Source organism: Cellulomonas sp. WB94 (assembly GCF_003115775.1).
Lineage (GTDB): Bacteria > Actinomycetota > Actinomycetes > Actinomycetales > Cellulomonadaceae > Cellulomonas_A.
In genome coordinates this window covers 226,088-280,593 of the sequence record NZ_QEES01000002.1, presented here as the reverse complement: position 1 = coordinate 280,593, position 54,506 = coordinate 226,088, and the positions used below count along the sequence as shown (strand labels likewise).

Genomic DNA, 54,506 nt, shown 5'->3' with positions numbered 1-54,506 from the left:
CGGGCCGCTGCTCGTCGAGCTGCGGGAGCTCGGGATGCAGATGGCGGTCGTCGTGGACGAGTACGGCGGCACCTCGGGCATCGTGACGCTCGAGGACGTCGTCGAGGAGCTCGTGGGTGACGTCGCGGACGAGCACGACCGCCGGCGCAGCACCGTCACGCGGCGGGCCGACGGCTCGTGGGCGCTGCCGGGCCTCCTGCGGCCCGACGAGCTGACCGAGGCGACCGGGCTGTCCGTCCCCGAGGACGGTCCGTACGAGACCCTGGGCGGCCTGGTCATGGCACTCCTGGGCCGCGTGCCCGAGGTCGGCGACGAGGTGGTCGCGGACGACGTGCGGCTGCGGGTCGAGGCGATGGCGGGGCGGCGGGTCGAGCGGGTCGCCGTGGCGCCCGTCGACGAGGGCGAGACGCCTGACGACGACCGCGGGCACGGCGAGCGCGGCCGCGACGAGCGTGGCCGGGACGAGCGCGGCCGCGACGGGGGTGGGCGCGGATGAGCACGTCCTGGGCACTCCTGCTGGCCGTGCTGCTGCTCGCGGGCAACGCGTTCTTCGTCGGTGCGGAGTTCGCGATCATCTCCGCGCGGCGTAGCTCGATCGAGCCGCTGGCCGATGCGGGCGACCGTCGCGCGAGGACGGTGCTGTGGGCGATGGAGCACGTCTCGCTGATGCTGGCGGTCGCGCAGCTCGGCGTGACCGTGTGCTCGACGAGCCTCGGTCTCGTGGCGGAGCCGGCGATCGCGCACCTTCTGCTGCGACCCCTCGAGGCGATCGGTGCGAGCACCGGCCTGGCCCACCCGATCGCCTTCGTCGTGGCCCTGGTGCTCGTCGTGTACCTGCACGTCGTGCTCGGCGAAATGGTGCCGAAGAACCTCGCCGTCGCGGGACCGGACAAGGCCGTGCTGCTGTTCGGGCCGCCGCTCGTCTGGGTCGGGCGCGTGGTGCGGCCGGTCGTCTCCGCGCTCGACTGGACGGCCAACCATGTCCTGCGACTGTTCGGTGTCGAGCCCCGGGCGGAGATCGCCTCGGCGTTCACCGCACAGGAGGTGCAGTCGATCGTCGAGCGGTCGCGGGCCGAGGGGTTGCTGGCCGACTCGTCAGGGCTGCTGTCAGGTGCGATCGAGTTCTCGGACCGGACCGCTGCCGACGTCATGGTGCCCTTCGCGGACCTCCTGACCGTGCCGGTCGGGGCGAGCCCCGACGACGTCGAGCGGCTCGTGGCCCGGACCGGGTTCAGCAGGTTCCCGGTCGCCGGGCCCGGGGGTGAGCTCACCGGGTACGTGCACCTCAAGGACGTGCTCTACGCCAACGACGTGACCAGGTACGTCCCGGTGCCCGCGTGGCGCGTGCGAGCGCTCGCGGCCGTCACGCCCGAGGCCGAGGTCGAGGACGCGCTCGCGGCGATGCAGGCGTCAGGGTCGCACCTCGCCCGCGTGGACGACGGCGGTCGCGTCGTCGGCGTCGTCTTCCTCGAGGACATCCTCGAAGAGCTCGTGGGTGAGGTTCGGGACGCGATGCAGCGCGAGCAGCCCCGCTGACTACCACAACCAGCGCGCCTGGACAAGTGTCCAAGGGGCTTGGAAGGGCTCCCATGATCCGTTACTGTTTCGTGATCGCACCGAGGTATCTGGCGCAGTCCAACGCGTCGGCCGATCGAGCGCGGTACCCGTCGTCCAGGTCGAGAGCTTCGGAGGTGTCGTGGGGTCGCATCGTGCGGAGCCCGCATCTGCCGATGCCCCCTCGCGTCGTCGCGCTCGCGCGTCCGAGCCGGCGCGCAGCGCATCCGTGACCCATGCCCCGGCCGAGCGCGCTACGGGTCGGCCGGGCCGGAACCTCGCGCGGCTCGGTGTGCTCGTCGCTCTCGTCGGTGTCACGGTCGTCGTACCGGTCAGCCAGCGATCGATGTCGGCAGGCGCCGCAGTCGCCGCAGACGCGCTCACCGACTCCACCGTTCCGGGCACCGTCGAGGCGCTGACCTCGGTGCCGTTCTCCGTCCTCCCGCCCGCGTCCCTCGTCTCGGCGGACGCCACCGCGGTCCGTTCCACGCTCACCGCCAGCCGGTCGGACGATCGCGACCCCCTGCCGGGATGCGACGGGACGACCCGCCCCGCCGGGAGCAACGGCCTGCTCAAGGTCTCGGACCTGTGCACGCTCTGGGACGGCCGCACGCAGATCCGGGCGGATGCAGCCGTGTCGTTCGCTGTGCTCAACCAGGCGTTCGTGGCCCGCTTCGGTGCGGACATGTGCCTGGAGAGCGGGTACCGCACGCTCGCCCAGCAGCGGTCCGTCAAGGCGCAGAAGGGCGGCCTCGCGGCGCCCCCCGGCAAGAGCAACCACGGCTGGGGTCTCGCCATCGACCTCTGCAAGTCAGAGACGACCGGCGTCAAGTGGACGTGGCTCAATGAGAACGGCCCGGCGTACGGGTGGGACAACCCGTCGTGGGCACGCCCCGGCGGCAGTGGCCCCTTCGAGCGCTGGCACTGGGAGTTCTCCAAGGGCGTCCAGGCGGACGGCGAGTACTACGGCTGAGGCCGTCTGACCTGGCGGGCCTAGGTCGTGGACCCCGAGTCGCGGCTCCACGAGCACCGACCACCGAGCGCCGGGCTACCTGAGCTGGACCGCCCGCGCCATGACGGGCGGGCCGCGGCTCAGAGCAGGGTCAGCCCCCAGCGGACGGTGTAGTTCTCGCCAGGCGCGAGATGAACGAGTCGCTCACCCGTGCGGAACGCGTCCGCGATGCAGCTCATCGGCTCGGCCGCGACGCCACGGCGCTCGATGACCGGGATGCCGTCGCCCGTGCACACCTGCCAGGTGTCCATCGAACCGTCCATCCACACCGCCGCCGCGTGCCCGTCGGGAGCGCCGAGCTGGATCCAGGACAGTCCGTCCGCATCCCGCCGCACGTCGACGAACGCGTCGTCCAGGGCGACGCCGGCGAGCAGGCGCGGCTCCCGCAGGTCGTAGGACCCCGCGACGGGCTCCGTCCCGGTGGGGAGCAGGCGGTCGTCGACCGTCACGCGGCTGTCAGCGTCGAGGCGCAGCGTGCACTCGTCGACGCGTGCGTCGCCAGGTGAGAGCCACGGGTGGAAGCCGATGCCGTAGGGCGCCGTCACGTCCCCGAGGTTGGTCGTCGTGACGGTGACGCCGAGGCCCGCGTCCGTCAGCGTGTACATCACGCGGGTACGCAGCGGGAACGGGTAGCCGGCGGTCGGCACGAGGTGGTGCTCGAGCGTCACCGACGTGGCCGTCGGCGGAGCGTCCGCTGCCGGGGTGAACCGTGCGTGGGCGACGAGACCGTGCAGGGCCGTGGACCGGTCGGGCTCGGTGAGGGCGACCTGGTGGTCCACGCCCGCGTAGGTGTACCGGCCGTCGCGCAGCCGGTTCGGCCAGGGGACCAGCACGGCGCCGGAGAACGCGGGGGCGATGCGGTCCGCCGCGAAGGGCAGGACGACGTCGCGCCCGCCGACGGCGTACTCGCGCACGCTGGCGCCGACCTCGGCGATCGTGGCGCGCTGGGCGCCCAGGACGAGCTCGAACTGGCGGCCGGACGGCGCGGGAGTGTTCACGCTCACACGGTAGTAGGCGCCGCCTGCGAGAGCGCGCGAACGACGCGCCACGTGTCCGACTGTGGACAGACGGGTGCGAGATGCCCGGTTCGTCCCCTACTGTCGGGTCCGCCCCGGTTCGGACCGGGTGCTCGGGTGGGCTGACGGAAGCGGAGACGCGGGTGACGGTGGAAGGCGTGGCGATCCTCGAGACCGAGGTCCGCGAGCTCATCCGCCGCCGCGGCATCGACCCCGTCCGCGACCGCCGAGGCATCCAGGATCTCGTCGCCGATGCGCTCGCCGACTACGACGGGCGGAGCGTGATCGGCGCGGTCCCTCCGCTCGCCGACCCGCACGGGGCGCTGAAGTCGATCATCGATGCCGTTGCCGGTCTCGGGCCGCTGCAGCAGTACCTCGACGACCCGGAGGTCGAGGAGATCTGGATCAACTCTCCGTCGAAGGTCTTCGTCGCACGCCGGGGCGAGCCCGAGCTCACCACGACCATCCTGACCGCGGGCCAGGTCCGCGACCTGGTGGAGCAGATGCTCAAGGCTTCGGGCCGTCGCCTCGACCTGTCCAGCCCGTTCGTCGACGCGAGCCTGCCCGGTGGGGAACGGCTGCACGTCGTCATCCCCGACGTCACGCATCGCGACTGGGCCGTCAACATCCGCAAGTACGTCGCACGCGCCCGCCACCTCGAGGACCTGGTGACCCTCGGTTCGCTGCCCGCCGCCGCAGCGGTCTTCCTCGATGCCGCCGTGAGAGTCGGCCTCAACGTCCTCGTCGCAGGATCGACCCAGGCCGGCAAGACGACGATGCTCGGGGCGCTGGTCGGCTCCGTCCCGCCGCGGCAGCGGATCATCACGTGCGAGGAGGTCTTCGAGCTCAACCTCGGGCACCGCGACGTGGTGGCGCTCCAGTGCCGTCAACCGAGCCTCGAGGGGACGGGCGAGATCCCGTTGCGTCGACTGGTCAAGGAGGCGCTGCGGATGCGCCCGGACCGCCTGATCATCGGCGAGGTCCGCGAGGCGGAAGCGCTCGACCTCCTGGTCGCGCTCAACGCCGGCGTTCCCGGCATGTGCACCCTGCACGCCAACTCGGCGCGCGAGGCGCTCACCAAGCTGTGCACGCTGCCCCTCCTCGCCGGGGAGAACGTGTCCGACCGCTTCGTCGTGCCGACCGTCGCGGCAGCGATCGACATCGTCGTGCACCTCGGGCTCGACGCGCGCGGTCGACGGCGTGTCCGGGAGATCGTGGGCGTGCCCGGTCGCGTCGAGAACGGCGTCGTCGAGATCGCGGACCTCTACCACGTGCGCGGCGAGGAGCTGGTGCGCGGCGACGGCTACCCGCCGCACCAGGACCGCTTCGCTCACGCCGGTATCGACCTGCCCGCGCTGCTGCGCGGCGAGCGCTGAGGCCGCGATGGGCGTCGTCGTCGGCCTCCTGCTCGGCGCTGGCCTGGCCTGTGTCTGGTGGTCGCTGTGGACCCCGCCGCAGCGTCGCGTGCGGCGCGGTGAGCGGTGGCGGGCGCGCACGCAGGACCTCCTCGTCCAGGCCGGCGCTCCCCAGGTCACGCCGGGCGCTCTCGTCGCCACGAGCGTCATGCTCGCGCTGCTGGTGCTCCTGGTGGGCGTCGCTGTCACGCGGTCGCCCGCGATCGCCGGCTGCTTCGCGCTCATGACCGTCGCCGGACCCACGGCGCTGGTGCGAGGCCGGGCGCGGAGCCGCGCGGTCCGGCTTCGCGACGTCTGGCCGGAGGTTGTCGACCACCTCGCGTCGGGCATCCGTGCCGGGCTGTCGTTGCCCGAGGCGCTGGGCCAGCTCGGTGACCGCGGGCCCGCCGAGGTCCGCGAGCCGTTCCTCGCGTTCGCCGAGGACTACCGCGCGACCGGCCGGTTCGGTGAGTGCCTCGACGCGCTCAAGGCCCGGTTGGCCGACCCGGTCGCCGACCGGATCGTCGAGGCGCTGCGGATCACGCGTGACGTCGGCGGGACGGACCTCGGTCGACTGCTGCGCACCCTGTCGGGATTCCTGCGCGAGGACGCGCGGACGCGGGGCGAGCTCGAGGCCCGGCAGAGCTGGACCGTCTATGCCGCCCGCATCGCTGTGGCCGCGCCGTGGGTCGTGCTCGCGCTGCTGGGCACGCGGCCCGAGGCGGCCCGCGCCTTCGACACGTTCGCCGGGCTCGTGGTCCTCGTCGGCGGGGGAGCGTGCAGCGTCGTCGCGTACGTGCTGATGACCCGCATCGGCCAGCTGCCTGCCGACCCTCGGGTGCTGCGGTGAACGCCGCGCTGGTCAGTGCCGGCATCGGCGCCCTGGGCGGAGCGGGTGCGGGCATCGTCTGGTGGCGGCTCGGCGCGCGCCGAACCGTCCTCGACGACCGGCTCGCGCCCTACCTGCGCCCCCAACGCACGGCCTCGACCCTGCTGCGGGCGCCGGCCGTCAGGACGCCGTTCCCGACCCTCGAGCGGCTCATCGCACCCGTCATGGCTGACGGCGTCCGGGTCGTCGCTCGATTCGGGTCCTCGACCGCAGACGTCCGCCGTCGCCTCGAACGGGCCGGGCGGACCGAGTCCGTCGAGCAGTTCCGCGCCGAGCAGGTCGTCTGGGGCGTGCTGGGACTTGCCGGCGGCCTGGCGTTCGCGCTCAGTCTCGCTGCCACTCGGGCCGCCCAGCCGGCTCCGCTCGTCCTGCTGGTCCTGGCCGCCGGGCTGACGGGCGTCCTGGCCCGCGACTACCAGCTCTCGCGGGAGGTCACGGCGCGAGAGTCCCGCCTGCTGGCGGAGCTGCCGACCGTGGCCGAGCTCCTCGCGCTGTCCGTCAGTGCGGGCGAGGGCGCTGTCGGCGCTCTCGAACGCGTGGTCCGCACGACGCGAGGCGAGCTGTCAGGTGAGCTCGCCACGACGCTCGCCGACGCCCGGTCGGGCACGCCGTTGACGACCGCGCTCGAGCGGCTCGCGGACCGCACGGGTCTACCCGGCCTCGCGCGCTTCGCGGAAGGAGTCGCCGTGGCCGTCGAGCGGGGGACACCCCTGGCAGACGTGCTCCGCGCCCAGGCGCAGGACGTCCGCGAGCAGGGCAGGCGCGCACTCATGGAGTCCGGCGGGCGCAAGGAGGTCCTGATGATGGTCCCGGTCGTCTTCCTCATCCTGCCCGTCACCGTCGTGTTCGCCGCGTTCCCGAGCCTCGCTGTGCTCCGGAGCGGGCTGTGACCGTCCATCGGCAGCATCGAGCCCCGGCGACCCGCCGGGGAAGAACAGGAGAGGCACGATGACACACGCAGGGATGAGCCGGGCGCGATCGGTGCTCGTGAGGTTCCGGACCGGGCTCATCGGACGTCTGGGCCAGGACCGCGAGCGCGGCGACGTGCCCGGCTGGGTGCTCGTGACCCTGATGACCGCTGGGCTCGTCATCGCCCTGTGGGCCGTGGCCGGTCCGGCGCTGGCCCAGGTCTTCACCGACGCGATCAGCAGCGTCAAGGGCCCGACGGTCCCGTGAGGGCCGGATGACCCGCTGGGGCCGGGCCGTACGTGGGGTGAGGACGGTGCGTGGCACTGACGATCGTGGCTCGGCCGTGGTCGACTTCGCGCTCGTCGGAGGCCTCGTCGCCCTCGTGTTCGCGGGCGTACTCCAGCTCACGCTGGCGCAGCACGTGCGCAACACGCTGGTCGACTGCGCGGCGGCCGGTGCGCGCTACGCGGCGCTCGCGGACCGGACCTCGGAGGACGGTGCCGGTCGCACGCGCCAGCTCATCGCGGCTGCGTTGTCCTCCGCGTACGCGCAGGACGTCACCGTGCGGCGGACGGTGATCGACGGACTGGATGTCGTCGAGGTCACGGTCGTCGCGCCGCTCCCGGTCGCGGGACTGGTCGGGCCGGCCGGCACGCTCACGGTGGCGGGCCATGCGCTGGTCGAGGGCCCATGAGGCGGGGAACGGGGCCGGTCTCGGATCACGACGACGCCGGGAACGCGATCGTCGAGTTCCTCGCCGTGACGGTGCTGCTGCTGATCCCGGTCCTGTACCTCGTGCTGCTCCTCGGGCGGCTGCAGGCAGCGACGTTCGCCGCGGACGGCGCCGCGGGGGAGGCCGGGCGTGCGTACACCGAAGCCTCGACGATCGACGTGGGCAGTGCCCGGGCGGTCGCCGCGGTCGCCCTCGCGCTGCGCGACCAGGGCTTCGAGGACGTCGACCCCGCCTCGTCCCTGAAGCTGGAGTGCTCGAGCGTCCCGTGCCTGCAACCGGGCAGCGACGTCGCGGCGACCGTGCGGTTCGCGGTGCGGCTGCCGTTCGTGCCGTCGTTCGTGAGCTCGGTCGTCCCGCTCGAGATCCCCGTGCGCGGCGACGCCGTCGCGCCGGTCGACCAGTTCAGGGGGCGGTAGCGGTGCGGCGTCCGACGGGCGACGACGGCCAGATCATGATCCTGTCGATCGGCTTCATGGTCGTGGCGTTGCTGCTCGTCACCGGGGTCGTGTCGGCGACAGGGATCCACGTCGAACGCAAGCGGCTCCTCGCGGCCGCGGACTCGATCGCCGTCGAGGCGGCCGACGAGCTGTCGGCCACGGAGTACTTCCCGGCGGGACCGGACGGGTTCGCCGCGACGGGCACTGTCCGGCTGACCGACCGGGACGTGCGGCGCGCGGTCGACACCTACCTGGCCGACAACCCCGCTGTGGCGGCCCGGTTCGACGGGTTCCAGGTGCTCGAGGCGACCTCGGACGACGGCCGGTCGGCCCACGTGCGGCTCGGTGCGCTCGCTCGCCCGGCGCTGATCAGCTGGGTCACCGCGCCGTGGTCGGACGGTATCGCGCTCGAGGCGGAGTCGAGCGCACGCGCCTGGTGAACCGGAACGACCGGGTAATCTGGACCGTTGTGGCCACCACTGACTTCTCCGCGGAGATCCGCAACCTGCGAACGACGCTGGAATCCATCCAGGCAGTGAGCGACCCGACGGCGCTCCAGGCGAAGATTGAGCGCCTGTCCGAGCAGGCCTCGGCGCCGGACCTGTGGGACGACCCGGATGCCGCGCAGAAGATCACCTCGGCACTGTCGGCCTCGCAGGCCGAGCTCGACCGCGTCGAGAAGCTGGGCAGCCGCATCGACGATCTCGAGACGCTCGTCGAGATGGCCGCGGACGACGCCGTCGGCGGCTCGGACAGCGCCGACGCGCTCGCCGAGGCCGAGGCGGACCTCGCGAAGATCCGCGCCGACCTGGGCGAGCTCGAGGTCCGGACCCTGCTGTCGGGTGAGTACGACGTGCGCGAGGCCGTCGTCACGATCCGCTCCGGCGCCGGCGGCGTCGATGCGGCGGACTTCGCCGAGATGCTCCTGCGGATGTACCTGCGGTGGGCCGAGCGGCACAACTACCCGACGCAGGTGCTCGACACGTCCTACGCGGAGGAGGCCGGGCTGAAGTCCGCCACCTTCGAGGTGAAGGTGCCGTACGCGTTCGGTCACCTGTCGGTCGAGGCCGGCACGCACCGGCTGGTGCGGATCTCGCCGTTCGACAACCAGGGTCGGCGCCAGACGTCCTTCGCTGCGGTCGAGGTCATCCCGCTCATCGAGCAGACGGACTCCGTCGAGATCCCCGAGTCGGAGATCAAGGTCGACGTGTTCCGGTCGTCGGGCCCGGGCGGGCAGTCGGTCAACACGACCGACTCGGCCGTGCGGATGACCCACATCCCGACGGGCATCGTCGTGTCGATGCAGAACGAGAAGTCCCAGATCCAGAACCGGGCCGCGGCGCTGCGCGTGCTGCAGTCGCGGCTCCTGCTCGTGCGTCAGGCCGAGGAGAGCGCCGCGAAGAAGGCCATGGCGGGCGACGTCAAGGCGAGCTGGGGCGACCAGATGCGTTCCTACGTGCTGCACCCGTACCAGATGGTCAAGGACCTGCGCACGGAGTACGAGGTGAGCAACACGTCGGCCGTGTTCGACGGCGACATCGATGGGTTCCTCGAGGCGGGCATCCGCTGGCGCCGCGCGCAGGACGTCGTCAGGGACTGACGCGCGACGCGGATTGCCCAGGTCCGGGACGGTTCTGATGGCGGTGGTGCGGCGGGTGCGGCGTGTCTGACGCCGATCCGCAGGGGAGCCTGCCTACCCTCGGGAAGGCCAGATGCGCTCCACCCCATGTCCCCGAGACTGGCCCCCGAGCCGTGATCCGATTCGAGAACGTCACCAAGGTCTACGCGCGCGGCGCGAGACCCGCCCTCGACCAGGTGTCCCTGGAGGTCGAGCGCGGGGAGTTCGTCTTCCTCGTCGGAGCATCCGGCTCGGGCAAGTCGACCTTTCTGCGCCTCGTCCTGCGTGAGGAGCGTCCGTCCGCCGGCAAGGTGTTCGTCGCGGGCAAGGACCTCACGACCCTGTCGTCGTGGAAGGTCCCGCACCTGCGCCGCCAGATCGGCGCGGTGTTCCAGGACTTCCGGCTGCTGCCCAACAAGACGGTCTTCGAGAACGTCGCGTTCGCGCTCCAGGTCATCGGCAAGCCGCGCCACCACATCCTCACGACGGTCCCGGACACGCTCGAGATGGTCGGACTGGCAGGCAAGGAGAAGCGGCGTCCGCACGAGCTGTCGGGCGGTGAGCAGCAGCGCGTGGCGATCGCGCGCGCGTTCGTGAACCGGCCGTCGATCCTGCTGGCCGACGAGCCCACCGGAAACCTGGACCCCACGACGTCGCTCGGCATCATGCGACTGCTCGACCGCATCAACCGGACCGGCACCACTGTCGTCATGGCGACCCACGACGACGAGATCGTCGACCAGATGCGCAAGCGCGTGATCGAGCTGTCCTCCGGCGAGCTGGTTCGTGACCAGTCGCGCGGTGTGTACGGCTCGGCGCGCTGACAAGGAGCTGGACACGCTGTGAGACTGCAATTCATCTTGTCGGAGATCGGGATCGGCCTGCGCCGCAACCTGTCGATGACCATCTCCGTCATCCTCGTGACGTTCGTGTCGTTGACGTTCGTCGGTGCCGCCGCCCTGCTGCAGATGCAGATCGGCGCCATGAAGGACAGCTGGTACGACAAGGTCGAGGTGTCGGTCTTCCTGTGCCCGCGGGACTCGCAGCAGCCGACGTGCGCGGGGGGCGAGGTCACCGACGAGCAGAAGGCGGCGATCCAGGCAGCGCTCGACGCGCCGGACGTCAAGCCGTACGTCGAGACCGTGTACTTCGAGTCGAAGGACGAGGCTTTCACGGCGTTCCAGAAGCAGTTCAAGGACCAGTGGTGGGCGGCGGAGACGACCGCGGCCGACATGAACTCGTCCTACCGCATCAAGCTCGCCGACCCGACGAAGTACCAGGTGGTCGCAGACGTCCTCAGCGGTCGCCAGGGGGTCGAGGAGGTCCAGGACCAGCGGCGGCTGTTCGACTCGCTGTTCCTCGTGCTCAACCGGGCGACGCTCCTGTCGGTCGGGCTGGCCGCGGTGATGCTGCTCGCGGCCGTCCTGCTCATCACGACGACGATCCGGCTGTCGGCGATGAGCCGGCGCCGCGAGACGGGCATCATGCGGCTCGTCGGCGCGTCGAACCTGTTCATCCAGCTGCCGTTCATGCTCGAGGGCGCTCTGGCCGCGACGCTCGGGGCGGGGCTCGCCGTCGGCGGCATCTGGTTGGGCGTCAAGTACCTCGTGACGGACTGGCTCGGTGCCTCGATCTCGTGGATCCCGTACGTGACGACGGCGGACGTCTGGACGGTCGCGCCGTTCCTCGTGGTGGTCGCCATCGGTCTGGCCGCCGTCTCCTCGCTCGTGACCCTCAGCCGCTACACCAAGGTGTGACATGAGCCGACGCCCCAGCCTCGCCCGACTGCTCGCGACCGTCCTCGTCGCGGTCCTCGCGGCGCTCTCCGCCACGGCCGGGCCCGCCTCGGCCGATGCGTTGTCCGATCGCCGCAAGGCCGCGGAGCAGCAGGCGGCCGCGAACCAGAAGGCCCATGACCAGCTGGCGGCGTCGCTCGAGGACATCAACGCCAACCTTGCCCAGGCCGTCCTCGACCTCCAGACGGTCGAGCAGCGGCTGCCTGCTGCGCAGACCGAGCTTCAGGAGGCGGCGGCGACCCTCGAGCGCTCGCAGCGTGAGGCTGCGATCATCGCGGCCCGGCTGCAGGACGCCAAGGACCAGGAGACAGCGATCGGCACGACGATCGCCGCGGACGCCGACAAGAGCGCGCAGATCCGGGTCGCGATCGGGCAGATGGCCCGCGAGGCGTACAAGGGTGGGGGCGGGGTCTCGAGCGTGAGCATCGTGCTCGACGCACAGAGCACCGAGGACTTCATCCAGCAGTACGGGTTGGTCGCGACCGCGCTGCGGACGCAGAGCCAGTCGCTCGACGCGCTCCGGCAGATCGAGGCGCAGGACCGCAACAACGAGGCGCGGCTCGTGGCGATCCGCGAGCGCGTCACCGAGCTCAAGGCCGAGGCCGACCAGAAGGTCGTCGAGGCCGACCAGGCGCGGCAGGCGGCAGCGGACCGCAAGGCGGAGATCGAACAGCTCGTCGCGCAGCAGGCCGAGAAGAAGGCCACGATCGAGACCGAGAAGGCCGCGACCGAGGCCGAGCAGGCGCGCATCGACGCCGAGGCCGCGCAGGTCGCAGCCGAGCTCGCGCAGATCATCGCGGCGCAGCGGGCGGCCCTCGAGGCTGCCGCCAAGGCGAAGGGCAAGAAGGTCGCCGCGGCGGGACCGATCGGCAACAGCCTGTTCGCGAACCCGACGTCGGTGAACCCGATCTACGTGACCTCGGAGTACGGGATGCGGATGCACCCGATCCTGCACTACGTGCGCCTGCACGCCGGGATCGACCTGCGCACCTACTGCAACACCCCGATCTACGCGGGCCGCGCCGGCACGGTCCAGTGGGCGCAGATGCGCTTCGGGTTCGGCAACCAGGTGATGGTCGACCACGGGTTCGTGAACGGGAACTCGCTCATGTCGAGCTACAACCACATGACGAGCTTCGTGGTGCGTGCCGGGCAGAAGGTCAACCAGGGGACGCTGCTCGGATACTCGGGCAACACGGGGACGTCGGGCGCGTGCCACCTGCACTTCGAGGTCTACGTGAACGGCGCGACCGTCAATCCTCGGCCCCTGCTCGGCCTGTAGGCTCGTGCGCTGGCACGTCAGTGCCGGTGAGCATGGGGAGGGCGGGTCGGTGGCCAAGGAGAGTGGGCGCAAGCTCGTCGCGTCCAATCGCAAGGCGCGTCACGACTACATCATCGAGGACGTGTTCGAGGCGGGCATCGTGCTGATGGGCACCGAGGTCAAGGCGCTGCGGGCCGGCCGGGCCTCCCTCATCGACAGCTGGTGCGAGGTCGAGAACGGTGAGGCGTGGCTCGAGGGCGTCCACATCCCCGAGTACGCGCAGGGCACGTGGACCAACCACGCACCACGCCGCAAGCGCAAGCTCCTGCTGCATCGCACCGAGATCGACCGGCTCGAGTCGAAGACCCGCGAGAAGGGCCAGACGATCGTGCCGCTCGCGCTGTACTTTGTCGACGGTCGCGCCAAGGTCGAGATCGCGCTGGCGCGGGGCAAGAAGGAGTACGACAAGCGTCAGGCGCTCCGCGAGCGCCAGGACAACCTGGAGTCGCAGCGGGCGATCAGGGAGAAGCGAGACAGGTAGTCATGCGCGCAGCGGTCCGGAGCGGTACCCGCACGAACGCGTCGTCGTCGGACGCGAGCAGGATCGCCCACGTCGGTCGGCACACGCTCGCGATGATCGTCGCGACGGTGGCCCTGCTCGGGTGGGCCGGGGTCGGGCTCGCAACGGCGCCCGCTGCGCGCGCAGACACGACCGGCCAGCACATCACGCGGTACACCGCGGATGTCGCCGTCACCGCGGACGGGGTCGCGCGGGTCAACCTCGAGTTCGACTTCGACTTCGGCAACGACCCGGGCCACGGTCCGTACCTGACGCTCCCGACCCGGCAGCAGATCTCTGGCAACGACACCCAGGACCGGATCTTCAAGATCTCGCGGATCACGGCGGCGAGCGAGACGGCGCCGGCGCAGGTCAACCGTGAGGACTCCGACGACGCCATCGTGCTGCGCATCGGCGACCCCGACCAGGGACACATCCAGGGCGTCCACACGTACGCCGTGAGCTACACGGTCGACGGGTGGATCAACCCCGACAGCACCACGCACGAGGGCGACCAGCTGTACTGGAACGTGATCGGGTCGGACTGGCAGATCCCGCTGGCGAACCTCGCCGTGACGGTCACCGGTCCGGCGGAGGTCACCCGGGTCGCGTGCTTCGCCGGACCGTACGGGAGCACCGACCCCTGCGGCAGTGCCGTCTCGGCGGGACCGACGGCGACGTTCACTCAGGCCGATGTCCCGGTCGGCGACGAGTTCGCGGTCGTGACCGGGTGGCCGGCCGGGACGTTCCCCGGCGTCGGGCTCATCCTCGGCGACCGGCCCAGCCCGCTCGACCCGGTGACCCCGACACCCGTGACCGGGGGTCTCGCCCTGCTCGTCGCCGGCGTCGGCTCGGCGTTCGCCATCTCTCGGGTCCGTCGCACCGGGCGCGACCGCGCCTACCTCGGGCTCACCCCCGGCCTGATGCCCGCCGCGGGCCAGGCCGGGACCACGGGCTACCGCGACAAGCGGGGACCGGTTGCCGTGCAGTTCAGCCCACCCAAGGACGCGCGCGCGGGCGAGCTCGGCACCCTGCTCGACGAGAAGGCCGACCCTCGCGACGTCACGGCCACGATCATCGACCTCGCCGTGCGCGGCTTCCTGCAGATCCGCGAGGTCCCACGCAAGGACCCCCGCCGCAAGGTCAAGAACTGGGAGCTCGTTGCGCTGAACAGTGACCGCTCAGGGCTTCTGGCGTTCGAGTCCAAGCTGCTCGACGAGCTGTTCGAGGGGCGGGCGTCGGTCAAGCTCTCCGACCTCAAGACGACCTTCGCCGCGTCGATGGCGCTGGTGCAGACCGGTCTGTACGAGGACGTCACGAGCAAGGGTTGGTTCTCCCACAACCCTCGGACGGTCCGACGTCAGTGGGGAAGCGCTGGCGCCGTGCTGCTCGTGTTCGGCGCCGTCGGGGCACTGATGAGTGGCGGCGTGGGCATCAAGGGCCGGGCCCTGGTCGGCGGCGCTGTTGCCGTCGTCGGGCTGGTCGTCCTCGCGCTCGCGAAGTCCGCACCGGCCCGGACGGCCGCCGGCACGGCCGTGCTCGCCGAGGCCGTGGGCTTCCAGCGCTACCTCGAGACCGCCGAGGCGAACCAGATCCGGTTCGAGGAGGGCGAGGACCTGTTCAGCCGGTACCTGCCCTACGCGATCGTCTTCGGTGTCGCGGAGCGGTGGTCGAACCTCTTCGGTGAGCTCGCTGCTCAGGGGCGTGCGGTCCCGGAGCCGGTCTGGTACTCGGGCTCGAGCTTCCAGCCGGGTGCGTTCTGGGTGTCGTACGCCGCGTTCGGCCACAGCCTGGAGTCGTTCACGTCGATCGCGACGCAGTCGTTGTCGGCACCGACGCCCGGCTCGTCGGGCGGTTCGGGATTCTCGGGCGGTGGCGGCTTCTCCGGCGGGGGAGTCGGCGGCGGGGGCGGCGGCGGCTGGTGACAGCCGAGCGGTAGCCACCGTTCGCCCGACGGGACACACTGGCGCGATGCACCTGCCCGTCATGCCGCCGGTGGACCCGATGCTCGCCAAGGCCGTCGCGTCGATCCCCGTCGGGCACCGGTACGAGCCCAAGTGGGACGGCTTCCGCGCGATCCTCTTCCGCGACGGCGACGAGGTCGAGATCGGCAGCCGCAACACCAAGCCGATCCAGCGGTACTTCCCCGAGGTCGTCGAGGCGGCGCTCGCCCACCTGCCGGCGCGGTGCGTCGTCGACGGCGAGATCGTGGTGCCCGGAGTCTCCGGCGGACTCGACTTCGAGGCGCTGCAGGCGCGGATCCACCCGGCGGCCTCCCGCGTGCAGCTGCTCGCACGCCAGACCCCGGCGCTCCTCGTCGTCTTCGACGTGCTCGCGTTGGGGGACGACGACCTGACCGGGCGCCCGTTCGCGGAGCGGCGAGCGATCCTCGACGACACGATCGGGTTCACGGGCTCGGTGTACCTGACCCCGTCGACGGACGACGAGGCGCTCGCGGGGGAGTGGTTCGCGCAGTTCGAGGGTGCCGGGCTCGACGGGGTCGTCGCCAAACGACCGGGCGACCACTACCAGCCGGGCAAGCGCAACATGGCGAAGATCAAGCACGAGCGCACAGCCGACTGCGTCGTGGCGGGCTATCGTCCGCACGTCTCGGGTCCGGACGCGGTCGGCTCGCTGCTGCTCGGCCTGTGGACCGACGAGGGGACGCTCGCGGCCGTCGGGGTGGCGGCATCGTTCCCGATGGCGCGTCGCCGCGAGCTCCTCACCGAGCTGGCGCCGTACGTGACCGGACTGTCGGGCCACCCGTGGAGCCTCGATGCGACGGGGCGAACGCCGCGCGAGGGCGAGACGAGCCGATGGAACGCGGGCAAGGACCTGTCCTTCGTGCCCCTGCGACCCGAGCTCGTCGTGGAGGTCGCCTACGACCACCTGGAGGGCGACCGGTTCCGCCACACGACGCAGCTGCGCCGGTGGCGGCCGGACCGCGACCCGGCGTCGTGCACGTACACGCAGCTCGAGGAGCCCGTCGGGTTCGCGCTCGCCGACGTCCTCGCGGCTCGCTGAGGACGGCTGCCGCTAGCGTGCCGGCGGCGGGAGAGCCGCCGTGCGCTGGGCGCTCGCGCGTCGCGCGAGGCGCAGCGGGACCAGGAGCCAGACCAGGACCAAGAAGACGAGTGCAGTTGCTCCTGCGACCAGCCCTGCAGCCCGCCCGACGACGATGTCGAACAGGAGCAGGGCCGAGCCGGCGAGGACCAGAGCCAGGGCCATGAGGCCGCCGCGCGCCATGAGGTCGGCCTCGTGGACCAGCTCGGACTTGAGGTGGCGGCGGAACAGCACGCGGTGCAGGCTCACCGGCGCGACGATGAGACCGGTCGCGGTGATGGCCAGCACGACGAGGCCGAGGTAGACCGTGCGCTCGTAGTCGTCGAGGGTCGTGAACCGTTGCTGGAACGGCACGGTGAGCAGGAAGCCCGTGAGGATCTGCACGCCGGTCTCCGTGACCCGCAGCTCCTGGAGCAGCTCGGACCAGTTGCGGTCCATGCGCTGGTTGACGGACTCGCGCCGGCCGTCGCCGGGGTCTTCGTCGCGCTCGTCGTCGGGCTGGTCCTCGGCCTGCGACATCGTCACCTCCTGGCGTGGGCTCGGTGCCTCAGTGCTCATGCTCGACCCGCCCGCCGACAGCCGCCAGCCCGGGCCGGCGCGGGCGGCGTCGCCGGGAATGGGAGCGCTGTGGCCGGCGTTGTCACGTAGGATTGACCTGCACGGTCCCCCTCCGGGGAGGGCGTGCGATTGAAAATTCAACATGGGGGTGATCGGTTTCGACGGTGATCGTCGAGCCAGGAGAAGCGGGCCGAGGACGCACGGTTATCTCGTTAACGATCCGCGCAAAACCAATAGGTGCCAATACAAACCGCACCGACTTCGCACTCGCCGCCTGAGCGAGTCCTGAAGTCCGTTAGCCCGAGTTTGCTCTCGCCTCGGTAGCTAGCGTCATCTAGAGAGCTTTACCTGCAACGTTCGCCGTCGGCGTCGTGGGGACATCTAGACGGCTGGGCCTGTCAGCAGCACGCTTGCTAGATTGTTGGGGCCGAGAAAAGCGCAGCAAGCTGCGCCCGGAGAAGTCCTGGTTCACTGTTATCGGACGCGGGTTCGATTCCCGCCACCTCCACCCCTCTGACCTGCGGAAACGCAAGTCATGTTGACACAGGGATAGCCATCCGTTGACACGGGTGGCTATTTTTGTGTCCATGGCCAGCGTGCGGGAGCGTCGACGAGCCGATGGGACGCGCTCGTTCGCGGTGCTGTGGCGCGATCCTGAGACGGGGCGCCAGACGTCGCTGACGTACGACGACGAGCGCGAGGCGCGTGTCGCGAAGGAGCTCATCGAGGCCGCCGGCGGGCACGCGGCCGAGGCGGCCCGCATTGCCGAGGCGGTGCGGAAACCGGGGCCGACGGTCGTCGAGGTAATTTCCGAGCACATCGACCTGCTCACAGGTGTCGGAGCGGACACGCGGTCGCACTATCGCCAGCAGCTGACGGCGCACATCGCGCCCGTCCTCGGGGCCTATCCCGTCAGCGCTCTGACGTACCGGCACGTGGCCGGGTGGGTGCGGGCGATGACGGACAAGGGACTCGCGCCCAAGACGATCGCCAACGTGCACGGGCTGCTCTCGGCGGCGATGACGACGGCGACACGGCTCGGGTACCGGACCGACAACCCGTGCGTCGGGGTCGAGCTGCCGAAGTCGGTGGCGACGCGTGACGAGATGACGGTCCTCACGCGCGACGAGTTCGGGCTGCTGCTGTCGAAGGTGTCCGCGCACTACCAGCCGCTGGTGCTGACGCTCGTGGCCACCGGGCTGCGGTGGGGCGAGGCGACGGCGCTGACGGCCGGGGACGTCGACCTGACGGCGCGGCCGGCGACCCTACGGGTCACGAAGGCGTGGAAGCGCGACGCCGACCGGCACTGGTACGTCGGGCCACCCAAGACGAAGCGGGCACGGCGGACGGTGTCGCTGCCCGACGACCTGGTCGACGTGCTGCTGCCACTCGTGGCGGGGAAGGCGCCGGACCAGCTGCTGTTCACCAACACCGTCGGGTCGCAGATCTCGTCCTCGCGGTTCTGGACGACGACGTGGACGCCGGCGCTCGACGCGGCGTGCCACCCGCGCCGCACCGACGGTTCGCCGGATCCGGATGCGCCCAGGCTCACCAAGCGACCACGCGTGCACGACCTGCGGCACACGCACGCGTCCTGGATGATCGCCGCGGGGACGGACCTGTTCGTGCTGCAACGGCGGCTCGGGCACGAGTCGATCACCACGACGACGGAGACCTACGCCCACCTCATGCCGGATCAGCAGAGGGCGGCGGCGGACGCCGCCGGGAGGGCGATGAGCGGCCTCACCACGTCGGTGCCAGCACCTCAGTGATGACAGCTCTGTGGATGACGCACGGCGAGCGTCATCGGGCGTGTCGGATGACGCTCTTTGCTGAGCCGATGACGGAGCAAGAGTCGGTCGCCCGGGCGACCTGTTCTGGCTGAGATGAGGAGGGTCTCGTGGTGCGTGACGAATCGCGTTACGCTAGAAGGGCTCTTCCGCCCATCACCTGGACGGAGGAGTCCGAGGACCACATCGCCCGGCATGGAGTGACGCCAGAGGAGGTCCAGGAGGCGCTCTATACCCGCCCCCGCTGGATCACCCCGGGTCGCGGCGAGACGACCCTCGTGTTCGCGATGACGGACGCCGGTCGGTACCTGCTCGTCGTCATCGCACCCGCGCACGACGGCGGCGCGTACGTCGTCACCGCACGCGACCTGAACGACTCCGAGAGGCGCACGTTCCGCCGGAAGGGACGCTGACATGACCGCTGGCGATCTCGACGCCCTGCGCGAGCACTACGACAACGCCGACACGTCGGCCGAGCTTGAGAAGGCCGAGCTCGATACCACGATCGTCGGCGAGCCCATGGTCGGGATCACCGTCCGACTGCCCGCTTCTACTCTCGACTCGGCCCGCGGCATCGCCCGCAAGGACGGCGTCAAGGTGACGGCGCTGCTGCGCCAGTGGATCGAGCAGAACGTCGCTGAAGGTGCCGATGACGAGCAGATGGTCCCCGTTGCCGAGCTGAAGCGGCTGATCGCCCGTACGGCCCGCGACCGTCGGGCTGGGTGAGGACATGAGCCGGTTTCGTATCGCCCTGACGCACGCGGGTAGATGAATGCGGGTAGATGAACCTCGCTGAGTGGCGGTCCGCCACCAACAGGTGTCAAGCAATCCATCTCGCCACCTCCGGCTCGGCCCCAAAATGCCCTCGAAGCCTCACGTCTTCGTCAACGGCTGGAGAGATCGCAGCAACTCCTTCGCCCAAACCGCGTATGCGGATCGGGTCTTCGGGAACGCCAACTTCCAGACGGCTTCGGGCACGGGGGACTAGTTATGGGACCCCCATGTCGTTCGCTTGACGAACCAGCTCGTAGACCACGTAACAAATGTTGCGGGTTCGAAGCTGGTGTCGAGGATATTGATATCAACGATCTGATCGTCGCGTAGTGAAAGAACGTGATTTCGACCGCTGTCGCTCTCGAAATCCCAGAAGTGGTAGCGCGGTTCGGGATCGCTCGCGCGACGTGATGGTCCATAGTCCATGGGCGCGCAACGGCGAACCTGTACCTGACCCCCGTCGTCCTTTGACCGCCACTTGACTCGGACCTCGCGGAGGTCGGCAATTGCCGAAAGCACATCGTCGTGATTCTCAACCAATGTTCTGTCTCCAGTCCTTGATTGTGCCCCAGAGTCCACGCTACGGCGCGGTCACATCGTCGAACTCGACTCGCGCGCTCGTCCGATGTGCCAGCACACTACTCGACGGCGCTGTCCCTATGGGTCGACTTGAGGGGCTTGACTCGTCTGTTGGCGGGGGAACCTGGCCAGTGTCTCGACAGCCACGCGGAGGTTATTCGGCAGGTCCGTCAGGTCGGCGGCGAGTGCGGCGGTCTTGTACGCGAGTTGGTGCTTGCTCGTTCGGGCCCCCACCGGTGCACCGCAGGCGCTCGCCTGAGCGCAGAAGCTACCCCACGCGAGCAGTTCTTCCTCGATGTCGTCGTTCCAGACTGCGAAGCAGTCTGCAATAACGGTCGGGTTGCCGTAACCGTAGGGCAGCGCGCCGCTGACCGCTGTTGATGTTGGCAGCCAAGCGACGATCTTGTCGGTGTCCTGCTTGTGACTCGCATCGACTTCTGCCTGTTTGGCGGCGTCGCTTGGGTGCTTCCGTGCGGCGCCGAGCGCATCACCATCGACAACGATGTAAGTGGGGACGCCGAGCGCAGCAAGGATTGCATGCGACACGTGCAGAGCGCTCTTGCTCGACACATCCAGTACGGATGTACCCCGCGCATCGAGACTGCAGCCGAGCAGCGATGCGATTGCCTCGATTGCCACGCGATCCGTTGGGCCTTCCACCAAGACGACCGCATCGGAGAAGAAGCCCTCGGAGAACTCAGTGGGCAGCATGCGCTCCACAGCGCTCTTGATCTTCAAGGGGGCAATGCCAGTCTGCTGCGCGATTGAGGTGACGGTTGCCTGCTCGGTAGTTGTGGCACCGCCAGTAAGCGTGAACCGCCGAAGTGAATCGAACTGCTCCGGCCGAACGAAATATGGGCTGTGCGTGGCGACGACTATCTGAACGCTGCCGTGCGCGCTCAGCTCCGTGAGGGTGCGAGCGAAGGAACGTGCGCGAACCGGGTGTTGATAGATCTCAGGTTCCTCGACGCAGACGACGAGGCTCGGTAGGGCCTCAAGCGCTTTGGCAAGTCGTTGCTCGGCCGCTGCATCGTCTTCGCCCTCGAGCGGAGCATGAAGGCCACGGGTTAGTTCCTCGTCGGGAACAAGTGCTTGGAACATCGAGATCATGACGGCTCGCTGGATACCGTGGCCCTGCCGCGAGACGTCGTTGGCTACTCCATCGATAGTGACTCTCGTCGTCACCGTTGGGTCTGCCTTCGGAGTCCAGTCGGGCACCTCGGGCGTGAGTGTCACACTCGCGTTCGGGACGAGTGACGCCAGCCGAGCGTTGATTCGGCGGGCTTGGATGCCGGTTGACGCCTCGACGCTGTCCTTGACCTTGGACTTGAGCTTCGCGATGGCTTCCGCGTTCTCAGCAAGCCACTCTGCCTGTGCGTGCGCACTCGCATCGGCCATGACCGCGCCGATGAGTTGACTCAGAGCCGATCCCTTGCCTGAACCGCCGATCTGGCCTGCAATATTCGTGCCCGCCGGGATCAGGATCAACCGTAGACACTCCTTGATCACGTTCGGCCCGTTGATGCCGAACATGTGGTTCGCGTCCGCGTCAGACACCTCGACGAACTGGCTTGCGTTGCTCGGGTTGTCCTCCCACGCCGCAAGTACTGCTTCTATTTCTGGCTTGCCCGCCAGCCTGCCGAGATCGGGTAGTCCTGCAAGCGACCTGCGCAGCGCCTCGTAGGCAGGGCGGAAATCGCCGACCTTCGTCATCGCGCGGATTTCCGCGAAGCCGGGGCCTTGTTTGGCGTTGCCCACCACCTTCGTCTTGTCGTCCTGGGCGCGCCAGGTCTTTCGGAACTCCGCACGCTCACTTCGCCCGTACGGGCCGAGGCGCACGCGGTCGTGACGTGAGATGTCGGTCAGGGTGACGGCAACCTCCACGCACGCACCGTCGGGCAGTGACTGTCCCTCGACGTGGCCATGCACATCCGACTCGGTGAGCTGGCCGCCATTGAAGAACCAGTCGAGCGCGTAGAGCACTGAAGACTTGCCTGAGCCGTTCGCTCCGATGAACGCGGCGTAGTCGTCGAGGTCGATTGTCACCTCCGCCAAGCTGCGGAATCCCTTTACTGCAACGCGTCCGATCTTCACTCGTGCGCTCCGTTCAGCGTGATGAGTGGTAGTGGGGTTGCTCAGGCCCGGGCCCGGCCTTTCCTCGCAACGGTAGCCGCCCCTCGCATGTGGTCCCATGCGCGACGCGGCGCAACGGACCCGCTGTGATCACCGCCGCACACTGGCGGTGTGAACCGACATGGGTGGCAGTCGCGATGCTGCCTCTGTTCGTCGCGGCGGCCGTTCGTGCGGTGCTGGTCGGGGTCGTTGTGACCGATCGTGAAGTCGTCGTGCGGAGCTTCGTGAGAACGCGGCGGATCGGCCGGGATGAGGTCGTCGAGGTCAGGCTCAAGAACTACGACAAGGATTCCTTGCGTGGGACTCCCCGGGCGGCGCCCTGGCAGTGAAGTCCGTTCAGATGCGGACGCGCAGCGGAAAGCTGGTGACGGCGTAGGGGCTTCTCGGCACCTCACGCGCGATCACCGCGCGGATTCGTCGACTGCGCGGACTGCTCGAGCTCCTGGTGGGCGGCCACGAACCACCGAAGCACCAGCTACACAGCGGATGAGGCGATCTCCTCGACGCGTCGCTGGCGTCTTGTCGCGCTGGGCGCGTCGTCCACTCGCACTGGACATAATAGGTCGCGTAGGCGACCATTTATGGATGACGCAGGTCACCACAGCCGAAGCTGCCGAGCGACTCGGGATCTCGCAACGCCAGGTGCAGCGCGTCATCGCCCGCGGCGACCTGCCCGCCAACCGCACGGCCGGCGATGCGTGGGTGGTCGACGCGCTGGCGCTGAACGCCTTGGTGAGAGCGCGGCCCGATCGGGGTCGGCCGTGGGCGCCGGGCACGTCATGGGCTGCGCTATGGAGATTGTCGGGCCTCGAGGTGGACTGGCTCGACCGACGCAGCGCCAGCCGCCTCGCGGGACGTCTCGCGTCACTGGACGCTGAGGGACTCCTGCATGCGGCCCGTCGTCGCGCCACCGTCCACCGATTCCGCGCCAGCGACTCGTTCCTCGAGTCACTGGCGGCAGCGGTCGTGCGCACCGGCACGAGCGCGATGACGCCCTCGACCTTCGGCTTGGCCCGCGACACCGCGCACGTCGACGGCTACTGCGACGAGGGCGCACTGGCCGGCCTCGTGCGTGAGTTCCACCTCGTCGAGGATTTTCGCGGCAACGTGACGCTACGCACGGCGCCGCTACGATCCTTGCCGATCGGGGACCGGGACGAGATGCCACGTGCCGTGGTCGCAGCGGATCTTGCCGAGTCGCTCGAGGTTCGAGAACGCTCTGCTGGCCTCCGTGTTCTCGAGGGGCTCCTGCAATGACGGTGATGCGAGTCACCGCTCCTCCGGGCGGTTGGGCCCCGCCTTGGCACCTGGTCATCGAGGTCGCCGCCACGTTGCCCGCGGCTTCGTGGGTGCTTGTGGGCGGGCTGATGGTGCAGCTGCACGCGAGAGCCGCCGGTGTCGCCGAAGTGCGTCCGACACATGACGTCGACGCCCTTGTCGACGTCATGGCGGCCGGAGTCAGCATGGCCGCGGTCGCAGCTCTGCTGATCGGACGAGGTTTCGAGGTGGTCGAGCCGGGATGGCCGGACTCGCCCGTCCATCGACTGCGCCGAGGGGGCGACGTCATCGACATCCTCGTCGCCGATCACCTGCCACAGCGGTCACGACTACGTCTGCACCGCCACCCACTCATGGCAGTGGACGGTGGAGCCCAGGCACTTGCCCGCTCCCAGCAGATGGTCATCGAGCACGATCGCGGCACGACGGAGCTGACTGTGCCTGACCTGCTCGGCGCCCTCGTGCTCAAGGCTGCCGCGCACATGGCCGACAGTCGCGACCGCGCCCGGCACCTGCGCGACAGCGCTCTGCTCGCTTCGCTCATCACCGACCACCGGCGCGAGCTCGCGCGCCTGCAGGGATCGGACCGACGACGGCTTCGCCACCTGCGCGACGCACTCAGCGACCCGCTCAACGACGCGTGGCTCCTTCTGCCCGATGACGCGCGCCAGCGCGGCCAGGACACGCTTCGCATCCTGTCGACGTAGGGGCCGTTGAGGCAGCGCGAGTCAGGCAGCTGGGAACGCCGTCGCCAGGGTGCGGTGAAGGTACGCCGTCACTGCTTCGTCGAGACCGCCGGGCGCGAGCAGAAGCTCAGCGGCCTTCTTCGGCCACAGGACGTCGACACCGTCGATGACGAAGGAGCCGCCGATGAGCGGCCAGTTCGCCTCGATGAAGCACAACATCCCCCGTACGGGCACCCCGGCGAACCCGGCGTCGTCGAGCGCGTCCCGGACCAGGCCCACCTGCTTGTGCACCCCGTCGACGAGCTTGGTCTGGTTGCGTCCTGCGACCGTGAGGAACGTGACCCTGGGGCGGAACAGGCCGCCGACAGACTGCTTCATGGGCCGGCCCGAGTACCGCTTCGCGTCGATGACGAAGACTCCGGACGACGAGACCGCGATGTGATCGATGTTGGCCCTGGTCCGCGGGATGCGACGGTCGTGGAGCACGCGCACACCGCGCGAGGCGAGCCCATCGAGGCTCCTTCCGAGCAGGGCCTCACCGCGAGCGCCGACCGCCCAGGCCGTGGTGCTCTGCGGCTCTTCAGAGATCGCGAGAAGGAACCCGCCGATCTTGGGGTGCGCGGCTCGGACGCGTTCCTCGCGCTTCGCGCTTCGACGCTCGTACTCGCGTCGTGCCGAGGCGCCCGCCCTGCCGGCGACGATCTCGGGCTCCTCCTCGTAAGGAGAGGCCACCTCGAAAGCACGGGTGGATGACTCGGCAGGTGCCATCACGGGCTGTGCGGTCGGGGTTGGTGATGCTGCGCACCCAAGGCACTGCACGGTCTTGGTGGCCCGGTCGTACGCGGCGGTGGTGCCCGCAGGCAGGGCCAACGCGCATGTCCGGCAGTGCCCCGCGTACCGCAGGCGCATCACCTTCGCCGTGGATGAGCCCTCATCGGCGTTGCTGGTCACCCAGGGTGCATCGGTCGATGGTGCGGACGACTGAAGGGGGCTGCTGCGGTCACGACGTCCAGCAGCCTGGCGCGCCGAGTGGCTGCCCAGACCAGTGCCGACGGGCCGAGCCTTCGGCCGCCGGCGTGCGACGAGACATCGCATTTAGCTATGTACTTCGTAGTCGGGTTGACTAACCTTCACATGATGAACAGAGAGCGGGAGGTCCTGCGGCTCATCGCCCGGGCGCCGATGCGAACGGTGCGAGCGGTGAATCTCGCTGGCGTCTACAGCCACCCGGGGCCCCAGCTCGCGATCCTCGAGCGTCGTGGTGTTGTGCACCGCCTTGCCCACGGCATCTACTGTGCCGTGCCGCCCGAGTACGTCGGCGACGCCTGGCGGCCGACGATCGAGGCCGCAACGGCTGCCATCGCGACCGCTCTGGTCGGGGACCGAGTCCCCGTGCTGACGGGGCTGACCGCCGCGCGCATGCATCGCGCCCTGCCTCGTGCGATCGGGACCGGGTATGTCGCGGTCCCGGCGCAGCGTCGACCCCTCCTTCTGGCGGACCGCGACGGCGAGGTCCGGTTCGTGATGCGCGACGGCGCAGCGCTCGACGCCGTAGCCATGACCACTGACCTGGGCCAGGTCCTGGTCACAACCCGCGAGCAGACGCTGCTCGACCTCGCTCGCGCCGATCCACGCGCCGAGGATCTCGACACCCAGGAGGCGATTGACGCTCTGTGGCCATGGAGCGATCCGGCGGCCCTGGAGAAGATCTCCGCTCACCAGCGCATGCGCGCGACGTACGAGCGAGTGGCGGCGAATCGATGACCACGGCCGGGAGCTTCCTCACTTCGTGATTTGGCCGCGAGGCCGCACACGCGCCCGAGGGTCGTCAACCTTCGCGCCAGGAGTTGCCTTTCGCGCATCCAGCGCCGGCGCCCCGAAGCCGTCATTCGCCCGTCATCGCCTAGAGCTCGCCGTCAGAAGAGCCGTCCGTCGCCCTGCACGTGCGGGCGCCGCCGGTGAGCCGTCAATGACTTCGACGTTGCTCCGAGAGCAGTCAGGTCCGATGACGCACCAGCGGCGGGCTGCGCGGGAACCTGGCCGCACTCGACGGTGAACAGCGCGACCAGGGCGTCGACGTGCTCGGGCAGCAGCCGGATCCTGCCTTTGCCGAGGCGTAGGTGGGGGATCCGCCCGCGACGCGCTTGCTCGCGCACCCACCACGACGACGTGCCCAGCGTCTCGGCGACGTCCTCCGGGCTCAGGGTCACGTAGTCAGTCATCGCTCAACCGCCCTCCGCTTGACGCGCTCCTCAACGACAGGTGTGCGAGAAGGCTTGAGAAGATGTACTCGCCCACCCGCGCGCAGTCCTGCTGCAGGCAGGTAGGCGCGCTGGTGCACAACATGCCGGACGTCGGAGCCGAGAGGTGCGCGCGGACGCCCTACCGGCCTACGCGCGTGCCGAACCGCTGGCGGGCGCCCTGCCGGCTGATCCCGAGGGCGGCGCCGATCTGCACCCAGCTCGCGCCATCGACGCGCAGGTGACCCACCGCGGTCGCGATCTCCTCGTCCAGTGCGTGCAGCTCGCGGTGAAGCTCGACGTGCGCGACCACCAGACCGCTGAGGTCCGCGAGCCCGGCGCGTACCCGATCAGCCTGGAGTTGGTCCGTCGTCGCGCCGTCTCGGCTTCGGACGGAAGTCGGCGCTGAGGCGGCCCTCGCTGCCGGTCGAAGCCCGCCCAACCCGAGCCCGAAGGCGGCGCCGCGCGGTGCTGCCGCCTCCTCGTCCGCCCGACTGGCCCGACTCGCACGAACACGCTGTCCCTTGCCCATCGTGAACCTCCGATCGCTCGCTCCTACCAGTAGGTAGGCGAATCGAGGGGAGAAGATGTCGTCCACGTCGACAACCACGGTTGTCATGACAGGAAGGAGAGGTCGGGACTGACCCGAGAATGTCCGGAAGCGGGCGCGCGACCGCTCCGGGCGGAGCCCGGATGGTCGTTGATGGGGAGGGTCCGTCAGGCGACGGGGTCGAGGACGACGGTGTGGCCGAGGGCCTCGAGCTGGTTGACCAGGCGGCGGGTGCGGGCTTGTTCGGCCGCGTGGTCGGTGAGCCAGCCCGGTCCGAGGTCGTCATAGGTCTGGTCGCGACCAGCATCCAGTAAGCCGAGACGAGGATGGAGTGCGCGACCGCGACCGCGGCACGGTTGTGCCCGCGCCGAGAGGTCAGGTGCGCGAACTGGCTGGCGAGATAGGTGTCCTTCGTGTGGGAGGCAGACTGCGCGGCCTCGACGAGCATCGAGGTCAAGAACCTGTTCCCGTGCCGGGTGCCGACCGGTTGGCGACGCCCGGCGGACTCATGCATCGCGGGTGCGACCCCCGCCCAAGAAGCCAGGTGTCCGGGGCTGGGGAACCGAGACATGTCCCCACCGGTCTCGGCGATGAACGTCCAGGCGACCAACCGCCCGACCCCCGGGATGGTGGTCAGCAGGTCAATCTCGTGCGCCCAGGGAGCCATCGCGACCTCCAGGTGCAAATCCAGGTCGGCGAGGGCTTGCTCGGTCGCGGCAATACGGGCCAGCAGCTGACCCACGATCAGCGCGTGGTGGTCATCGAAGTGCCCCGTCAGGGCCTCGACCAGGTCGGGGATCTTGCGGCGCAGCTTGGTGCGCGCCAGGTCGGCCATCACCACCGGATCGCGCTGCCCGTCGACCAACGCGGACAGCATCGCCCGTGAGGACGTCCCGGTGATGTTCGACGCGACCGCGGAGATCTTGATCGAGGCGTCCTCCAACAACTTCTCCAGCCGGCCGGCATCACGGGTCCGGTCGCCTTGCAGCTGCAACCGGTAGCGGGTCAGGTTCCGCAGCCGGCGCACCGGGGCCTCGGGGACGAACGACGGAGCGACCAGGCCATGCTCGAGCAGCTGAGCGATCCACTCCGCATCCCGCACGTCGGACTTGCGTCCCGGCACGGCCTTGATGTGCGCCGCGTTCAGCAGCCAGGTCGTCATCCGCTCTTCGAGGCAGTACAGCACCGGCTTCCAGTACGTCGAGGTCGACTCCATCGCCGCCAGCTCGACCCCGCACTCGACCAGCCAGTCGGCCATCAACCCCAGCGACCGGGTCATCGTGCGGAACGTGCGCGTCTCGGAGACCCGCCTGCCCCCGGGCCCGGACGTGCGCACACAGACCACGACGATCTTCTTGCCGATGTCCAGACCAGCGACCCGCTCAACCAGCACTTCCATCACGACCACCTCCGAGAGCTCGGCGACAGGCGCCGCCCGGAGGGGCCCTTGCGGTCGGAGACAGACCCGCGTGCTCAACGGCAACAATGCGACACACCCCGAGCCCCCGCGTCGTACTCATCTGCGGGCTCAACCGCACCAGAGTCATGCGACGTCGCCGGGCGACCCCACCATTCTCATCCCACCGACCGAACGACCAAGCCCGTGCCCCTTACTCGTCTTGCACCTCGATGCGGTCCCGGCGCTCGAACCACCACGGAGCATCTCGTACCCCGATACGGTGCGGACCATGAGCTCGCCGACGCCGCCGGACTGGTACCCCGACCCTCAGAACGCATCATTCGTTCGTTGGTGGGACGGACAGCGTTGGACAGAGCACGTTCAGCAGGCGAGGCCTCATGCGGCTGCGCCGCCGAGCCTGCCGACGCAGCCGTCATCACCCACGCCCCAGTCAATCTCACCCGCTCCACCGTCCGCGCCCGTGACTGCCGACACGTCCGAGCCTGCCCGCCGCAAGGTAGGTCTCTTCGGCGCTCGCGCTGCCGCCCACGACCTGGCCGAGGAAGTCGAGCGGCTTCGCGCGACGCTTGCGGAGACTGGCGCCCTTGAGCTCGTAGAGATCCAGATCAAGGCGTCCGATGCGCGCGATGAGCTCGCGCGCGTCGGCGCCGACGTGGTGGCCGCCCAACGCGAACTCGAGGACCTGCGTCGACAATCCCTCGACGTCCGCAACGCCATTGACGTCCAGGAGTTCGGTCTCTACGACTTCGAGCATCCCGCGGAGGCTTCAGCGCGGCTCGGCGCAGATCTCTCGGCGGTGCGCGTCGAGATCCGCAACTGCGTCACTGGCAAGCGGGCGACCAGCGCGGTCTCCAACTTCACGTTCAACAACTCGGCGGCCAAGGGTCGACAGTTCATCAACGAGATGTCGAAGATGATGCTCGCCGCCTACAACGCCGAGGCGGAGAACGCAATCAAGACCGTCAAGGCGGGTGGACTGAGCACCGCGAAGGCGCGGCTGGAGAAGGCTGCCGAACGCGTCTCGAAGAACGGCCAGATGATCTCGCTGAGCATCACCGGCGAGTATCACCGGCTGCGGATACAGGAGCTTGAGCTCGCCGCGCGACACTTGGCGGCGCTCCAGGCCGAGAAGGAGGCTGAGCGGGCACACCGCGAGGAGCTTCGCGAGGCAAAGCGTGCCGAGGAGGAACTGCGTCGGGAGCGCGAGAAGCTGGATAAGGAGCGTGAGCACTACGCCAACGCTCTGGCTGCCCTGGAGGCTCGAGGCGACGACGCCGGCGCGGCTGAGTTGCGCGCCAAGCTCGAGGAGATCGACAAGTCGATCGCCGACGTTGACTACCGGGCGGCGAACGTCCGCGCCGGCTACGTCTACGTGATCTCCAACCTCGGTTCCATGGGTGAGCATGTCGTCAAGATCGGTATGACACGCCGGCTGGATCCGATGGACCGCATCCGCGAACTTTCCGACGCATCGGTTCCGTTCAACTTCGACGTGCACGCGCTCTTCTTCTCCGAGGACGCCTATGGGATCGAGGCGATGCTCCACCGCAACTTCGCCAACCAGCGGGTCAACCGGATCAACCTTCGCCGCGAGTTCTTCTACGCCACACCAGCTGAGGTGCTCGAGGCCCTACGCGAGCACAACGTAGCCGTGGTCGAGTACCGGACGGAGGCGATGGCCGACGAGTTCCGCGCGTCTCGAGAACTGTCCGCGGCCCAGACTCCTGACGAGTGAGGTGCCGCCAGGCTCGGCACACGCCCGTCGACTCCTTCGGGTGCGCCAGCGGCAACTCCGGTTGTCCGAGCAGAGGCGAAGGGTCCATGACACTTCTGGCATTCGTGGCAACTGCTGTTGTCATGTCGGCTCAAGGCTGAAAGGGAGGGCCCTTCGGGCGCGCGACGGCGCCGGCCGGCCACAGCAGCGCGACCGTCCGGTCATGGCCGATGAGCGGATGGGGGCGCGAGCGGCGTGGCATCCTGCGCATGTGACCGCGCAGGATGACCTGAAAGCCGCGCTCCGCGACCAGCTGGGGCCGGAAGCCCGCCGCCACGGATACGAGGGCTCGCCGCCGAGCTGGAGAAGGGCGTCGGAAGCTGGCGACTGGGCCGTGGTCAACGTGCAGTCATCGTCGTTCAGTAGCGCCGAGCGCCTCCCGTGCGTCGTGAACCTCAGCTTCGCTCCCGAGCCGTGGCTGAGGTGGATGGCGGAGTGGCTCGGCGCGCGCATGCCCAAGTCCGTGTCGGAGTCGCTCGGGCTGTACCGCGAGCGACTCCACCCAGAAGGCACTCCCGCAGGCACCGACGGCTGGTGGGAAGTCTCGGACGCGGCGTCGGCCGGTGACGTCCCGCTGAGTGGTGGAGTTTCTCGACACCGTGCGGGTCAGTGCTCAGATCATGCCGTGAGGAGTTCGGTGTGGTCCACCTCCTGGGTCGTCAGGGTCATGGTGGCGAGTTGGGCCATGGAGTTCTCGGATAGGTAGCGGCGGTCGGTGGCGGCCCATTCGTCGTGGGCCTCGACCAGGACGGCGCCGGCCAGGCGCAGCAGGGCGGCGGGGTTGGGGAAGACCCCCACGACGTCGGTGCGGCGTTTGACCTCCTTGTTCAGTCGTTCCAGGGGGTTGGTCGACCAGATCTTCTTCCAGTGGCTGGCGGGGAACGCGGTGAAGGCGAGCAGGTCCTCGCGGGCGTCGGTGAGCATGTGCCCGACCTTCGGGTGGGAGCGGGTCAGCATGGTCGCGATGACTTCGAACTGCTCGGCGACGTGGGCGGCGTCGGGTTGGGCGAAGATCGTGCGGATCGCGGCGGCGACCATCTCGGCGTTCGTCTTGGACACCGCGTCGAGGACGTTGCGGGTGAAGTGGACCCGGCAGCGTTGCCAGGACGAGCCGAGCAGGACCGAGGCGATCGCGGTCTTCAGGCCCTCGTGGGCGTCGGAGATGACCAGCGCCACACCGCCCAGCCCGCGGGCCTTGAGCGAGCGCAGGAAGCTGGTCCAGAAGGCGCCGTTCTCGGAGTCTCCGACGTCGAAGCCGAGGACCTCACGGTGCCCGTCGGCGCGGACCCCGGTGGCGATGACCACGGCCTGGGACACCACCCGGCGCCCGACCCTGGCCTTGCAGTACGTCGCGTCCAGGAACACGTAGGGGAACCCCGCGTCGGCCAGGGACCGGTCACGGAACGCCGAGACCTCCTCGTCCAGGCCCGCGCAGATCCGGGAGACCTCACTCTTGGAGATCCCGGTGTCGGCCCCCAGGGCCCTGACCAGGTCGTCGACCTTCCTGGTGCTGACCCCGTGCAGGTAGGCCTCCATCACGACCGCGAACAGTGCCTGGTCGACCCGGCGGCGCCGCTCGAGCAAGGACGGGAAGAACGACCCGGTGCGCAGCTTGGGGATCCGCAGGTCCAGGTCCCCGGCCGTGGTCGTCAACACCCGGTCCCGCGACCCGTTGCGCAACGCCGTGCGGGCCTGCGTGCGCTGCCAGGGGCCGGCGCCGATCACCGCGGTCGCCTCGGCGTCGATCAGCTCTTGATACAGGTGCTCGGTCGCGGTCCGGATCCGGTCGCTGACGTCGGTGTCCTTCAATGCGGCGAGCAGGTCGAGCAGGGCAGACTGGTCCATAGCCATCGTGCGATGTCCTTCCGTGAGTTCCCTAGTCCGGTCTCACCGACCATCGCACGATGGCCTTCTCCGTCGTGGTCACCACGACGAAGAAGATCGAGAACTACACCACCTCACGGGACGCCACCGCGTCGGCCCGGGTGGCGGTCGCGGACATGATCACGCAGCTGGACCGGGCCGGTTGGCTGGTGATGGAGGACATGTTCTCTCGCGAGGCCATGATGTCGCGGCTGCGCGAGGGAGATCTGGGCCAGATGAAGCGCTCGAACTTCGGGGTCTTCTTCGCCCGTGCGGAAGCGCTCTTGCTCATGGACGACGGGGCGTCCGACGCGCTCGAATCTCAGCTCGCCTACGCGCTGAGCAATGTGATCCCGAGCCAGCGTGAGAATGCCGAGCGGTTCGATGCGTGGGTCCGCGCCCAGGCAGCCAGGGTGTGATCTGAGGGCACTGCCTCAGCGTGCAAGATTCGCCCGGATCTGCCGCTGATGGTGCGCTCAGGCGGAGGGCGCGCCCAACTGGCGGGCGGCTTCGTCGTAGAAGTAGACGAGCTCACGAACCGGCACGGCACGCCTGCTGGCGGCGGCGATGTCCTGCCCTTCGCGACTGAACGGCGGCGGGTAGATGGACAGACCTTGGTCAGCGCGAAGCGCGGCGACCTCATCCTGCCAACCCGACCATCGCAAGGGAGCGAACGTCTGCGACAACGCACCGGAGATCGCGGCGGTGACGAAGTCCGCGTGGCCCCCTCCTAGACCGCCCCACGACAAGGTGTCCGGCCCGAAGTAGCAGACCTCGCCGGCAGCGACTCCCAGCCCGCCACCGTCGATGGCGAACCGCCCGCCGAGAGCGTCGAACCCGACAAGCAGGAACGGCGGCGGCTGGTGAGTTCCCCTTCTACCGTCCAGGTTGTTGACAGAGGCAACGTCATCCAGGTGATCGCTCCCGCCCCCGAGCAACCGGAACCAGCCGTGGTCGGCGAGGATGCCCCCCGTGTTCAGGGCGAGGGCTCCCAGGTAGGAGCGCGCCGTCACCTGAAGGCTGAACAGCACGCGTCGCCCGCGCTCGGGATCCACCTCGAGCGCCGTCGCCGTTCTCACTCTGTCGAGCAGGCTCGACACCGCTGGCCATGCCGGGTCATCCACGGCCGCGAGCTCATCTGCCGATCGACGCTGCACCCGCCCATCCTCGCAAGAGAAACGCCCGTATCTGCCGCATTGAGGGCAGGGACGCCTGCCCGATCATGACGGCCGTCCGCTCCTCGGGCTGAGCCGGAGAACGTGCTCGTCATCCGTCGGGCTCGGTCCGCGTCGTTCGCGGCACGGCCGGCATTGGCGCGCCGGCTCGCCGGTCGTGCCTCCGCGTCGATCTCAGTTCGGCGCGCTTCGACGATGCGCCGCACGAGGGCGCCGGGCAGGGGCGCAGACCGGTGTGCTGTTGACAGTGTCAACAGAAAGGGCGCGTTCGAATCGTTTCGAAACCGACTGAGAACGGCAGAATCGCCCGTAGGCGGGAGGCAAGTCACTCTCCACGGGGGTCTCGACGCCGTTGACGCCGTCAACAAGATCCGCCAAAACGTCGGCTGAGCCGCAGATTCGTCCCGACGACATCGCAGGTCACGAGCTCGGTCCAACGCGTCCAATGAGCTTCGGGCTGGTTCGATTCCCGCCACCTCCACGACTTTGACCCGCGGAAACGCACGTCATGTTGACACAGGAAGGTAGTCATCCGTTCACGCGGAGGGCTACCTTCTTGCGTTGTGGGGAGCTTGCGTTGTGGCGCGCACGCACCCGGGAGCGGCGACGAGCCGATGGGACGCGCTCGTTCGCTGCATGTGGCGCGACCAATGCCGGCGCACTGCCGCCGTACCGGTGCGCAGAGGCCTCTACCGGTGCACAGAGGCCTCTGCGCTCGCCGAGGGGGCTCGCCCGCTAGAAGACTCCGGCGCTCAGGGCTCTCTGGAGCGCCATCACCGCCGGAGACTTGGCCGGCAATGTGCCGTCGACCGCGGTTCCGAACCTGCGCTGGAGGCCCTTCGAGAACTCCGGGCCGGCCACGCCGTCGACCGTTCCCTGGTACTGCCCGGCCGCAGCCATGATCTCCTGCATCCGGGTGATGAGCGGTGACCCCTGGCCCGGGACGAAGTCGAACACCCACCCGGTCGTCATGGCGTCCTGCTTGTTGTTCTTGAACTGGAATCGCACCTGGCCGTCGGGCGGCAGACCCAGGACCACCTGCGCGCGAGTGGTGGTCGCCGACCCCCAGAACCCGTCCACCTCGAGCGGGCCGCCCTGCGGCACGACCACCCCGGGGCCCACGACGCCCCCGCTCGTGACGGCGGCAAGGATGCCCGGTATCTGCCGGATCTTCGCATCCCCAGGGCAGACCTTCCCGGTCTCCGTCGAGTAGTGCATACCGCCGCCACGCTGCTTGCGTCCCGCGAGCAGGTCAGGGAGCTCAGGGAAGTTGCCGTCGATCCCCAGCCGGTGCCACGACAGCCCGCGCGAGCTCGGACCGGCCTTCGAGTCCGACGCCAGCCGCAACTCGATCTCGTGCGTCGACATGATCCAGGCGACCAGCGCGGTGATGGCCTGGAGCTGGGGAGCCGTCCATTCCTGAATCTGGACGGTCGACGGGTCCTCGCCGCCCTCTGTCTCGATCGACACGGTGGCGTCGTTGCCCTCCAGGTCGGCTTCAGCGCGGATCGCCGTGTCGACGTACTGCTCCACTACGCCGGCCTGGGAAACCCAGAAGTGCGAGCTGGGCCGATTGACATGACTGCGGAAGCCGAACAGCGACCCCAGTCCACCTTGCGTGTGGAGGTTGACGCGGTTGTAGACGGCGATCGGAGCCACGTTCAGGAACTTGTGGTCGATGAGCCTCAGGCTCGCATCGGGGAACAGTGCCATGGCGGCCTCCCTCAAAGCCAACGGACACCTCGGGTGATCGGCGGTCCCGACGACCCCTGGAAACGAACCATTCACGGTAGTCCCGATCCGAGCAGCGGTGAAGAGATCAGCCGCAGCCCGGGGCGAGCGCGTGCGTGCCCGTCGACCTGGTCAGCGAATCGGCCCCGGATTCGGCCTCGGACGTTCAGTACTCGACGCGTGCCGAGTAGGCGAGCCACGCCTCGATCGGGGCCTCTGCGCACGCGATCCTGCGCTCGACGACGGGCATCGGCCAGGCGGCACGATCCCGACGCAGCAGGTCGTAGAAGGCCCGGTCGTCGAACCCCGCTCGCGCGGCGTCGTTGCGGTTCGCCGCGTAGACCACTCTGTCGAGCCGTGCCCACAGCGCAGCCGTCAGGCACAACGGGCAGGGTTCGCACGAGCTGTAGAGGCAGGCCCCCGCGAGCGAGAAGACCCCGAGCCGGCCGCACGCGTCGCGGATCGCCATCACCTCGGCGTGCGCGGTCGGGTCGTGGTCGCGGGTCACGCGGTTCTGCCCGGTGCCGACGGCGACGCCGCCGCGGACGACGACGGCTCCGAACGGACCACCCCCGGCCGTCACATTCCGGAGCGCGAGGTTGACGGCCCGCACCAGCCACTGGTCTTCCTGGGGCGGCGCGGCCGTTGGGTCGACCTGTGCCGTGGATGACGTCATCGAGATCACCGCCTCCTCCTATTCTCGCGCGCAGGACCGCTCGCGGTCGCCTCCGGGGAAGCGGCCTTCCGCGGCGCGTCCCGGGGAACGGCGGGCATCCGGATCCGCAACTGGCGGCGCATGTCTGCCGATCAGCGCAGGCGTCGACGGGTTAGGTCACCGCGGCTGCTGGCAGGTCCGATGGCCGCCCGGCCCGCGTAGCGTCGAGGCATGTGCCGCAACATCACCACCTTGCGCGGGCTCGAGCCGCCCGCCACAGCTGACGAGATCGAGGCCGCCGCGGTGCAGTACGTCCGCAAGGTCACGGGCATCACCAAGATCACCGACGTGACCCGCGAGGCGTTCGACGCCGCGGTCGCCGCGGTCGCGGCCGCGACCGCCCAGGCGCTCGCCGACCTGCCCGAGCGCCGGAACCCGCCGTCGACGGTGCCCCCCCTGCGCCGCGAGGACGTCGCCGCACGCGTCGCAGCCCGCCAGGCCGCGCGCGAGGAGCACGAGCGCATGCACCAGCATGGCTTGCCGCACAGCCACTGACCCGCGCTCCAGGGCACCGGCCCGCTGCCTGCGCCTGGATCGGCGTTCGGTAGATCTTGATCAACGAGGTCCTGATCCGCGGAGAGTCGGATGCCGTCGTCGAGCAGGGGACGTGACGTCGGACCTCAGTCGGTCACGGTGTCAGCGTGCCGATGGGCGACCTTCCACTCGCCGCCCTCGCGGCGGTACACCTGGGTGGCTCGCAAGGTGTAGCTGCGTGGCGCACCGTCGATGGAGGTCGACACGTGCTCCAGACCCGCGGTATATGCCATGTCACCCACAACGTCGCACGCCTGCAGTTCGAACTCATATGACGTGCAGTCGGAGAGGCTTGCCTCGAGGAAAGTGAACGCCTCCGCCACTTCTTGCCGCCCATAGGCGTTGCGCCACGCTCCCAGGATGGTCACAGGCTCCGTGCTGGACCAGATTGCGCGACGCGGGCCCGCATCGCCGTTGTGCAGGGCGACCTCGGCGTCGTACAACGTGGACTTGACCCACGCCAGGAAGGTGTTGCGGTCGGTCACGCACCCAGAATGCTCCCGGCCCGGGTGTTTGCAGAGGCCCGAGGGCGGAGATGTCGCAGTGCACGCGAGCGCTCGCCGCGCGCCCTCCGCGCCCACCCGGAGTGCGCCCGCGGCCGCCCGGGGTCACGATGGCGGGTCCGACTGAACCGGCGAGGGAGCGACCATGGATCACGTTGCACATGCAGAGGTGCTGGTCGGCGCATCGCGGGAGCGTGTCTGGGACGTCTTGACCAGCCCGGAACCGCGACCGGAGATCATGTTCGGCGCGCGCACCGTCACCGACTGGGAGCCCGGTCATCCGATCACGTGGAGCGGCGAGTGGGAGGGGCACGCGTTCGAGGACAAGGGCGAGGTGGTGGACGTCGAGCCCCCGCGCCGCCTGGTCGTGACGCACTTCAGCCCGATGTCCGGCCAGCCGGACGTGCCGGAGAACTACCACCGCCTGGAGTACGTGCTCGAACCCGTCGACGGCGGCACCAAGGTGGTTCTCGAGCAGGACAACAACTCGACCACCGAGTCGGCCGAGCACAGCGCCGGGAACTGGCGGATGATGCTCGACGGGCTGAAGAAGGTCGCTGAGGCGTCCGCCGTCTAGCTCGGCTCAGCGCGGTGCGACCCGGTCCGGGAGACCGGTGGGTAGTGTCGCCCTGTCATTCTCGCGCCGAGAGGTTTCACGTGTCGCAGATCGTTGATTTTGTCGATGTGTCCACCGTCGGGTTGCAGTCCTCGCCGGTGGCGGAGGCTCTCGCCGGGCTGAGAGCCAACGAGGCGCGCTACTTCAAGAACAAGTACGACCACGTCTTCACCGTCGACCCGGCGAGCGAGGCGAGGGAGACGGTCGACTGGGTGCACGGGATCCTCAAGGACGAGCGCGACATCGTGATCTCGGCCCGCCCTCTCGAGGCGACGTCCTTCGTGGTCGACGGGATCCGGATGGCGTACGTGTTCTACGAGTCGGGCCTGTCCATCAACGTGATGTACGGCCTCGAGGACGGGAAGAAGCGTGCGGTCGGGTTCAAGCTGTCCGAGGGCATGGACGTTCCCGAGGAGCTCGCGTCGCGCTTCAAGTTCGCGAGGCAGAAGTCGAAGCTGGCCGGCACGATCCGCGGCTCCTTCTTCGTGATCAAGGCCGAGCACTAAGCGCCGCTGAGCGCACGAGTCGCGCCGCTCGGGCGCTGTCGACGCGGAGGGTCCGGCCAGCTCGTCCTGTGGGAGATGCTGCGAGGACCCCCATCACGAACGAGGAGACGGCACCCCATGGCTGAGCACTCGAGCACCCGCGCGCCGGTCACCTACGACAGCTGCGCCCACATCGAGGGCCCGTTCTACCACGGCACGAAGTCCGTGCTCGAGGCCGGCGCCGAGCTCGTTCCCGGCTATGGCTCCAACTTCCAGCAGAGCCGGGTGTCCAACAACATCTACTTCAGCGCGCTCGTGGAGACGGCCGCCTGGGGAGCGGAGCTGGCGACCGCGCTGGCCGGGAGCGGGGAGCGCGGGCACATCTACGTCGTCGAGCCCATGGACCCGTTCGAGGACGACCCCAACGTGACCGACAAGCGGTTCCCCGGCAACCCCACGCAGTCCTACCGGACCCGCCACCCGCTGCGCGTCGTCGCGGAGGTGGAGAGCTGGCAGGGCCACCCGCCCGAGGTCCTGAAAGGGATGCTGGACCACCTGGCCCAGCTCCGGGAGCAGGGCCTCGACGTCATCGAGGACTAGCCCGGACCGGACAGACCGCCTGGGCGGGGCCAGGTCGCGCGCTCGACGCGCTCGAGCCACTCGGCGACGAGGGCGCGCAGCAGAGCCGGCTGCTCGTGGGGCAGCGCGTGCCCCGCGTCGTCGACCACGGCGAGCGACGCGTGCGGGTGGCGGTCGACGAGGTCGGCAGCTGCGGCATACCCGACGGTCGAGTCCAGCCGTCCAGCCACGACCAGTGTCGGGCCCGGGTACGCCGGCGCGTCGTCGGGGGAGAGCGCCCACCGTTCGCTGATCCGCTCGAGCGCCGCCTGGTCGACGAGGGCGGCGGCTGGGGCGACGAGACGTTCGTACCGTTCGAGCATCTCCGGGGTCTGGACGACGAAGTAGCTCCGGAAGACCTCGTCACCGATCTCACCGGATCCGGTGACCACGCGGTGTTCCGGCACGTCACGCAGAGCGGGCAGCAACGGGCAGACGAGCGCCAGGCCGGCGACCTGCGTCGGGCGCCTCGCGGCCATCGCCTGCGCGTAGTACGCGCCCGCCGAATGGCCGACCAGGAGGTACGACGTCCCGCTTCTCACCTCGTCGGCGAAGTCGAGCAGCGCGCCGAGGACGTCGTCGGCGCCGCGCAGCGTTGCTGGCGCGGTCGTCCGGCCCATCCCAGGGAGGTCGGGTCTTGACGCTTCCCGGCATGGTCATCGAGATGACGCCGCCGAACCCGCACGCGCACGTCGCACCCAGCGTCAGCGCGGGCTTCCCGCCGATCAGCGTCGTCGTCGCGCCACCCACCCAGGGAGTCGTCGCGGGGATGCACGGCATCGGGGTGAGCACGCCGAGAGCCGCGGCGGTCGCGGCGAGCACCTGCGGGTTGCCGAGGCTCATGCACATGCCGAACGGCGGGATGTTCAGGAACGGTGCCATGTCGGTGATGGCCGCGGCCGGCTTGCCCTCGATCAGCACGCGGGCGATCGGGAGGACGACCAGGGTCGACGGGGCGACCCCCATGCTGCACTGCAGCATCGCTGTCGCGGTTGCGGCGGGCTTGTCCATGGTCGTTCCTCTCGTCGGGACGGCGACCTGCGCCGTCCGCACGGTCCTACAGCCCGGAGCCCTTGACCGACGACGTGCGCGTGGCGCCCGTCGTGGTGATGAAGCAGGCCACGTCCCTGTCCTCGCCGGCCTGCCATCCGCGTGCGGACGGCAGCAGGTACGTGAAGAAGAGCGACGAGTCGCGGTAGTCGGTCCCGACGTACGCGGCGAACGCGTCGAGGCAGGCCCCGTCGGCGAACGCCTTGAGCACGGCGTCGCCGGGGTACGGCGCCGGGGTCGACGTGCCGGCCGTGCCGGAGTAGGCGACCAGCGCGAAGACCTCCTGCTGGTGGGGCTGGGAGCAGGCGACGACGTTCAGCTCCGTGACCTCGGCGGCGATCGTCGTCGGCGCGACCACGCAGTCGCCGGGCTTGACCGCCAGAGCCGACACGACCTGGATCTCGTCGCTCTTGCCGAAGAACGAGCAGCCGGTCAGTGCGACGAGGCCGACGGCCGTCATCGCGGCCACGGCGACAGCGCGACGCGTCGAGGACGACCTGGCCTCGGGTCGTCGCGTGCTGTCTCGTCCGATCATGTGCCCTCTCCGGCGACGCGCGACAGGCAGGTCGGTGCCTGCCTGCCGCGATCGACGCTAGCCGCCCGGCTGCTCCGTTCCCTCCGTAGTCGTTGCGGATCTTCGGGCGCTGCGGGGGCGGAGCCGGAGCTAGACGTAGAAGCCCTCGCGCAGCGTGATGCCGTGCTCGAGCCAGACCTTCAGGGCCGCGAGCATGCCGGTCCAGCCCTCGCAGTTGCGGAACGCGTTCTCCGCGCCGGTCGTCGTGGCCTGCCATGACGACTCGGAGATGGTGACGAGCGTGCGAGCGCCTGGGTCGACGGGCTCGAACGCGAACGTGACGCTGGTCTGCCCCGCGGGGTCTGCGGTCGCCTGGCCGGCCCACCGCAGGGCGATCCGCCGCGGCGCCTCGGCCTCCACGACGGTCACGGGGAACGCGCCGGGGAAGTCCTGGAAGTCCCACGTCACCGCGGTCCCGGGTTCCAGCCGCCCCTGGGCACCGCCCGTGGTGAAGTAGCGCGACAGCTGTTCGGGGTCGGCCACGGCCTCGTAGACCTCCGCGACCGGTCGCGCGATCCGGCCCGACACGGTGAAGCTCAGCTCGCTCAGCACGTCGTCCATGGGACATCTCACCATGCCCCCGGTCGGCGTCAAGGCGGGCGACGATGCCGCCTGCCGAGAGTGCGGAGCCGCGGGCCCGCAGTCGGGATGACGCGCCCGCGTCGTCCTCGTACGGTGAGTGCCGAGGGATCTCCCCGTCGCATCTGCGCGTGTCGGAGCGCGAAGCGACGCGGGCTCGGCGGACCGAGACGAGAGAAGAGCGGTCGATGGCAACGATTGGTGTCTTCCAGAGCGTCACGCTCGACGGTGTCATGCAGGGCCCCGGCCGGCCCGACGAGGACACCCGCGGCGGCTTCACCGCGGGCGGGTGGGGCCAGGGCTACCAGGACGAGGTGTCGATGCGGTTCGCCGCGGAGGGCATGTCGAGCCGGGGTGCCTTGCTGTTCGGTCACCGCACCTACGACGACGTGCTCGGGTTCTGGACGAGCGTCGCTGCGCCGAACCCGTTCACCGACGTGCTGACCCGGACCCCAAAGTACGTGGTCTCCCGCTCGGCCGCCACCGAGCTCGCCTACCCGAGCTCGACGCTGGTCGCGGGGGAGGCCACCCAGACGGTCGCGGCCCTGCGCGAGCAGGTCGATGGTGCGCTCACGATCATGGGCTCGGGCGAGCTCGTGCGCTCGTTGCACGCTGCCGGGCTCATCGACCGGTACACCTTGCAGATCTACCCGATCGTGCTCGGCTCGGGCACCCGGCTGTTCGCTGACGGCGCTCGCGTCGACCTCACGCTCGAGCGCTCGCTCACGACGACGACCGGCGTGATCATCGCGCAGTACGCCGTCGCGCGGTAGCCGTCACCTGGCCGTCGGAGGCCGGCCGCTCGAGATCCACACCTCGGGGTCGAGCAGCGTGCGCGTCCACAGGTCGGCGAGGTGGGCACCGATCCGTTGCGGGCTCCAGCCGCGGCGGGACAGGAGCGCGAAGTGCTCGGCGCTGTTCGTCGACCAGACGAGGTCGGCGACCTGCTGGTCGTCGAGGTCCTCGCGAAGCTCGCCGGTCGCTCGCAGGTCCTGGGCGAACAGCAGCATGTTGCCCGCCCGTCGATCGTCGAGGCGCTTCAGGGTCTCGGCGCAGTCCGGGTCCTTGCGACCCGCGTCGCGCAGCGCCTCCTGGAGCGGGGCGACCACCGGGAGCAGGTGGGCCAGGGCGGCGGTGTAGATCTCGATCTTCTCCCGTGCCCCCGACGCCGCTCGGATGCGCTGCACGTACCCACGCTGCTCGGCGGGAAGCGGCTGGTCGGTGTCACCCAGCACCATGTCGATCACGGCCAGGACGAGCGCGGGCTTGCGTCCGACGCTCGAGTAGACGGTGTCGACCGCCACGCCGGCACGCTCGGCGATCCGGGTGATCGGGCAGTCGTAGCCCTCGGAGGTGAAGAGGTCCCGCGCGGCGATCAGGACCGCGTCGCGAGTGGCGGCTGCCTGGGCCGCACGGACGTCGGACCGGTAGCTGCGCCTCTTGACTGTCGATGTCACGGGGCTATCCTACTTTCATCCGAACCGACTTCGGACAAATATCCGAGGAGAAGTCATGGTCACCGAGCGGATCGACACCGTCGTCATCGGAGCCGGGCAGGCGGGCCTTGCCGCCGGCTTCTACCTGGCCCAGCAGGGCCGCCCGTTCTTCATCCTCGAGGCGCACGAGCGCGTCGGGGACTCCTGGCGTCGGCGGTGGGACTCCCTGCGCCTGTTCACCCCCGCGCGGTACGACGCACTGCCCGGCAGCCGCTACCCCGGTTCGCCATGGGCGTTCCCGACGCGCGAGGAGTTCGCCGACTACCTCGAGCGCTATGCCGACGAGCGCGGCCTGCCCGTCCGCACGAGGACGGTGGTCCGGCGCCTCGCCCGAGAAGGTACGGGCTACGTCGTCGAGACCGACGACGGTCGGCTGCTCGCAGACCACGTCGTCGTGGCGACCGGCTACGACCGGCTGCCCCAGATGCCGGCCCTCCGGGCCGAGCTCGCGCCGACCATCACGCAGCTGCACTCGGCCGACTACCGCAACCCCGCGCAGATCCCCGACGGAGACGTCCTCGTGGTCGGCGCGGGCAACTCCGGCGCCGACATCGCCCTGGAGCTGTCCCGCACCCACCAGGTCCACCTCGCGGGCCGCCACCCGGGGCAGGTGCCGTTCAGGATCGAGCGCCCGTCCTCTCGCATCCCCAGCCTGCTGGTCTTCGCCGCGTTCGCCCACGTGCTCACGACGAGCACGCCGATCGGCCGGCGAGCGCGGGCGGGCGTCCTCGCCCACAGCGGGCCGCTGATCCGGGTCAAGACCACCGACCTCGCGGCCGCGGGCGTGCACCGGGTCCCACGGGTCGTCGGGGTGCGCGACGGGCTGCCCGTCGTCGAGGGCGGCGAGGCGCTCGCGGTCGGCAGTGTCGTCTGGTGCACCGGGTACCGACCGGACACCTCCTGGATCGACCTTCCCGTCATCGGGACGGACGGCCTGCCCGTCCACGAGCGCGGCGTGTGCCCGTCGCAGCCGGGCCTGTACTTCCTCGGCCAGCTGTTCCAGTACTCCCTCGCCTCCTCGATGATCCACGGCGTCGGTCGCGACGCGAAGTACGTCGCGGGCCACCTCGACCGCGCCGCGTCCGCTGCGACAGGACCAGCCGAACAGCTCGAGCCTCCTGCACCCGATCGCCCCGAACCACGATCGAGCGCCGCCGCCGGGCCCTCGATCTGATCAGGATCCAAGAAGTGTCACGGTGGGGTCGGGCCTAGCCTTCTCGACATCAGGCCGGCACGACCCACGGGGCCGGCGAGAGTCGCGAAGGAGCCCGACGATGACCACGACGGATACCTCGACCGAGTCCGGCGGCTTCAGCGCCGCGGAGCGCGCCGCGATGAAGGAGCGTGCCGCTGAGCTGCGTGCCGAGGGCAAGAAGGGCGCCAAGGCGGCCGACGGCCTCCAGGACGTGCTCGCCAGCATCGAGAAGATGGCGCCGGTGGACCGTGCGCTCGCCGAGCGGGTGCACGTGACGGTGACGGCGACAGCCCCCGAGCTGTCGCCGAAGACCTGGTATGGGATGCCCGCCTACGCCGATGCGGACGGCAAGGTCGTGCTCTTCTTCCAGGACTCGGGCAAGTTCAAGTACCGGTACTCGACCCTCGGCTTCCAGGACGCGGCCAGCCTGGACGACGGCGACCTGTGGCCGGTCGCGTACGCACTCGTGCGGTGGAGCCCCGCAGTGGAGAAGCGGGTCGTCGAGCTGGTGCGGGCAGCGATCTCCTGACCGTGGAGGCGACGGCCGCGCACGTCACCCGGCGTCGGCCAGGACCGCCCGGAGCCTCGCGGCGAAAGCCTCCGGCTGGCCAGGTCGACCGAACTCGGGCCCCAGGAACCCTCCGTGGTTGCTGGGGAACACCGTGAGCTCCTGGCCCAGCCCGGCGGCGATCGCGGCGGACGTGCGCCACGTGAGCAGATCCTGGCTCTCGATACCGGCGGCGATCACGACCCGGGTCGACGCCGCCGCGAGCGCGGCGAAGTCCGGTCGGTAGGCGGTCACGGGCGCCGACGTCCCCGACAGGAGCGGGTCGTCGCGCGTGCCGTCATCATCCGTCGGCAGGCCGAAGGCTGCGGGGTCGGGGGACTGGCTCCCGAACTCGTCGGTGAACTCGCCCTTCCACGACGTCAGGGCGAAGAACGCCGCCATCCCTGCGCCCCAGCCGTGCTGCTGGTACGCCTCCTGGACGCGGTGGTCAGCGGCCAAGGCCTGATCCGCGTCGGGCAGGACGCCGAGCACGGGCGGCTCGTGAGCGACGAGGATGCGCACGTCGTCGGGATGAGCCGTCACGAGGGCCAGAGACGTGACGGCGCCGCCGCTGCTCCCGAACAGGTCGACAGGTCCCGCGCCGAGCACGCCGATGAGCAGGTGGAGATCCGCTGCCTGCTGGTCCGGCCGGTTCTCCGTGCCGTCGCTGCGGGTGCTGCGTCCGAAGCCCCGCGGGTCGTACGTCACGACGGTCCGGTCCGGGAAGTAGGAGGCGAGCGTCGCGAAGCCGCTCGCGTCCATCGGCTGGCCGATGAGGAGGAGAGGCGGGATCCCGTCGGCGGGCGGCAGCGGGCCGCGCACGTCGTAGGTGAGCGTGGCGTCCGGCACCTCGAGGGTTCGGGTGGTGATCTCCGGCGCCATGGCGCTACGCCGGTCGGTCGGGCGCGTTGCGCACGAGGGCGACGACCCTGCCGACGTTGACGGTCCAGCCGACCCCGAACGGCTGGGGGGTGAACAGGTGCTCGTCGTCCGGTGCCCAGAGCCGTTCCTTGAACCGGGCGACGGTCGGAGCCCTGAAGTCGTACGGCACGAAACCGGCGATGGTGCCGTGCCACTCGCGGTCCTCCTGCGGGGTGCGGAGCTCCTTCACGACGGCGGCGCCGGCCAGGCCGATCGTCGCCAGCCGGACCAGGTTCGGCCTCCGGTGCTGCCGTGCGTCGTGCTCGTGATGCGATCCCATCTCGGCCTCCCGCCGTGTGACGTGGCCTCCATGATCTACCCGGTCGCCATCCCGCGTCAGGGGCTTGACGAACCCGCATGGACTCGCTCGACGACAGACGGCGCGGGCGGCTAGCTGCCGGCGGACCCGAAATCGACGTCCTTGGTCTCGACCGTCCCTGCCGTGCGCCCGGGTGCGGTGTGAGACGCCCAGTAGAGGTTGGTGTGCGCGATGACCTTGTCGGGCGGCGGAGCACCCCACTCGCTGTGGTCCTCCGTGGTGTGCGCATCGCCGACGAGGAGCGCGTCGTACCCCCGGACGACCGCGCCGTGGAGCGTCGACCGGATGCACTCGTCGGTCTGGGCTCCCGCGACCACGAGCCGCCCGACGCCGAGACGCGACAGCACGGACTCCAGAGCGGTCTCCTCGAACGAGTCGGGGTAGCTCTTGTGGACGAGCGGCTCACCCTCGGCCGGCGTCAGCTCGGGGACGATCTGCCAGTCCTCGCTCCCTCGAGCCAGCTGGTCGTCGGAGTGCTGCACCCAGACGACCGGCACGTGCTGCTGCCTCGCCCTGCCGACCAAGGTGTTGATGTTGGCCACGACGGCGTCGCGTTCGTGGGTGCCTGCGACGACGCCGTTCTGCACGTCGACGACCACGAGCGCGGTCTGGGGCCGGTCCTTCAGAGTCGTCATGATGTCCCTCTCTCGAGCAGCTCCCGTGCCCAGCCACGGTAGACGCGCGACGCCCCAGGTGGCAGTCCTGCAGCTGCCGGCCTCGCCCGGCAGGTCAGCGCCGACGGCACCGCACGGGCACGAGGGTCCGGGCGAGCCGGCCGACGGTCGAGCGGACACTGTGCCCGATCGACGCGTCTCGGTAGGGTCGGCCCATGGTGACCGACACCGTGCTGGCGTGGCTTCTCGAGGCCGACCCCGCGCTGCGGTGGCAGGTCGAGCGCGACCTCGTGGGCGAACCCCCCGAGGTCTGGGAGGCGACACGGGCGAGGGTCGCGACCGACGGATTCGGCGCACGTCTCCTCGCGCTCCAGGACCCGGACGGCCAGTGGGCCGGTGGGGCGTTCTTCCCCGCGGACTTCGACTTCCACGGACCTGAGGCGGCCGCGGACGCGGGGCAGCCCTGGACGGCGACGACCTGGTCGCTGAACTCGCTGCGGGAGTGGGGCCTCGACCCGGCCGTCCTGCGGGAGCGCCGCACGGCCGAGCTGCTGGCAGAGCACAGCCGCTGGGAGTATGAGGGCCTGCCGTACTGGGGCGGCGAGGTCGACTGCTGCATCAACGCCTGGACCGTCGCCAACGGCGTGTGGCTCGGTGTCGACGTCACCGGCATCGTCGAGTGGTTCCTCGAGCACCGGCTGCCCGACGGCGGCTGGAACTGCGAGTGGGTCGAGGGCTCGAGGCGGTCGTCCTTCCACTCGACGCTCAACTCCCTCAAGGGCCTGCTTGCGTACGACGCCGCCACCGGGGGCACCGACGCGACCCGCGCCGCCCGGCGCTCGGGCGAGGAGTACCTCCTGCAGCGAGGTCTGTTCCGCCGGCTCTCCACGGGCGAGCCGGTGGCGCCGTGGGTCGACCGCTTCGGCTACCCCTTCCGCTGGTCGTACGACGTGCTCAACGCGGCCGAGTACTTCCGCGAGGCGTCACTGCTGCAGGGCACGGCACCTGACCCGCGCATGGCCGACGCGATCGAGCTTGTCCGCGCTGCCAGGCAGACGGACGGCACCTGGATCCAGGGCCGCCGTCACCCCGGGCGCGTGTGGTTCGAGGTCGACGCACCGGTGGGGGAGCCGTCGAGATGGCTGACGCTGTTCGGGACGCGGGTGCTCGGGTGGTGGGACGGGTCTGGCGCTCGCGCTCGCTGATCGCGCCTGTGCGACCATCCGTGAGTGAGCACCACTGAGGGCACGGGTAGACCGCAGCCGACCGCGAGCCCCGACGTGCCGTCGGAGTCAGCGGGGGACGTCGCGGCCGAGGCCCCCGCGAGCAAGCAGGGTGCGGGCGCAGTCCTCGCTCTGGGCGCTCTCGGGGTCGTCTTCGGGGACATCGGCACGAGCCCGCTGTACGCGCTGCAGACCGTCTTCAGCATCGACCACAACAACGTCAAGCCCACCTCGGTCGACGTCCTCGGCGTCATCTCGATGGTGATCTGGGCGATCACCATCGTCGTGTCCGTCAAGTACGTCGCCCTCCTGATGCGCGCGGACAACGACGGCGAGGGTGGCATCCTGGCCCTCGTCGCGCTGCTGCGGGAGAAGCTCCGGCAGCCACGACGGCTGGCCATCGCGATGGTGCTGGGCATGTTCGGTGCCGCGCTCTTCTACGGCGACAGCGTCATCACCCCGGCCATCTCGGTCATGTCGGCGATCGAGGGCGTCGTCGTGGTCAACCCGTCGCTCAAGCAGCTCGTCCTGCCGGTCTCGGTCGCGGTCCTCACGGTGCTGTTCGTCGTCCAGCGGTGGGGCACCGAGGCGGTGGGCAAGGCGTTCGGACCCGTCATGACCGTGTGGTTCGTCGTGCTCGCCGCCCTTGGGGTGCCGCACATCGTCCGGCACCCCGACATCCTCGCCGCGCTGTCGCCGACGTACGCGCTGGCCTTCGTCGTCGAGCACCCGTTCACGGCGTTCATCGCCATGGGCGCCGTCGTGCTGACGATCACCGGGGCCGAGGCGCTGTACGCCGACATGGGTCACTTCGGCGCGCGACCGATCAGGACCTCCTGGTACGCCGTCGTGTTCCCCGCGCTCGCGCTGAACTACTTCGGCCAGGGCGCGATGATCCTGCACGAGCCGGCCACGATCGACAACCCGTTCTTCAACCTCGCGCCCTCGTGGGCGACGCTGCCGCTGGTCGTCCTCGCGACGCTCGCGACCGTGATCGCGTCCCAGGCGGTGATCTCCGGCGCGTTCTCGGTCTCGCGACAGGCCGTCCGTCTCGGGCTGTTCCCGCGACTGGCGGTCAAGCACACGTCGCGCGAGGAGGGCGGTCAGATCTACCTGCCGGTCATCAACTGGATCCTGTACTTCGGTGTGCTGCTGCTGATCTCGGTCTTCCAGAGCTCGAGCCGGCTCGCCACCGCCTACGGGCTCGCGGTCACCGGGACGCTCGGCCTGACGAGCCTGCTGTTCCTGCTGCTGGCTCTCCGGGTGTGGCACTGGGCGATGTGGAAGATCGTGGCGTACGCCGTCGTCGTCGGACTCCTCGAGGTCACGTTCTTCGCGGCGAACCTCACGAAGGTCGTCAGCGGAGGCTGGCTGCCGCTGCTGATCGCCATCGTCGTCGTGACCCTCATGACGACCTGGCGCAAGGGGGCGGGGATCCTCGCGGAACGGCGCACCGAGCTCGAAGGTCCGCTCGACGAGTTCGTGGACATGATCCGGGCGACAGGCGTGCCGCGCGTGCCGGGTCTCGCCGTGTTCCCGCACCCCAACCGCACGACGACCCCGCTCGCGCTCCGCTCGCACGTCACCTTCAACCACGTCCTGCACGAGCACGTGGTGATCGTGCAGATCATCAACGAGAACGTGCCGCACATCCGTCACGTCGACCGCGTCATCGTCGACGACCTGGGCCATGCCGACGACGGCATCGTCCATGTCTGCGTGCGCGTGGGGTTCAACGACAGCCAGGACATCCCGAAGGGCCTCGCGCTCGCGGTCGGCAAGTCCGGCGAGCTCCTGGTGGACATCGACGAGGCCCACTACTTCCTGTCGGTCCTCACCGTCCACGCGACGGGTACCCCGCGTCTGAGGGACTGGCGAGCGCGACTGTTCGTCTGGATGGCCCACAACGCCGCGAGCCGCACCGAGGTCTTCCACCTGCCGCCCGAACGCACCGTCGTCATGGGAGCGAACCTGGACCTCAAGTCCCGCGAGGGCTGACGACCGGACGGACACCGACGGTCAGGCGCACCTGCTGCGTCAGGGTGAACGTGCCGGTCCTGTCCCGGGCGGCCTCGAGCCGCTCGGCAGCCGCTGCGAGCACCTCGTCGCGGCGCTCGCCCGGAACCGCTTCCCAGTGCGTGCGCTGGCCGTGGGACCACGACCAGAGCCGCCACTGCTCGGCGTCGACGAACGTCACGGTCTGCTCGAAGCTCGCGGTGCGCACCTCCGCGAAGCCCGCGGCGGCCACGAGCTCCTCGACGCCGGCATCGCTGGCGAACGGCCCGCGCGTGCCGCTCGTGCGCGCGTCGAGCAGCTGTGGCGGGAGGAAGGGAGTGAAGACGTCGTCGAGCTGCTCCCAGGCGGCGTCTCGCGAGCCGAAGGTGGACACGCCGAGTCGGCCGCCCGGGACCAGCAGCCCGTGCCAGCCACGGAGGGCGGCGGGCGGGTCCGGCAGGAAGAACAGCACGAGCGAGGCCACCGCGACGTCGAAGGACGCTGCCGGCAGAGCAGGGTCGGCGGCGTCGGCCACGAGAAGGGTCACGGTGGCCAGGCCCCGCTCGGCCGCTTCTCGACGCGTCGCGGCGACCATCGCGGGCGCCAGGTCGAGCCCGGTCACGTGCCCCGTCGCTCCCACGGCATCCGCCAGCGCCCAGAGGGCAGCACCTCGCCCGGTCCCGATGTCGAGGGCTCGCTCGCCGGGAGCGGGCGACAGCTCGGTCACCAGTCGCTCGGCGATCGGTGTGAACCACGGGACGCCGACGGCGTCGTAGGTGTCGGCGACCCGGTCGAAGACCGCTGCGACCCGGGCACTGCGCTGCGCTGCCTCGTTCGGATCCATCCCGACATCCTGGTCGGCCCCCACCGGCAAAGGAAGGGTTGCGGAGGTGTCGCCCGGTCCTCCGTGCGCTCGTCAAGACCTGTTGACAAACTGGTTGCGTCAATTACTGTTGACGCATGGACATGACGTCTGAGCTCGCCTCGACAGCCAGCGGTGCCGACCCGCGAGTGGGGCTGAAGGCCGCCTCGGCGCTGCGCAGTCTGGCCGAGACCCTGGAGGCCGCGCAGGTCGGCAATGCGCGCCGTCAGGGGTGGTCGTGGCAGGACATCGCCGACGTCCTCGGCGTGACCAAGCAAGCCGTGCACCAGAAGCACGCATCAGCGGAGAAGAAGAGGGGTGCTCGCGATGTTTGAACGCTTCACCGAAGGAGCCCGCACGGTCGTCACCGACGCGGTGGGGGAGGCTCGAGCGCTGGGTCACGACCCCGTGGGAACCACGCACCTGTTCCTCGGGCTCCTGCGTCCCGGCGCCGGCGCCGGCTACCAGGTCCTGCACGAGGCAGGCCTGCAGGCGGACGCCGCGCGCGAGATCATCCGGCGACGCACCCCGGGAGCCGGCGCCCTGACGCGGGACGACGCGGACGCGCTGCGGGCGGTCGGCATCGACCTGGACGTCGTGCTGGAGCGCCTTGCCGAGACCTTCGGCCCCGACGCCGTGCCCGACGGCCACCCTCGTCGGGGCCGGACGCGGCTGTCCCCGCCGGCGAAGAAGGCCCTCCAGCTGGCTCTGCGGGAAGCGATCTGGCTCAAGTCGAAGTCCATCGGCAGCGAGCACCTCCTGCTCGGGCTGCTCAGGTGCGACGACGACGACCTGGGCACCGTGCTGACCGAGCTCGGCGTCCCAGCCGACAGCCTTCGCGACGCGACCCTGCGGGCGATCGGCCGAGCGGCCTGACCCAGACCGTGAGCCCACTGAACCAAATGCGCGCGTGGGTCGTGTCTCAGGGTGACGGGGGCCGCGCTTCCGATGGTCCTCGCAGCGTCGCGAGAAGGAGCAGTCCATGCGCACGTCTCGAACGATCCGTGCCCTGACGACCTCGGCAGCCCTGGCGCTCGCCCTGGGGGGCTTCGCTGCCTCCCCGGCGTTCGCCGACGGGACTCCGCACGGCGGTCACATCCTGCTGAATGCCCGGCTCGTCGGAAGCATGCCCGCTCCCGACAGCCCGGCGGTTGCGGGCATCAACCCCGGCGCGGCGCCGTGGGTCAACGGGCCGAGCCGCGTTCGCGTGCGCGACAACGGCAACATCACGGTGCAGATTCGCGGCCTGGTGATCCCGCCGCCGCGCGGCACCGGCGTCAACCCGATCGCCTCTGTGGTAGCCACGTTGGTGTGCGACCAGCAGGTGGCCGCGTCGACCACGCCCTTCGCGCTGAGCACCGCCGGCGACGGCTCGACGCACGACGTGATCGCGGTCCCGCGCCACTGCGACGATCCCGTCGTGCTGATCCAGCCCGCCGCGAACAGGGCCGTCTACATCGCCTCGACGACCGCGGACAAGCGATCCCACGCCGAGCACGACGACTGACGAGCACGACGACTGACCGGCACACGGCCTGCCGCTGCAGGTTCGGGCCGAAGGTGGACGATAAGAAGTGGAGGTGGCCGCGGTGTACATCTGGGGTGGTGTCCTCGCCCTCGTCCTGCTGGTCTTCGCGATGGCGGTGCGGATCATCAAGCAGTACGAGCGGGGTGTCCTGTTCCGGTTCGGTCGGGTGCAACGCACGCTCGAACCAGGTTTTCGGCTGATCATCCCGGTGGTCGACGTGCTCCATCGGGTGTCGCTGCGGATCGTCACGCTGCCGATCCAGTCCCAGGGCATCATCACCCGGGACAACGTCAGCGTCGGGGTGGCCGCGGTCGCCTACTTCCGCGTGATCGACCCGGTGAAGTCGGTCGTCGCGATCGAGAACGTGAGCGCGGCCATCGACCAGATCGCCCAGACCACGCTGCGCAAGGTCGTCGGTCAGCACACCCTCGACGAGACGTTGTCCGAGACCGACCGGATCAACCTCGACATCCGCGAGAACCTCGACGTCATCACGCTCGCCTGGGGCGTCGAGGTCACCCTGGTCGAGCTGAAGGACATCCAGCTCCCCGACAGCATGAAGCGGGCCATGGCCAAGCAGGCCGAGGCCGAACGGGAGAAGCGGGCGAAGATCATCAACGCCGAGGGTGAGCACCTCGCCGCAGCAGCGCTCGGGGAGGCCTCGGACGTCATGATGGCCCACCCGCTTGCGTTGCAGCTGCGCAACCTGCAGAGCCTGGTCGAGATCGGCGTCGACAAGAACACGACAGTGGTCTTCCCGTCGCCGATCATGACGACGATCGCCGAGCTGAACGCGTTCATCGCCCGCGAGGCTGCGGCGGGTGTCCCCGTGGCACCGGGCTGACGCTCCGCAGCGTTGTGCCGTGCGGGCGGCATGTTCACGGCAGGATGTCCCCATGGCGAACACCGACCAGCAGCCCTGGGTCAAGAACTACCAGCCGGGTGTGCCGGCCGAGATCGACCTCCCGACGCAGTCGCTCGTCGCGATGGTGGAGAAGTCTGTGGTCGAGGCGGGCAACCACCCGGCCCTGGAGTTCTTCGGGCGTCGCACGACGTACACCGAGCTGGGCGACCAGATCGACCGGGCGGCCGAGGGGCTGCGCGGCCTCGGGGTGCGCGCGGGTGACCGCGTGGCGCTCATCCTGCCGAACTGCCCCCAGCACGTCGTCGCCTTCTACGCCGTGCTGCGCCTCGGTGCCGTCGTCGTGGAGCACAACCCGCTGTACACGTCGCGCGAGCTGCGCCACCAGTTCGAGGACCACCAGGCCCGCGTGGTGATCGCCTGGGACAAGTCGGTCGCGGCCGTCCGTGCCTTCCCGGCCGACGTCGCGATCGACCACATCGTCTCGGTCAACCTGCTCAGGGCGTTCCCGACGGTCAAGCGCCTCGCCCTGCACCTACCGGTGCGGAGCCTGCGCGAGTCGCGTGAGGCGCTCACCGGGCCGGCGCCCGGGACGATCCCGTGGGAGAAGCTGCTGAGCCACGGTCGTATCGACACCGAGCACCCGCGTCCATCGGTCGACGACCTGGCCGCCATCCAGTACACCTCGGGGACCACCGGCAACCCCAAGGGGGCCATGCTCACGCACTACAACCTGTACTCCAACGCCCTTCAGGGCGAGGCCTGGATGCACGGTGCGGAGTACCGCAAGGAGATCTTCTACGCGATCCTCCCGATGTTCCATGCCTTCGGCATGACGCTCTACCTGACGTACGGCATCCGCAAGCAGGCGCTGCTCGTTCTCTTCCCCAAGTTCGACCCCGACATGATCCTCGACGCCATGAAGAAGTCGCCCGCGACGGTGTACTGCGCGGTCCCGCCGATCTACGAGCGCACCGCGATGGCCGCGAAGCAGCGGGGCATCTCCCTGAAGTCGTGCAAGTTCTGCATCTCCGGCGCGATGAACCTCCCCGACCACGTCGTGGAGCTGTGGGAGTCGATGTCGGGCGGGCTGCTCGTCGAGGGCTACGGCATGACCGAGTCCTCCCCGGTCGCTCTCGGCAACCCGTTCCACCCGACGCGCCGTACCGGCACGATCGGCGTGCCGTTCCCGTCGACCCTGATGAAGGTCGTCAACCAGGACGACCCCACCGTCGAGGTCGCCCAGGGCGAACCGGGCGAGCTGCTGCTGAAGGGTCCCCAGGTGTTCCAGGGGTACTGGAACAACCCCGAGGAGACCGCGAAGTCCCTGCTGCCCGACGGCTGGTTGCGCACCGGCGACGTCGTGACCGTCGACGCCGACGGGTTCACCACGATCGTGGACCGCGTCAAGGAGCTGATCATCACCGGCGGCTTCAACGTCGCGCCCTCGGAGGTCGAGGCCGTGCTGCGCATGCACCCGTCCGTCGTCGACGCCGCCGTCTTCGGCAAGCCGCTCGAGCGCGGTGGCGAGATGGTCGTGGCCGCGGTCGAGCTCGAACCAGGCTCCCCGCTCGACGAGGAGGCGCTGAGGGCCCACTGCCGCGCCCAGCTCGCGGCCTACAAGGTCCCGCGCCGGATCGTGCAGATCGAGGACACCCCACGCTCGATGCTCGGGAAGATCCTGCGCAAGCAGGTGCGCGCGCAGGTCCTGCCCTCGCTCTGACGACGCTGGCCTTGTCGGGGGGTGGGCAACGTTCAGGACAGCCCCTGATCAGCCGATAAGGCGGTATGTCGTCAGGTCCAACGCAGAACTACGACGACGCCGCGCTCGGCCAGTGGAAGCCGCATCCGGTCCTGGCCGTGTGCGTCCGGGCTCTTGTCGTCACCCTTCCTCCGCTCGGCGCGATCGCGTTCGGCCTGGCCGCGGCACGCTGGGTGCCGGCCAGCCGCCTGGGCTGGAACATCTGGGTGTGGCTCGGCCTGGAGATCGCCCTGTCGACAGTGCTGCTGATCGTTGCGGGTCGCGCGTGCAGGCGCCTCCTGCCCTTGAGCGCGCTGCTGCGGCTGACCGCCTACTTCCCCGACCGGGCTCCGTCACGGTTCGCCGTCGCGAGCCGTCGCTACTCCCCGCAGGTGCTCCACGAGCGCGTCACCGCGAAGCGCGGTCGCGACGAGGATCTCGACGGTGAGCACCAGCACGCTGCCCTCCTCCTTGACCTGGTCTCCGACATCAGTGAGCACGACGACAGCACCCGGGGGCACTCCGAGCGCGTCCAGGCCTACTCGGCCCTCATCGCCAGGGAGCTCGGTCTGTCCGCGCGCGACTCCGCCAAGCTGAGCTGGGCAGCCCTGCTGCATGATGTCGGCAAGCTCCACCTCGACCCGGAGCTCCTCAACAAGGCCGGCCTCCCGACCGTCGACGAGTGGGACGTCCTCGCGACGCACCCCGCGGCCGGCATGGAGCTGACGAGGCCGTTG

At 69.8% G+C, this 54,506-nt stretch carries 61 protein-coding genes, 1 other RNA gene and 1 pseudogene (2 of these 63 running past the window's edge); 42 read left to right on the top strand and 21 right to left on the bottom strand.

Features of this window, described 5'->3' with window-relative positions; genetic code table 11:
• From DDP54_RS02485 to DDP54_RS02475, 3 genes are all read left to right on the top strand, one after another.
• On the top strand, nt 1-496 hold the 3' portion of the coding sequence (locus DDP54_RS02485; protein WP_109130411.1) for a hemolysin family protein. 899 nt of this gene lie to the left of the window's left edge; the window shows 496 of its 1,395 coding nt (coding positions 900-1,395); the start codon falls outside the window, past its left edge; its stop codon occupies nt 494-496.
• Nucleotides 493-1,536: a hemolysin family protein gene (locus DDP54_RS02480; RefSeq protein WP_109130410.1), complete on the top strand. Its 1,044-nt coding sequence runs from the start codon at nt 493-495 to the stop codon at nt 1,534-1,536. Before DDP54_RS02485 ends, DDP54_RS02480 begins: the two co-directional genes overlap by 4 nt.
• Before the next feature lie 247 nt (nt 1,537-1,783).
• The gene (locus DDP54_RS02475; RefSeq protein WP_109130409.1) at nt 1,784-2,527 is read left to right on the top strand and encodes a M15 family metallopeptidase; all 744 of its coding nucleotides are present in this window, start codon (nt 1,784-1,786) and stop codon (nt 2,525-2,527) included.
• A gap of 119 nt (nt 2,528-2,646) precedes the next feature.
• Here the strand turns inward: DDP54_RS02475 and DDP54_RS02470 are convergent, their stop codons facing one another.
• Nucleotides 2,647-3,564, bottom strand: a complete 918-nt coding sequence (locus tag DDP54_RS02470) for an aldose 1-epimerase family protein (RefSeq protein WP_109132291.1) — start codon at nt 3,562-3,564, stop codon at nt 2,647-2,649.
• A gap of 167 nt (nt 3,565-3,731) precedes the next feature.
• On the opposite strand from DDP54_RS02470, the gene DDP54_RS02465 reads away from it, so the two are divergent.
• The 14 genes from DDP54_RS02465 (at nt 3,732) to DDP54_RS02400 (ending at nt 16,202) form a co-directional block, all read left to right on the top strand.
• Nucleotides 3,732-4,958, top strand: a complete 1,227-nt coding sequence (locus DDP54_RS02465; RefSeq protein ID WP_242448422.1) for an ATPase, T2SS/T4P/T4SS family — start codon at nt 3,732-3,734, stop codon at nt 4,956-4,958.
• Between the two features lie 7 nt (nt 4,959-4,965).
• Nucleotides 4,966-5,826: a type II secretion system F family protein gene (locus DDP54_RS02460; RefSeq protein WP_109130407.1), complete on the top strand. Its 861-nt coding sequence runs from the start codon at nt 4,966-4,968 to the stop codon at nt 5,824-5,826.
• On the top strand, nt 5,823-6,755 hold the full coding sequence (locus DDP54_RS02455) for a type II secretion system F family protein (protein WP_109130406.1): 933 nt from the start codon (nt 5,823-5,825) through the stop codon (nt 6,753-6,755). The genes DDP54_RS02460 and DDP54_RS02455 overlap by 4 nt, the downstream gene beginning before the upstream one ends.
• Nucleotides 6,756-6,813: 58 nt before the next feature.
• The gene (locus tag DDP54_RS02450; protein WP_242448173.1) at nt 6,814-7,041 is read left to right on the top strand and encodes a hypothetical protein; all 228 of its coding nucleotides are present in this window, start codon (nt 6,814-6,816) and stop codon (nt 7,039-7,041) included.
• A 46-nt stretch (nt 7,042-7,087) separates the two neighbouring features.
• Nucleotides 7,088-7,468 carry a TadE/TadG family type IV pilus assembly protein gene (locus DDP54_RS02445; RefSeq protein ID WP_242448172.1) on the top strand — a complete coding sequence of 127 codons (381 nt, stop codon included), beginning with the start codon at nt 7,088-7,090 and terminating at the stop codon, nt 7,466-7,468.
• A complete protein-coding gene (locus tag DDP54_RS02440; protein ID WP_109130404.1) occupies nt 7,465-7,923 on the top strand; it encodes a pilus assembly protein TadE in 459 nt (152 codons plus the stop codon). Before DDP54_RS02445 ends, DDP54_RS02440 begins: the two co-directional genes overlap by 4 nt.
• A 2-nt stretch (nt 7,924-7,925) precedes the next feature.
• Nucleotides 7,926-8,384 (top strand): pilus assembly protein TadG-related protein, encoded by a 459-nt coding sequence (locus tag DDP54_RS02435; RefSeq protein WP_242448171.1) that lies wholly within the window; start codon nt 7,926-7,928, stop codon nt 8,382-8,384.
• A gap of 29 nt (nt 8,385-8,413) precedes the next feature.
• Nucleotides 8,414-9,544: a peptide chain release factor 2 gene (gene prfB, locus DDP54_RS02430; protein ID WP_109130403.1), complete on the top strand. Its 1,131-nt coding sequence runs from the start codon at nt 8,414-8,416 to the stop codon at nt 9,542-9,544.
• Nucleotides 9,545-9,696: 152 nt separating this feature from the next.
• The gene (gene ftsE / locus DDP54_RS02425) at nt 9,697-10,386 is read left to right on the top strand and encodes a cell division ATP-binding protein FtsE (protein ID WP_109130402.1); all 690 of its coding nucleotides are present in this window, start codon (nt 9,697-9,699) and stop codon (nt 10,384-10,386) included.
• A gap of 18 nt (nt 10,387-10,404) precedes the next feature.
• On the top strand, nt 10,405-11,319 hold the full coding sequence (gene ftsX / locus DDP54_RS02420) for a permease-like cell division protein FtsX (protein WP_109130401.1): 915 nt from the start codon (nt 10,405-10,407) through the stop codon (nt 11,317-11,319).
• A gap of 1 nt (nt 11,320) precedes the next feature.
• Nucleotides 11,321-12,640, top strand: a complete 1,320-nt coding sequence (locus tag DDP54_RS02415; RefSeq protein WP_109130400.1) for a peptidoglycan DD-metalloendopeptidase family protein — start codon at nt 11,321-11,323, stop codon at nt 12,638-12,640.
• A 49-nt stretch (nt 12,641-12,689) separates the two neighbouring features.
• A complete protein-coding gene (gene smpB / locus DDP54_RS02410) occupies nt 12,690-13,160 on the top strand; it encodes an SsrA-binding protein SmpB (protein ID WP_109130399.1) in 471 nt (156 codons plus the stop codon).
• Nucleotides 13,161-13,162: 2 nt separating this feature from the next.
• Nucleotides 13,163-15,103, top strand: a complete 1,941-nt coding sequence (locus DDP54_RS02405; RefSeq protein ID WP_109130398.1) for a DUF2207 domain-containing protein — start codon at nt 13,163-13,165, stop codon at nt 15,101-15,103.
• Between the two features lie 46 nt (nt 15,104-15,149).
• Nucleotides 15,150-16,202: an ATP-dependent DNA ligase gene (locus DDP54_RS02400; RefSeq protein WP_109130397.1), complete on the top strand. Its 1,053-nt coding sequence runs from the start codon at nt 15,150-15,152 to the stop codon at nt 16,200-16,202.
• Between the two features lie 12 nt (nt 16,203-16,214).
• On the opposite strand, the gene DDP54_RS02395 is transcribed toward DDP54_RS02400, so the two are convergent.
• Nucleotides 16,215-16,799 (bottom strand): DUF6328 family protein, encoded by a 585-nt coding sequence (locus DDP54_RS02395; RefSeq protein WP_347338489.1) that lies wholly within the window; start codon nt 16,797-16,799, stop codon nt 16,215-16,217.
• Nucleotides 16,800-16,943: 144 nt separating this feature from the next.
• Here DDP54_RS02395 and ssrA point away from each other — a divergent pair.
• The 4 genes from ssrA to DDP54_RS02375 all read left to right on the top strand — a co-directional run bounded on the left by ssrA (nt 16,944) and on the right by DDP54_RS02375 (nt 19,315).
• Nucleotides 16,944-17,310, top strand: a transfer-messenger RNA (tmRNA) gene (gene ssrA, locus DDP54_RS02390).
• Between the two features lie 76 nt (nt 17,311-17,386).
• Nucleotides 17,387-18,571, top strand: a complete 1,185-nt coding sequence (locus DDP54_RS02385; RefSeq protein ID WP_109130396.1) for a site-specific integrase — start codon at nt 17,387-17,389, stop codon at nt 18,569-18,571.
• Between the two features lie 218 nt (nt 18,572-18,789).
• Nucleotides 18,790-19,002 (top strand): hypothetical protein, encoded by a 213-nt coding sequence (locus DDP54_RS02380; protein ID WP_197711286.1) that lies wholly within the window; start codon nt 18,790-18,792, stop codon nt 19,000-19,002.
• A gap of 1 nt (nt 19,003) precedes the next feature.
• On the top strand, nt 19,004-19,315 hold the full coding sequence (locus tag DDP54_RS02375) for a hypothetical protein (protein WP_109130395.1): 312 nt from the start codon (nt 19,004-19,006) through the stop codon (nt 19,313-19,315).
• A gap of 705 nt (nt 19,316-20,020) precedes the next feature.
• Here the strand turns inward: DDP54_RS02375 and DDP54_RS02365 are convergent.
• Entirely contained in the window at nt 20,021-22,036 is a 2,016-nt protein-coding gene (locus DDP54_RS02365) for an AAA family ATPase (RefSeq protein ID WP_158274435.1), read from the bottom strand.
• A 125-nt stretch (nt 22,037-22,161) separates the two neighbouring features.
• On the opposite strand from DDP54_RS02365, the gene DDP54_RS02360 reads away from it, so the two are divergent.
• From DDP54_RS02360 to DDP54_RS02350, 3 genes are all read left to right on the top strand, one after another.
• The gene (locus DDP54_RS02360) at nt 22,162-22,404 is read left to right on the top strand and encodes a hypothetical protein (protein ID WP_146192341.1); all 243 of its coding nucleotides are present in this window, start codon (nt 22,162-22,164) and stop codon (nt 22,402-22,404) included.
• A 256-nt stretch (nt 22,405-22,660) separates the two neighbouring features.
• Nucleotides 22,661-23,332, top strand: coding sequence for a helix-turn-helix domain-containing protein (locus DDP54_RS02355; RefSeq protein ID WP_109130391.1), 672 nt, complete (start codon nt 22,661-22,663; stop codon nt 23,330-23,332).
• 206 nt (nt 23,333-23,538) lie between these two features.
• Entirely contained in the window at nt 23,539-24,060 is a 522-nt protein-coding gene (locus DDP54_RS02350) for a hypothetical protein (RefSeq protein WP_158274434.1), read from the top strand.
• Nucleotides 24,061-24,081: 21 nt separating this feature from the next.
• On the opposite strand, the gene DDP54_RS02345 is transcribed toward DDP54_RS02350, so the two are convergent.
• The gene (locus DDP54_RS02345; protein ID WP_242448170.1) at nt 24,082-24,771 is read right to left on the bottom strand and encodes a nuclease-related domain-containing protein; all 690 of its coding nucleotides are present in this window, start codon (nt 24,769-24,771) and stop codon (nt 24,082-24,084) included.
• Nucleotides 24,772-25,068: 297 nt separating this feature from the next.
• Between DDP54_RS02345 and DDP54_RS02340 the strand changes: the two genes are divergently transcribed.
• On the top strand, nt 25,069-25,803 hold the full coding sequence (locus tag DDP54_RS02340; protein WP_158274433.1) for a type IV toxin-antitoxin system AbiEi family antitoxin: 735 nt from the start codon (nt 25,069-25,071) through the stop codon (nt 25,801-25,803).
• 152 nt (nt 25,804-25,955) lie between these two features.
• Here the strand turns inward: DDP54_RS02340 and DDP54_RS02335 are convergent, their stop codons facing one another.
• The 3 genes from DDP54_RS02335 to DDP54_RS02330 all read right to left on the bottom strand — a co-directional run bounded on the left by DDP54_RS02335 (nt 25,956) and on the right by DDP54_RS02330 (nt 28,228).
• Nucleotides 25,956-26,261 carry a helix-turn-helix domain-containing protein gene (locus DDP54_RS02335; RefSeq protein WP_109130388.1) on the bottom strand — a complete coding sequence of 102 codons (306 nt, stop codon included), beginning with the start codon at nt 26,259-26,261 and terminating at the stop codon, nt 25,956-25,958.
• Between the two features lie 160 nt (nt 26,262-26,421).
• A complete protein-coding gene (locus DDP54_RS18320) occupies nt 26,422-26,592 on the bottom strand; it encodes a hypothetical protein (protein WP_197711285.1) in 171 nt (56 codons plus the stop codon).
• Between the two features lie 37 nt (nt 26,593-26,629).
• A complete protein-coding gene (locus DDP54_RS02330) occupies nt 26,630-28,228 on the bottom strand; it encodes an IS110 family transposase (RefSeq protein ID WP_197711284.1) in 1,599 nt (532 codons plus the stop codon).
• A 289-nt stretch (nt 28,229-28,517) separates the two neighbouring features.
• Between DDP54_RS02330 and DDP54_RS02325 the strand changes: the two genes are divergently transcribed.
• A complete protein-coding gene (locus DDP54_RS02325; protein ID WP_109132285.1) occupies nt 28,518-29,984 on the top strand; it encodes a DUF4041 domain-containing protein in 1,467 nt (488 codons plus the stop codon).
• 657 nt (nt 29,985-30,641) lie between these two features.
• Here DDP54_RS02325 and DDP54_RS02315 read toward each other — a convergent pair.
• On the bottom strand, nt 30,642-31,874 hold the full coding sequence (locus DDP54_RS02315) for an IS256 family transposase (RefSeq protein WP_109130386.1): 1,233 nt from the start codon (nt 31,872-31,874) through the stop codon (nt 30,642-30,644).
• A gap of 53 nt (nt 31,875-31,927) precedes the next feature.
• On the opposite strand from DDP54_RS02315, the gene DDP54_RS02310 reads away from it, so the two are divergent.
• Nucleotides 31,928-32,305 carry a hypothetical protein gene (locus DDP54_RS02310; RefSeq protein WP_109130385.1) on the top strand — a complete coding sequence of 126 codons (378 nt, stop codon included), beginning with the start codon at nt 31,928-31,930 and terminating at the stop codon, nt 32,303-32,305.
• 57 nt (nt 32,306-32,362) lie between these two features.
• Here DDP54_RS02310 and DDP54_RS02305 read toward each other — a convergent pair whose 3' ends face one another.
• The 3 genes from DDP54_RS02305 to DDP54_RS02295 form a co-directional block, all read right to left on the bottom strand.
• Complete coding sequence (locus DDP54_RS02305) at nt 32,363-33,043, bottom strand: DUF2625 family protein (protein WP_109130384.1); 681 nt, start codon at nt 33,041-33,043, stop codon at nt 32,363-32,365.
• Nucleotides 33,044-33,796: 753 nt separating this feature from the next.
• Entirely contained in the window at nt 33,797-34,774 is a 978-nt protein-coding gene (locus tag DDP54_RS02300) for an N-acetylmuramoyl-L-alanine amidase (protein WP_109130383.1), read from the bottom strand.
• A 184-nt stretch (nt 34,775-34,958) separates the two neighbouring features.
• A complete protein-coding gene (locus DDP54_RS02295) occupies nt 34,959-35,468 on the bottom strand; it encodes a nucleoside deaminase (RefSeq protein WP_109132284.1) in 510 nt (169 codons plus the stop codon).
• Between the two features lie 210 nt (nt 35,469-35,678).
• On the opposite strand from DDP54_RS02295, the gene DDP54_RS02290 reads away from it, so the two are divergent.
• On the top strand, nt 35,679-36,002 hold the full coding sequence (locus DDP54_RS02290) for a DUF2277 domain-containing protein (protein ID WP_109130382.1): 324 nt from the start codon (nt 35,679-35,681) through the stop codon (nt 36,000-36,002).
• A 125-nt stretch (nt 36,003-36,127) separates the two neighbouring features.
• Here the strand turns inward: DDP54_RS02290 and DDP54_RS02285 are convergent, their stop codons facing one another.
• Nucleotides 36,128-36,526: a nuclear transport factor 2 family protein gene (locus tag DDP54_RS02285; protein ID WP_109130381.1), complete on the bottom strand. Its 399-nt coding sequence runs from the start codon at nt 36,524-36,526 to the stop codon at nt 36,128-36,130.
• A 163-nt stretch (nt 36,527-36,689) separates the two neighbouring features.
• On the opposite strand from DDP54_RS02285, the gene DDP54_RS02280 reads away from it, so the two are divergent.
• The 3 genes from DDP54_RS02280 (at nt 36,690) to arr (ending at nt 38,245) form a co-directional block, all read left to right on the top strand.
• The gene (locus tag DDP54_RS02280) at nt 36,690-37,121 is read left to right on the top strand and encodes an SRPBCC domain-containing protein (RefSeq protein WP_109130380.1); all 432 of its coding nucleotides are present in this window, start codon (nt 36,690-36,692) and stop codon (nt 37,119-37,121) included.
• Between the two features lie 80 nt (nt 37,122-37,201).
• Nucleotides 37,202-37,666 (top strand): phage tail protein, encoded by a 465-nt coding sequence (locus DDP54_RS02275; RefSeq protein ID WP_109130379.1) that lies wholly within the window; start codon nt 37,202-37,204, stop codon nt 37,664-37,666.
• A 117-nt stretch (nt 37,667-37,783) separates the two neighbouring features.
• Nucleotides 37,784-38,245 (top strand): NAD(+)--rifampin ADP-ribosyltransferase, encoded by a 462-nt coding sequence (gene arr / locus DDP54_RS02270; RefSeq protein ID WP_109130378.1) that lies wholly within the window; start codon nt 37,784-37,786, stop codon nt 38,243-38,245.
• Here arr and DDP54_RS02265 read toward each other — a convergent pair.
• From DDP54_RS02265 to DDP54_RS02250, 4 genes and pseudogenes are all read right to left on the bottom strand, one after another.
• The gene (locus DDP54_RS02265; RefSeq protein WP_109130377.1) at nt 38,242-38,883 is read right to left on the bottom strand and encodes an alpha/beta hydrolase; all 642 of its coding nucleotides are present in this window, start codon (nt 38,881-38,883) and stop codon (nt 38,242-38,244) included. The two genes, arr and DDP54_RS02265, sit on opposite strands and share 4 nt — an antisense overlap.
• Before the next feature lie 85 nt (nt 38,884-38,968).
• Nucleotides 38,969-39,229, bottom strand: a pseudogene (locus DDP54_RS02260) (DUF4280 domain-containing protein); the annotation flags it as partial.
• 91 nt (nt 39,230-39,320) lie between these two features.
• Entirely contained in the window at nt 39,321-39,848 is a 528-nt protein-coding gene (locus tag DDP54_RS02255; RefSeq protein WP_109130376.1) for a septum formation family protein, read from the bottom strand.
• A gap of 129 nt (nt 39,849-39,977) precedes the next feature.
• The gene (locus tag DDP54_RS02250) at nt 39,978-40,448 is read right to left on the bottom strand and encodes an SRPBCC domain-containing protein (RefSeq protein WP_109130375.1); all 471 of its coding nucleotides are present in this window, start codon (nt 40,446-40,448) and stop codon (nt 39,978-39,980) included.
• Between the two features lie 206 nt (nt 40,449-40,654).
• Here DDP54_RS02250 and DDP54_RS02245 point away from each other — a divergent pair, with 206 nt between their 5' ends.
• On the top strand, nt 40,655-41,239 hold the full coding sequence (locus tag DDP54_RS02245; RefSeq protein WP_109130374.1) for a dihydrofolate reductase family protein: 585 nt from the start codon (nt 40,655-40,657) through the stop codon (nt 41,237-41,239).
• A 3-nt stretch (nt 41,240-41,242) separates the two neighbouring features.
• Here DDP54_RS02245 and DDP54_RS02240 read toward each other — a convergent pair whose 3' ends face one another.
• On the bottom strand, nt 41,243-41,923 hold the full coding sequence (locus tag DDP54_RS02240; protein ID WP_109130373.1) for a TetR/AcrR family transcriptional regulator: 681 nt from the start codon (nt 41,921-41,923) through the stop codon (nt 41,243-41,245).
• A gap of 55 nt (nt 41,924-41,978) precedes the next feature.
• Here DDP54_RS02240 and DDP54_RS02235 point away from each other — a divergent pair, with 55 nt between their 5' ends.
• Together DDP54_RS02235 and DDP54_RS02230 are read left to right on the top strand one after the other, a co-directional pair.
• On the top strand, nt 41,979-43,136 hold the full coding sequence (locus tag DDP54_RS02235; protein ID WP_109130372.1) for an NAD(P)/FAD-dependent oxidoreductase: 1,158 nt from the start codon (nt 41,979-41,981) through the stop codon (nt 43,134-43,136).
• Nucleotides 43,137-43,236: 100 nt separating this feature from the next.
• On the top strand, nt 43,237-43,686 hold the full coding sequence (locus DDP54_RS02230) for a hypothetical protein (protein WP_109130371.1): 450 nt from the start codon (nt 43,237-43,239) through the stop codon (nt 43,684-43,686).
• Nucleotides 43,687-43,710: 24 nt separating this feature from the next.
• On the opposite strand, the gene DDP54_RS02225 is transcribed toward DDP54_RS02230, so the two are convergent.
• The 3 genes from DDP54_RS02225 to DDP54_RS02215 form a co-directional block, all read right to left on the bottom strand.
• The gene (locus DDP54_RS02225; protein ID WP_197711283.1) at nt 43,711-44,586 is read right to left on the bottom strand and encodes an alpha/beta hydrolase; all 876 of its coding nucleotides are present in this window, start codon (nt 44,584-44,586) and stop codon (nt 43,711-43,713) included.
• Between the two features lie 4 nt (nt 44,587-44,590).
• Nucleotides 44,591-44,905 (bottom strand): DUF5808 domain-containing protein, encoded by a 315-nt coding sequence (locus DDP54_RS02220; RefSeq protein ID WP_109130370.1) that lies wholly within the window; start codon nt 44,903-44,905, stop codon nt 44,591-44,593.
• Between the two features lie 110 nt (nt 44,906-45,015).
• Nucleotides 45,016-45,579: an isochorismatase family protein gene (locus DDP54_RS02215; protein ID WP_109130369.1), complete on the bottom strand. Its 564-nt coding sequence runs from the start codon at nt 45,577-45,579 to the stop codon at nt 45,016-45,018.
• A 194-nt stretch (nt 45,580-45,773) separates the two neighbouring features.
• Here DDP54_RS02215 and DDP54_RS02210 point away from each other — a divergent pair, with 194 nt between their 5' ends.
• Both DDP54_RS02210 and DDP54_RS02205 read left to right on the top strand, forming a co-directional pair.
• Nucleotides 45,774-46,763: a squalene cyclase gene (locus DDP54_RS02210; protein ID WP_109130368.1), complete on the top strand. Its 990-nt coding sequence runs from the start codon at nt 45,774-45,776 to the stop codon at nt 46,761-46,763.
• 24 nt (nt 46,764-46,787) lie between these two features.
• Nucleotides 46,788-48,779, top strand: coding sequence for a potassium transporter Kup (locus tag DDP54_RS02205; protein WP_242448169.1), 1,992 nt, complete (start codon nt 46,788-46,790; stop codon nt 48,777-48,779).
• On the opposite strand, the gene DDP54_RS02200 is transcribed toward DDP54_RS02205, so the two are convergent.
• Nucleotides 48,760-49,620, bottom strand: a complete 861-nt coding sequence (locus DDP54_RS02200; RefSeq protein WP_109132282.1) for a class I SAM-dependent methyltransferase — start codon at nt 49,618-49,620, stop codon at nt 48,760-48,762. The two genes, DDP54_RS02205 and DDP54_RS02200, sit on opposite strands and share 20 nt — an antisense overlap.
• A 116-nt stretch (nt 49,621-49,736) precedes the next feature.
• Between DDP54_RS02200 and DDP54_RS02195 the strand changes: the two genes are divergently transcribed.
• From DDP54_RS02195 to DDP54_RS02170, 6 genes are all read left to right on the top strand, one after another.
• Nucleotides 49,737-49,973, top strand: coding sequence for a hypothetical protein (locus tag DDP54_RS02195; RefSeq protein WP_109130366.1), 237 nt, complete (start codon nt 49,737-49,739; stop codon nt 49,971-49,973).
• Nucleotides 49,966-50,514 carry a Clp protease N-terminal domain-containing protein gene (locus DDP54_RS02190; RefSeq protein WP_109132281.1) on the top strand — a complete coding sequence of 183 codons (549 nt, stop codon included), beginning with the start codon at nt 49,966-49,968 and terminating at the stop codon, nt 50,512-50,514. Before DDP54_RS02195 ends, DDP54_RS02190 begins: the two co-directional genes overlap by 8 nt.
• A gap of 106 nt (nt 50,515-50,620) precedes the next feature.
• Complete coding sequence (locus DDP54_RS02185) at nt 50,621-51,145, top strand: hypothetical protein (protein WP_109130365.1); 525 nt, start codon at nt 50,621-50,623, stop codon at nt 51,143-51,145.
• Nucleotides 51,146-51,212: 67 nt separating this feature from the next.
• Nucleotides 51,213-52,010 carry a slipin family protein gene (locus tag DDP54_RS02180; protein ID WP_242448168.1) on the top strand — a complete coding sequence of 266 codons (798 nt, stop codon included), beginning with the start codon at nt 51,213-51,215 and terminating at the stop codon, nt 52,008-52,010.
• 52 nt (nt 52,011-52,062) lie between these two features.
• Entirely contained in the window at nt 52,063-53,751 is a 1,689-nt protein-coding gene (locus tag DDP54_RS02175; RefSeq protein WP_109130364.1) for a long-chain-fatty-acid--CoA ligase, read from the top strand.
• Nucleotides 53,752-53,816: 65 nt separating this feature from the next.
• Nucleotides 53,817-54,506 carry the 5' portion of an HD domain-containing phosphohydrolase gene (locus DDP54_RS02170; RefSeq protein ID WP_109130363.1) on the top strand. The gene runs 1,095 nt beyond the window's last position, so 690 of the gene's 1,785 nt are visible here — the first part of the coding sequence; its start codon is at nt 53,817-53,819; its stop codon lies beyond the right edge, outside the window.

Bases quoted from the DNA above. Each gene is read 5' to 3' on its own strand.
- DDP54_RS02480 (WP_109130410.1), top strand. From the start codon at position 493: ATGAGCACGTCCTGGGCACTCCTGCTGGCCGTGCTGCTGCTCGCGGGC.
- DDP54_RS02460 (WP_109130407.1), top strand. From the start codon at position 4,966: ATGGGCGTCGTCGTCGGCCTCCTGCTCGGCGCTGGCCTGGCCTGTGTC.
- DDP54_RS02450 (WP_242448173.1), top strand. From the start codon at position 6,814: ATGACACACGCAGGGATGAGCCGGGCGCGATCGGTGCTCGTGAGGTTC.
- DDP54_RS02440 (WP_109130404.1), top strand. From the start codon at position 7,465: ATGAGGCGGGGAACGGGGCCGGTCTCGGATCACGACGACGCCGGGAAC.
- DDP54_RS02415 (WP_109130400.1), top strand. From the start codon at position 11,321: ATGAGCCGACGCCCCAGCCTCGCCCGACTGCTCGCGACCGTCCTCGTC.
- DDP54_RS02405 (WP_109130398.1), top strand. From the start codon at position 13,163: ATGCGCGCAGCGGTCCGGAGCGGTACCCGCACGAACGCGTCGTCGTCG.
- DDP54_RS02400 (WP_109130397.1), top strand. From the start codon at position 15,150: ATGCACCTGCCCGTCATGCCGCCGGTGGACCCGATGCTCGCCAAGGCC.
- DDP54_RS02395 (WP_347338489.1), bottom strand. From the start codon at position 16,799: ATGAGCACTGAGGCACCGAGCCCACGCCAGGAGGTGACGATGTCGCAG.
- DDP54_RS02385 (WP_109130396.1), top strand. From the start codon at position 17,387: ATGGCCAGCGTGCGGGAGCGTCGACGAGCCGATGGGACGCGCTCGTTC.
- DDP54_RS02375 (WP_109130395.1), top strand. From the start codon at position 19,004: ATGACCGCTGGCGATCTCGACGCCCTGCGCGAGCACTACGACAACGCC.
- DDP54_RS02355 (WP_109130391.1), top strand. From the start codon at position 22,661: ATGACGCAGGTCACCACAGCCGAAGCTGCCGAGCGACTCGGGATCTCG.
- DDP54_RS02350 (WP_158274434.1), top strand. From the start codon at position 23,539: ATGGCCGCGGTCGCAGCTCTGCTGATCGGACGAGGTTTCGAGGTGGTC.
- DDP54_RS02335 (WP_109130388.1), bottom strand. From the start codon at position 26,261: ATGACTGACTACGTGACCCTGAGCCCGGAGGACGTCGCCGAGACGCTG.
- DDP54_RS02330 (WP_197711284.1), bottom strand. From the start codon at position 28,228: ATGGAAGTGCTGGTTGAGCGGGTCGCTGGTCTGGACATCGGCAAGAAG.
- DDP54_RS02325 (WP_109132285.1), top strand. From the start codon at position 28,518: ATGAGCTCGCCGACGCCGCCGGACTGGTACCCCGACCCTCAGAACGCA.
- DDP54_RS02315 (WP_109130386.1), bottom strand. From the start codon at position 31,874: ATGGCTATGGACCAGTCTGCCCTGCTCGACCTGCTCGCCGCATTGAAG.
- DDP54_RS02310 (WP_109130385.1), top strand. From the start codon at position 31,928: ATGGCCTTCTCCGTCGTGGTCACCACGACGAAGAAGATCGAGAACTAC.
- DDP54_RS02300 (WP_109130383.1), bottom strand. From the start codon at position 34,774: ATGGCACTGTTCCCCGATGCGAGCCTGAGGCTCATCGACCACAAGTTC.
- DDP54_RS02295 (WP_109132284.1), bottom strand. From the start codon at position 35,468: ATGACGTCATCCACGGCACAGGTCGACCCAACGGCCGCGCCGCCCCAG.
- DDP54_RS02290 (WP_109130382.1), top strand. From the start codon at position 35,679: ATGTGCCGCAACATCACCACCTTGCGCGGGCTCGAGCCGCCCGCCACA.
- DDP54_RS02280 (WP_109130380.1), top strand. From the start codon at position 36,690: ATGGATCACGTTGCACATGCAGAGGTGCTGGTCGGCGCATCGCGGGAG.
- arr (WP_109130378.1), top strand. From the start codon at position 37,784: ATGGCTGAGCACTCGAGCACCCGCGCGCCGGTCACCTACGACAGCTGC.
- DDP54_RS02265 (WP_109130377.1), bottom strand. From the start codon at position 38,883: ATGGGCCGGACGACCGCGCCAGCAACGCTGCGCGGCGCCGACGACGTC.
- DDP54_RS02255 (WP_109130376.1), bottom strand. From the start codon at position 39,848: ATGATCGGACGAGACAGCACGCGACGACCCGAGGCCAGGTCGTCCTCG.
- DDP54_RS02250 (WP_109130375.1), bottom strand. From the start codon at position 40,448: ATGGACGACGTGCTGAGCGAGCTGAGCTTCACCGTGTCGGGCCGGATC.
- DDP54_RS02245 (WP_109130374.1), top strand. From the start codon at position 40,655: ATGGCAACGATTGGTGTCTTCCAGAGCGTCACGCTCGACGGTGTCATG.
- DDP54_RS02235 (WP_109130372.1), top strand. From the start codon at position 41,979: ATGGTCACCGAGCGGATCGACACCGTCGTCATCGGAGCCGGGCAGGCG.
- DDP54_RS02230 (WP_109130371.1), top strand. From the start codon at position 43,237: ATGACCACGACGGATACCTCGACCGAGTCCGGCGGCTTCAGCGCCGCG.
- DDP54_RS02225 (WP_197711283.1), bottom strand. From the start codon at position 44,586: ATGGCGCCGGAGATCACCACCCGAACCCTCGAGGTGCCGGACGCCACG.
- DDP54_RS02220 (WP_109130370.1), bottom strand. From the start codon at position 44,905: ATGGGATCGCATCACGAGCACGACGCACGGCAGCACCGGAGGCCGAAC.
- DDP54_RS02215 (WP_109130369.1), bottom strand. From the start codon at position 45,579: ATGACGACTCTGAAGGACCGGCCCCAGACCGCGCTCGTGGTCGTCGAC.
- DDP54_RS02210 (WP_109130368.1), top strand. From the start codon at position 45,774: ATGGTGACCGACACCGTGCTGGCGTGGCTTCTCGAGGCCGACCCCGCG.
- DDP54_RS02200 (WP_109132282.1), bottom strand. From the start codon at position 49,620: ATGGATCCGAACGAGGCAGCGCAGCGCAGTGCCCGGGTCGCAGCGGTC.
- DDP54_RS02195 (WP_109130366.1), top strand. From the start codon at position 49,737: ATGGACATGACGTCTGAGCTCGCCTCGACAGCCAGCGGTGCCGACCCG.
- DDP54_RS02190 (WP_109132281.1), top strand. From the start codon at position 49,966: ATGTTTGAACGCTTCACCGAAGGAGCCCGCACGGTCGTCACCGACGCG.
- DDP54_RS02185 (WP_109130365.1), top strand. From the start codon at position 50,621: ATGCGCACGTCTCGAACGATCCGTGCCCTGACGACCTCGGCAGCCCTG.
- DDP54_RS02175 (WP_109130364.1), top strand. From the start codon at position 52,063: ATGGCGAACACCGACCAGCAGCCCTGGGTCAAGAACTACCAGCCGGGT.